General features: G+C 69.5%; 34 protein-coding genes, 2 tRNA genes and 3 pseudogenes. 11 read left to right on the top strand and 28 right to left on the bottom strand.

Annotated features, from left to right (window positions below):
- The 4 genes from ABZ876_RS25495 to ABZ876_RS25480 form a co-directional block, all read left to right on the top strand.
- Window positions 1-234: hypothetical protein (locus tag ABZ876_RS25495; protein ID WP_361785536.1), on the top strand; the 234-nt coding region annotated here is incomplete at its 5' end.
- 2,544 nt (window positions 235-2,778) lie between these two features.
- Complete coding sequence (locus ABZ876_RS25490; protein ID WP_361785533.1) at window positions 2,779-2,940, top strand: hypothetical protein; 162 nt, start codon at window positions 2,779-2,781, stop codon at window positions 2,938-2,940.
- 60 nt (window positions 2,941-3,000) lie between these two features.
- The gene (locus tag ABZ876_RS25485) at window positions 3,001-3,933 is read left to right on the top strand and encodes an alpha/beta hydrolase (protein WP_361785530.1); all 933 of its coding nucleotides are present in this window, start codon (window positions 3,001-3,003) and stop codon (window positions 3,931-3,933) included.
- 16 nt (window positions 3,934-3,949) lie between these two features.
- Window positions 3,950-4,675 carry a WYL domain-containing protein gene (locus ABZ876_RS25480; protein WP_361785527.1) on the top strand — a complete coding sequence of 242 codons (726 nt, stop codon included), beginning with the start codon at window positions 3,950-3,952 and terminating at the stop codon, window positions 4,673-4,675.
- A 61-nt stretch (window positions 4,676-4,736) separates the two neighbouring features.
- Here ABZ876_RS25480 and ABZ876_RS25475 read toward each other — a convergent pair whose 3' ends face one another.
- The 3 genes and pseudogenes from ABZ876_RS25475 to ABZ876_RS25465 form a co-directional block, all read right to left on the bottom strand.
- Window positions 4,737-7,379, bottom strand: a complete 2,643-nt coding sequence (locus ABZ876_RS25475) for an amino acid permease (RefSeq protein WP_361785524.1) — start codon at window positions 7,377-7,379, stop codon at window positions 4,737-4,739.
- A gap of 117 nt (window positions 7,380-7,496) precedes the next feature.
- Window positions 7,497-7,760, bottom strand: a pseudogene (locus ABZ876_RS25470) (ATP-binding protein); the annotation flags it as partial.
- Window positions 7,743-7,992, bottom strand: a pseudogene (locus tag ABZ876_RS25465) (phosphotyrosine protein phosphatase); the annotation flags it as partial. The pseudogenes ABZ876_RS25470 and ABZ876_RS25465, both read right to left, overlap by 18 nt.
- Between ABZ876_RS25465 and ABZ876_RS25460 the strand changes: the two are divergent.
- Window positions 7,943-8,077, top strand: a complete 135-nt coding sequence (locus ABZ876_RS25460) for a hypothetical protein (protein WP_361785904.1) — start codon at window positions 7,943-7,945, stop codon at window positions 8,075-8,077. The pseudogene ABZ876_RS25465 and the gene ABZ876_RS25460 overlap by 50 nt on opposite strands.
- Window positions 8,078-8,291: 214 nt before the next feature.
- Here the strand turns inward: ABZ876_RS25460 and ABZ876_RS25455 are convergent, their stop codons facing one another.
- The 3 genes from ABZ876_RS25455 to ABZ876_RS25445 form a co-directional block, all read right to left on the bottom strand.
- Entirely contained in the window at window positions 8,292-9,170 is an 879-nt protein-coding gene (locus ABZ876_RS25455; protein WP_361785521.1) for a hypothetical protein, read from the bottom strand.
- Window positions 9,171-9,538: 368 nt separating this feature from the next.
- The gene (locus ABZ876_RS25450; protein ID WP_361785518.1) at window positions 9,539-9,853 is read right to left on the bottom strand and encodes a hypothetical protein; all 315 of its coding nucleotides are present in this window, start codon (window positions 9,851-9,853) and stop codon (window positions 9,539-9,541) included.
- Window positions 9,850-10,644: a heavy metal-responsive transcriptional regulator gene (locus tag ABZ876_RS25445; RefSeq protein ID WP_361785515.1), complete on the bottom strand. Its 795-nt coding sequence runs from the start codon at window positions 10,642-10,644 to the stop codon at window positions 9,850-9,852. The genes ABZ876_RS25450 and ABZ876_RS25445 overlap by 4 nt, the downstream gene beginning before the upstream one ends.
- A gap of 68 nt (window positions 10,645-10,712) precedes the next feature.
- Here ABZ876_RS25445 and ABZ876_RS25440 point away from each other — a divergent pair.
- Both ABZ876_RS25440 and ABZ876_RS25435 read left to right on the top strand, forming a co-directional pair.
- A pseudogene (locus ABZ876_RS25440) lies at window positions 10,713-10,889 on the top strand (IS5/IS1182 family transposase); the annotation flags it as partial.
- A gap of 153 nt (window positions 10,890-11,042) precedes the next feature.
- Window positions 11,043-11,513, top strand: a complete 471-nt coding sequence (locus ABZ876_RS25435) for a glyoxalase (RefSeq protein WP_361785512.1) — start codon at window positions 11,043-11,045, stop codon at window positions 11,511-11,513.
- A gap of 28 nt (window positions 11,514-11,541) precedes the next feature.
- Here ABZ876_RS25435 and ABZ876_RS25430 read toward each other — a convergent pair whose 3' ends face one another.
- Together ABZ876_RS25430 and ABZ876_RS25425 are read right to left on the bottom strand one after the other, a co-directional pair.
- Window positions 11,542-11,772 (bottom strand): hypothetical protein, encoded by a 231-nt coding sequence (locus ABZ876_RS25430; RefSeq protein WP_361785510.1) that lies wholly within the window; start codon window positions 11,770-11,772, stop codon window positions 11,542-11,544.
- A gap of 12 nt (window positions 11,773-11,784) precedes the next feature.
- Window positions 11,785-11,922, bottom strand: coding sequence for a hypothetical protein (locus tag ABZ876_RS25425; protein WP_361785507.1), 138 nt, complete (start codon window positions 11,920-11,922; stop codon window positions 11,785-11,787).
- A gap of 454 nt (window positions 11,923-12,376) precedes the next feature.
- Between ABZ876_RS25425 and ABZ876_RS25420 the strand changes: the two genes are divergently transcribed.
- The gene (locus ABZ876_RS25420) at window positions 12,377-13,930 is read left to right on the top strand and encodes a protein kinase (protein WP_361785504.1); all 1,554 of its coding nucleotides are present in this window, start codon (window positions 12,377-12,379) and stop codon (window positions 13,928-13,930) included.
- A 554-nt stretch (window positions 13,931-14,484) separates the two neighbouring features.
- On the opposite strand, the gene ABZ876_RS25415 is transcribed toward ABZ876_RS25420, so the two are convergent.
- The 11 genes from ABZ876_RS25415 to ABZ876_RS25365 form a co-directional block, all read right to left on the bottom strand.
- Window positions 14,485-16,455, bottom strand: a complete 1,971-nt coding sequence (locus ABZ876_RS25415) for a TIGR03960 family B12-binding radical SAM protein (RefSeq protein WP_361785501.1) — start codon at window positions 16,453-16,455, stop codon at window positions 14,485-14,487.
- A gap of 228 nt (window positions 16,456-16,683) precedes the next feature.
- Window positions 16,684-18,222: a CYTH and CHAD domain-containing protein gene (locus tag ABZ876_RS25410; RefSeq protein ID WP_361785498.1), complete on the bottom strand. Its 1,539-nt coding sequence runs from the start codon at window positions 18,220-18,222 to the stop codon at window positions 16,684-16,686.
- Between the two features lie 122 nt (window positions 18,223-18,344).
- The gene (rodA, locus tag ABZ876_RS25405; protein WP_361785495.1) at window positions 18,345-19,544 is read right to left on the bottom strand and encodes a rod shape-determining protein RodA; all 1,200 of its coding nucleotides are present in this window, start codon (window positions 19,542-19,544) and stop codon (window positions 18,345-18,347) included.
- Window positions 19,541-21,793 (bottom strand): penicillin-binding protein 2, encoded by a 2,253-nt coding sequence (gene mrdA / locus ABZ876_RS25400; RefSeq protein ID WP_361785492.1) that lies wholly within the window; start codon window positions 21,791-21,793, stop codon window positions 19,541-19,543. The genes rodA and mrdA overlap by 4 nt, the downstream gene beginning before the upstream one ends.
- A 138-nt stretch (window positions 21,794-21,931) precedes the next feature.
- The gene (gene mreD / locus ABZ876_RS25395; protein ID WP_361785489.1) at window positions 21,932-22,600 is read right to left on the bottom strand and encodes a rod shape-determining protein MreD; all 669 of its coding nucleotides are present in this window, start codon (window positions 22,598-22,600) and stop codon (window positions 21,932-21,934) included.
- Between the two features lie 24 nt (window positions 22,601-22,624).
- Window positions 22,625-23,587 carry a rod shape-determining protein MreC gene (gene mreC, locus ABZ876_RS25390; protein ID WP_361785486.1) on the bottom strand — a complete coding sequence of 321 codons (963 nt, stop codon included), beginning with the start codon at window positions 23,585-23,587 and terminating at the stop codon, window positions 22,625-22,627.
- 141 nt (window positions 23,588-23,728) lie between these two features.
- Window positions 23,729-24,748: a rod shape-determining protein gene (locus ABZ876_RS25385; RefSeq protein ID WP_234515679.1), complete on the bottom strand. Its 1,020-nt coding sequence runs from the start codon at window positions 24,746-24,748 to the stop codon at window positions 23,729-23,731.
- A gap of 361 nt (window positions 24,749-25,109) precedes the next feature.
- Window positions 25,110-25,523, bottom strand: a complete 414-nt coding sequence (ndk, locus tag ABZ876_RS25380; protein WP_361785483.1) for a nucleoside-diphosphate kinase — start codon at window positions 25,521-25,523, stop codon at window positions 25,110-25,112.
- Between the two features lie 100 nt (window positions 25,524-25,623).
- Window positions 25,624-25,983 carry a DUF4233 domain-containing protein gene (locus ABZ876_RS25375; protein WP_361785480.1) on the bottom strand — a complete coding sequence of 120 codons (360 nt, stop codon included), beginning with the start codon at window positions 25,981-25,983 and terminating at the stop codon, window positions 25,624-25,626.
- Between the two features lie 7 nt (window positions 25,984-25,990).
- Window positions 25,991-27,499 (bottom strand): folylpolyglutamate synthase/dihydrofolate synthase family protein, encoded by a 1,509-nt coding sequence (locus ABZ876_RS25370; protein ID WP_361785477.1) that lies wholly within the window; start codon window positions 27,497-27,499, stop codon window positions 25,991-25,993.
- 97 nt (window positions 27,500-27,596) lie between these two features.
- Window positions 27,597-30,221, bottom strand: a complete 2,625-nt coding sequence (locus ABZ876_RS25365; RefSeq protein ID WP_361785474.1) for a valine--tRNA ligase — start codon at window positions 30,219-30,221, stop codon at window positions 27,597-27,599.
- A gap of 137 nt (window positions 30,222-30,358) precedes the next feature.
- Here ABZ876_RS25365 and ABZ876_RS25360 point away from each other — a divergent pair, with 137 nt between their 5' ends.
- Window positions 30,359-31,399 carry a hypothetical protein gene (locus ABZ876_RS25360; RefSeq protein WP_361785471.1) on the top strand — a complete coding sequence of 347 codons (1,041 nt, stop codon included), beginning with the start codon at window positions 30,359-30,361 and terminating at the stop codon, window positions 31,397-31,399.
- Window positions 31,400-31,509: 110 nt separating this feature from the next.
- On the opposite strand, the gene clpX is transcribed toward ABZ876_RS25360, so the two are convergent.
- The 5 genes from clpX to ABZ876_RS25335 all read right to left on the bottom strand — a co-directional run bounded on the left by clpX (window position 31,510) and on the right by ABZ876_RS25335 (window position 36,516).
- The gene (gene clpX / locus ABZ876_RS25355) at window positions 31,510-32,796 is read right to left on the bottom strand and encodes an ATP-dependent Clp protease ATP-binding subunit ClpX (protein WP_361785468.1); all 1,287 of its coding nucleotides are present in this window, start codon (window positions 32,794-32,796) and stop codon (window positions 31,510-31,512) included.
- Window positions 32,797-32,980: 184 nt separating this feature from the next.
- Complete coding sequence (locus tag ABZ876_RS25350) at window positions 32,981-33,661, bottom strand: ATP-dependent Clp protease proteolytic subunit (protein WP_361785465.1); 681 nt, start codon at window positions 33,659-33,661, stop codon at window positions 32,981-32,983.
- Window positions 33,662-33,809: 148 nt separating this feature from the next.
- Complete coding sequence (locus ABZ876_RS25345; protein WP_361785889.1) at window positions 33,810-34,421, bottom strand: ATP-dependent Clp protease proteolytic subunit; 612 nt, start codon at window positions 34,419-34,421, stop codon at window positions 33,810-33,812.
- Between the two features lie 439 nt (window positions 34,422-34,860).
- A complete protein-coding gene (gene tig / locus ABZ876_RS25340; protein ID WP_361785462.1) occupies window positions 34,861-36,237 on the bottom strand; it encodes a trigger factor in 1,377 nt (458 codons plus the stop codon).
- A 202-nt stretch (window positions 36,238-36,439) separates the two neighbouring features.
- Window positions 36,440-36,516 (bottom strand) — tRNA-Pro (locus ABZ876_RS25335).
- Window positions 36,517-36,703: 187 nt separating this feature from the next.
- On the opposite strand from ABZ876_RS25335, the gene ABZ876_RS25330 reads away from it, so the two are divergent.
- Window positions 36,704-36,774 (top strand) — tRNA-Gly (locus ABZ876_RS25330).
- 73 nt (window positions 36,775-36,847) lie between these two features.
- Here ABZ876_RS25330 and ABZ876_RS25325 read toward each other — a convergent pair.
- From ABZ876_RS25325 to ABZ876_RS25310, 4 genes are read right to left on the bottom strand one after another with little or no spacing between them, the layout of a single operon-like run.
- Entirely contained in the window at window positions 36,848-37,987 is a 1,140-nt protein-coding gene (locus ABZ876_RS25325; protein WP_361785460.1) for a site-specific integrase, read from the bottom strand.
- On the bottom strand, window positions 37,987-38,187 hold the full coding sequence (locus ABZ876_RS25320) for an excisionase family DNA-binding protein (protein ID WP_361785457.1): 201 nt from the start codon (window positions 38,185-38,187) through the stop codon (window positions 37,987-37,989). Before ABZ876_RS25320 ends, ABZ876_RS25325 begins: the two co-directional genes overlap by 1 nt.
- A 2-nt stretch (window positions 38,188-38,189) precedes the next feature.
- Window positions 38,190-39,614, bottom strand: coding sequence for a replication initiator protein RepSA (gene repSA, locus ABZ876_RS25315; RefSeq protein WP_361785454.1), 1,425 nt, complete (start codon window positions 39,612-39,614; stop codon window positions 38,190-38,192).
- Complete coding sequence (locus ABZ876_RS25310; RefSeq protein ID WP_361785451.1) at window positions 39,611-39,955, bottom strand: hypothetical protein; 345 nt, start codon at window positions 39,953-39,955, stop codon at window positions 39,611-39,613. The genes repSA and ABZ876_RS25310 overlap by 4 nt, the downstream gene beginning before the upstream one ends.
- A 187-nt stretch (window positions 39,956-40,142) precedes the next feature.
- Here ABZ876_RS25310 and ABZ876_RS25305 point away from each other — a divergent pair, with 187 nt between their 5' ends.
- A complete protein-coding gene (locus ABZ876_RS25305) occupies window positions 40,143-40,880 on the top strand; it encodes a GntR family transcriptional regulator (protein WP_361785448.1) in 738 nt (245 codons plus the stop codon).
- The last annotated feature ends 153 nt before the right edge of the window (window positions 40,881-41,033 follow it).

Raw genomic sequence — 41,033 nt, 5'->3', positions numbered from 1 at the left:
ACCCTGAGCACCGCTGGAACCCTGCGGCCCGGCCGCGCCCTGGAAACCCTGCGGACCCGCAGCCCCCGCCTCACCCTGAGCCCCACTGGAACCCTGAGCACCGTCGAAACCCTGCGGCCCGGCGGCACCCTGGAAACCCTGCGGACCCGCAGCCCCCGCCTCACCCTGAGCCCCACTAGAGCCCTGAGCGCCCGACGACCCCTGGGCGCCGGTCAAGCCCTGTGGGCCGGTTGAACCCTGGGCGCCCTGGGGGCCGTCGGTACCGATGGCTCCCTGAGGACCCGTGGATCCCTGTACACCGGCGGCACCCTGGAAACCCTGCGCGCCCGCAACACCCGCGTCACCCTGCGCGCCGCTGGAACCCTGAGCACCGTCGGAACCCTGCGGCCCGGCAGCACCCTGGAAACCCTGCGCCCCCGCAACCCCCGCCTCGCCCTGAACGCCGCTGGAACCCTGAGCACCACTTGAACCCTGCGGCCCGGCGGCACCCTGGAAACCCTGCGGACCCGCAGCCCCCGCCTCACCCTGAGCCCCACTGGAACCCTGAGCACCGTCAGAGCCCTGCGGACCCGCAGCACCCTGAAAACCCTGTGGTCCCGGAACACCGGCGCCACCCTGAGCCCCACTGGAACCCTGAACCCCCGTCAAACCCTGAGGCCCCACCGAGCCCTGAGAACCCTGCGGACCCTGGGCACCCCCCTCGCCCTGAGCCCCACTGGAGCCCTGCACCCCATCCGAGCCCTGCGGACCGGCGGCACCCTGGAAACCCTGCGTGCCCGGAACACCCGCCTCACCCTGAACACCGGCGGAGCCCTGAGCACCCGTCAAACCCTGGGCGCCACTGACCCCTTGGGATCCTTGGGAACCCTGAGTGCCCGCCTCGCCCTGAGCACCGTCAGAACCCTGCGGACCCGTGGCGCCCTGCGTTCCGGCCGCGCCCTGCGGGCCACTGGACCCCTGAGGCCCGGCGGAACCCTGTGTGCCGTCGGAACCCTGGAAGCCCTGCGCGCCCGGAGTGCCCGCCCCTCCCTGAGCCCCGGCGGAACCTTGCGGACCGGGGGAGCCCTGAGAGCCCTGTGAACCCTGCACACCCGCCTCGCCCTGGGCGCCGCCGGCGCCCTGAGCACCGTCGGAACCCTGCGGGCCGGCGGAGCCCTGGAAACCCTGAGCGCCCTGCGCTCCCGCAACACCCTGGGTACCGCTGGAACCCTGCGAGCCCGGGGAACCCTGAGGTCCGAGCGAGCCCTGGGAACCCTGGAAGCCCTGTGTGCCGGCGGTCCCCTGGGCACCGGCCGCTCCCTGGGGACCGGTGGAGCCCGGCGAACCGGTGGCGCCCTGCGCCCCCTGTGGACCCGGCTCGCCCCCCTCGCCCTGAGCACCGAAGGAACCCTGCGGGCCGGCGGCGCCCTGCGAACCGGTGGCGCCCTGGACGCCCTGCGAACCGCCGGAACCCTGGACGCCGGTCGGGCCCTGCGGACCCGTCGAGCCCTGGAACCCCTGCGCGCCGCCGGGTCCCTGAACACCGGTCGGGCCCTGCGGACCGGTCGAACCCTGGAATCCCTGCGAACCCTGTGAACCGGTGGTGCCCTGAGCGCCACTTGAACCCTGGGGACCGGAGGAGCCCTGGAAGCCCTGCGCGCCCTGCGCACCCTCCCCGCCCTGGACGCCGGTCGTACCCTGAGCACCCGTCGCGCCCTGCGGACCGGCCGAACCCTGGAAACCCTGCGAACCCGGCGCACCCGCCTCGCCCTGGGCGCCGGTGGAACCCTGCGGGCCCCCGGCGCCCTGGGCGCCGGTGACCCCCTGGGTCCCGACACTTCCCTGCACGCCTTGCGAGCCCTGCGGTCCCTGAGATCCGGCGCCCTGCGGACCCGCCGAACCCTGGAAACCCTGCGAGCCCTGCGCCCCCGCGGTGCCCTGGGCGCCGGTGGAACCCTGCGGGCCGCCGACGCCTTGGGTCCCGGTCGCCCCCTGGGCCCCTTGCGGACCGGTCGCTCCCGGATCGCCTTGGGGGCCCTGGGTCCCGGAACCCGTGACACCCTGGAAACCCTGCGGGCCCTGGGCTCCCGTTGCTCCCTGGCTTCCCTGTGCGCCTTGCGGACCCTGGGGGCCTCGCGGCGGTTTCGGCTTCGGTGGCCGATGCGCACCGTGGTCATCGTCGTCATGGTCGTTCGGCCCCTGCGGTCGGGGCTCCTGCCGGTAGCGGCGCACGTCACCGATGCCGATCAGGCCCCGGGGTCTGAAGTGGGCGCTCGATGCGCCCTTCGGACCGTGGCCGGCGCCTGCCCTCTCGAGCGCGTCGGCCACGGCATCCGCCGTCGGGATCACGTTGGAGACGACGGCAAGGGCACCGGCCACCGACAGAAGACCGACAGCCTTGAGGCGAGCCTTCCGAAGTGAAGTCCTCATACGTGAATTCCCCTGTACCATTATTAGGAAAAATGCCGGGCTGGAGTATTCGTATGCACGACAGACGCGCATGCACAACAGGCGCGCACTCCGCTACGAGGTTCCAATATCTGCCAGCAGGAAATTTCATGCTCCCACCATCGAAGGGAATCCACCCCAACATCACCCGGCCAGCCCGCTGTTCGGCGAAAAGGCCGGGCCGGTCCTGCTTTTAAGGGATTTTAGGAAAGCACACCCCTCTGCCCAGCACGGCACAGTCGCGCATATTCCATCGGCAAATCCACATGAGGACCTGCACACAAGACCCCTCGCAATTCGGAAACATCACTCAGTAGATCGGCCATGAATTCCCACGGAGGAGACCCCACCGTGGGCGAGGCGATCGAGAAGTACTCCCACGAATACCGCCGGCCGCGCGGCGTCTTCTTGTCCATCGATCAGCCGGATGACAAGGACAAGGCGTTCGCCGCTGCGCAACCGGCACCCTCGGGTCCGCGGCGCCGGCTACGACGCGTTCGACGTCGGCCGTGATGCAGCTCACCGGGAAACGGTGACAGGGCGTTGTCGCGGACAGCTGCGACCGTCGACGGCATGACGATCACCGATGAGGACTGTCTCGCCGAGACCCTGGCGTTCAACGAGCAATTCGAGGCCACCGCCGCAAGCCGCCCGACCCGTGGGGAAACGCCGGACCCAACCGTGCTGGCGCTCCTGCGGCGCAACCGGCTCGGTGGCCACACGCCACCGGTGAGACTGCCGCACGGCCAGGACCGTGTCGTTGCGGGCGGGGTGAAAGTCCGGGCGTTCGTGCCGGACCACGTGGACGGCGTGTACCTGCACCTGCACGGAGGGGGCTGGGCGTTCGGCTCTGCGGACGGGCAGGATGAACGGCTCTGGCAGCTTGCCGTGCGGGCACGGCTGGCCGTGGTGAGCGTCGAGTACCGCCTCGCGCCGGAACACCCGTTCCCCCTCGGGCCCGACGACTGCGAGGCATCCGCCCGGTGGCTGGTGGACCATGCGGCAGCGGAGTTCGGTACCCAAAGGCTGCTGATCGGTGGGGAATCGGCCGGCGCCCACCTCAGCGTCGTGACCCTGCTGCGCCTTCGCGACCGGCATGGCATCACCGGCGCGTTCCGGGCCGCCCACCTGCTCTTCGGCCCGTACGACCTGTCGATGACACCGAGTCAGCGGTCGTTCGGCTCCAGGCGGCTGCTGAGCAACACGGACTCACTGCGGGGCAGTTATGAGCTGTTCACACCAGGGATGGGGGCCGAGCAGCGCAGGGACCCGGAGGTCTCGCCGCTGTTCGCCGACCTGGCCGGCTTGCCACCCGCCCGGATCGTCGTGGGCACCGAGGATCCGCTGCTGGACGACTCGCTGTTTCTGGCCCAGCGGTGGCAGGCGGCAGGTACGCCCGTGCAACTCGGCGTCGTCGCCGGCGCGATGCACGGCTTCACCCTGTTCCCGCTGACCATCACCGAGCGGGAACTGCTGCGTCAGCGGGACTTCCTGGCCTCGGTGTGACGGTAGCGTCGGCCTTATGAACCGCACTGCTCGACTCTATGCGCTGGTGGAAGAGTTGCGCGCGGCGGCGCCGCGGCCGCTGACGGTCGCGGCGCTCGCCGCACGGTTCGAGGTCGGCACGCGCACGGTGCAGCGCGACCTTCAGGCGCTGATGGCTGCCGGTGTCCCGGTGCGCACCACACCGGGGCGAGGCGGGGGCTGGTCGATCGACCCGGCGATGACCCTGCCCCCGATCCGGTTCACGGCCGACGAAGCCTCGGCGTTGGCCGCCGCGCTCGCCGCAGCCGACGCCTCCGTCCCCTACGCCGGTGCGGCCCGTACGGCAGCCCAGAAGATCGCAGCCTCGCTGACCGGTCCGGCCTCGGCCGCGGCCCGGGAACTCGCCGCGCGGATCGTTGCGCTGCCGTCGCGGACCGACTCCGCGGTCCGCGACGCAGTGGAACAGGCCCTCACCGACGACATGGTGCTTCGGCTGTCCTACGTCGACGCGGCAGGGCGCGAGAGCGACCGCGTGGTCGAGCCGGCCGGACTGCTCACCGCCGACGGCCGGTGGTATCTCATCGCCTGGTGCCGCACACGGCGGGCCGGCCGGGGCTTCCGGCTGGACCGGATCGCAACAGCGGTTCCGACCGGTGAGCGGGCGCACCCTCATGACCTGGCCGAACTACTGCTGGGCTCGGCCGGCGCCGGTGCGGCGCACCCCGCCGCGCTGGGTCCACTCGCACCCGTACGGTCACTGTGAGCCACCGAAGCCGGCGCAGGAGCCCCGGAGTGGCTCGGGAGGTGCCGGGACCGGTGCGAGGCTACCGGGCGTCCGCCGGCAGGTCCTGCTCGGTCCAAATGATCTTGCCGGTGGTGGTGTAGCGCGTGCCCCAGTGGTGGGTCATCTGGGCGATGATGTACAGGCCCCGCCCTCCCTCGTCGTCGCTCGCGGCGTGCCGGAGGTTGGGCGTGGTGTGGCCGGTGTCGGAGACTTCGCAGGTCAGGGTCCGGTCGCGGATGAGGCGTACCTGGATCGGGCCGCCGACGTAGCGGATGGCGTTGGTGACCAGTTCGCTGACGATGAGCTCGCTGGCGAACGTCAGGTCGTCCAGACCCCAGTCGCGGAGCTGCTTGCTGACGGCGGTGCGGATGGTGGCGACCGCCGCGGGGTCCGGGGGCAGCTCCCACTGGGTGAACTGGTTCCGGTCGAGCAGGCGGGTGCGGGCCACGAGCAGCGTCGCGTCCTCGTCCACCGGCCCGGGCAGCATGGTGGTCACCGCCCGGTCGCACAGCTCTTCCAGGGGCGTCCGGTGCTCGGCGAGGACCTTGGACAGCTGCGCGAGCCCGGCGTCACGGCCGTCGGCCGCCTGGAGGAGGCCGCCCGTGAAGAGGGCGAGGAGACTACCCGGCGGAAGCTTCAGTTCGGTGGCCTCGTAGGGCGGGCCGTCGATTCCCACGGACGGACCGGGGGGCAGCTCCGGATAGTCGACGGCGCCCGTGTGCGGTTCGACGACGGCCAGCACCGGCTCCCCGGCCCGTGCCAGGCTGCACTTTCCCGAGGCGGGGTCGTACACCGCGTACAGGCAGGTCACGCCCTCGGCCTCGTGGACCTGCGGTCTCCGGTGGCCCGGGCCGTGGTCGGCCTCGCTCTCGTGCGCGGTCTGCTCGACCAGGTCGCCGAGGCGGGAGAGCAGCTCGTCCGGGACCAGGTCCAGCCGGGCCAGGACCTGCACACCCGTGCGCAGGCGCCCCATCGTGGCGGCGGCCCGCAGGCCCCCGCCGAGGACGTCCCCGACGACCAGGCCGACCCGGGTGCCCGACAACGGGATGACGTCGAACCAGTCACCGCCCACTCCGGACCCGGTGTCGGCGGGCATGTAGCGGCTCGCCGAGTAGACGGCCGTGTGCGACGGCAGATGGCGCGGAAGCAGGTTCCGCTGGAGTTTCAGGGCCACCGTGTGGCCACGGGTGACCACAGGCATCAGCAGCAGGCCGATCAGCAGGGCGCCCAGGCCCACGACCGTCACCCCTCCGGTCGGTCCGGCCAGCGGCAGGTCGACGCTGGTCGAGCCGTACTTGGGGGCCGCGTAGACGATGGTGGCGTAGAGGAACAGGACGAGCATGATCAGCCCGCCCAGCCCTGGCAGCACGCCCTTGAAGACGAGGTCCTTGGTGCTGCGGCTGAGGATTTTGCGGTGGTACCAGAGGCAGGCGAACCCGGTCAGCCCGTAGTGGAACGTGATCGCGAGTCCGATGGAGTCGATCGAGTCGGCCAGTACGTTCCCGCTGAAGGAGGACAGCAGGAGGAGGAAGGCGATCGAGACCGCTCCCATGCCGACCGTCGACCAGGTCGGCGTGAGGAACCTGCGGTGGACCCGGGCGAACTGGGCGGGGACGGCCTTGTGGACCGCCATCGAGAAGACGGTCCGGGCCAGGGGCAGGATGGTGGTCTGGGTGGAGGCCAGCGCCGAGGTCAGGACCATCAGGATGAGCAGTCTCGACAGGATGAGCCCTGGGCCGTGACTCCCGAAGACGGTCTCGCCCAGTCCCGACAGCACATCGGCCGAGTTGCCGGCGTTGCCCAGCCCGGCACCCGAGGAGCCCACTCCGGCGAAGGCCTGCGCCGAGGTCGACACCAGCGCGTACATGATCAGGAGCAGCACGGTGGACAGCACCGCGGCGCGCCCGGGGATGCGGGTGCTCTCGACGGTTTCCTCGTTGATCGAGACGGCGGTGTCCCATCCCCAGTAGATGAAGACCCCCGCCAGGACGCCCGACGTCAGGGCCTTCATCGAGGGCACTTCGAAGGGATTGAACCAGGAGGCGGAGACAGGGATCGCCGTCGGGGGAGCGTTGGTGTAGACCCTGATCAGCGCGGCGACGGCGAAGACGACCAGCATGCCCACTTCCAGGCAGAGCAGCCAGCGCTGGACGGCGGCCGAGAACTCGATGCCGACGTAGCAGACCGTGGTCATCGCGGCGATCCAGACGATGCCCGCCACGGTGGTCCACAGCCGGTCCTTCGCCAGCCCGTCCAGGCCCACCAGCCGAAAGCTGTAGGCACCGGCGATCTCGGCGAGGCTCGCCATGACGATGACGTTGGCGACGATGATGCCCCAGCCGCCCATCCAGCCGGTGCGCGGGCCGAAGGCGCGGGTCGCCCAGGTGAAGGTGGTTCCGCAGTCGGCGTTGCTCGCGTTGAGCTCCCGGAAGGCGTACGCGATCATCAGCATCGGGACGACCGACAGCATGATGACGATCGGGGCCTGGAGGCCGACCGCCACCACGATGAGCCCCAGCGTGGCGGCGAGACTGTAGGCGGGGGCGGTGGACGCCAGCCCGATGACCACCGAGGAGAACATGCCCAGGGCGTCGTTCTTGAGCCCCTTCCGGCCGGCCCCCGTCCCGGGAGCGGGGCGGCCGGCGGACTCAGCGCCGCCGAAGTGCCTCACACTTGATTGCACCGCCGGGCCAGTCCCCTTCGCAACAGCGCAGGGAGCGCGGCAACGGCGCGAAGGCCCCGGAAAGGCGGCTGTTCGCGGTTGACCAGACGGGTCATGCGGACGGGTCATGCGGACGGGTCATGCGGACGGCAGAGGCTGCTCCGTCCAGACGGTCTTGCCGTCGTGGGAGTAGCGGGTGCCCCACCGCTCCGTGAGCTGCGCGACCAGGAAGAGCCCGCGTCCACCCTCGTCCGTGCTGAGGGCCCGCCGGAGGTGAGGGGAGGTGTGGCTGGTGTCGGACACCTCACAGATGAGGCACTGCGTGCGGATGAGGCGCAGAGTGACCGGGCCGGCCGCGTACCGGTAGGCGTTGGTGACCAGCTCGCTGGCGACCACGTCCGATGCCTGCACGGCTTCGACGGTCAGCACCTTGGGCGTCTCGGCGGAGATGTCGATGCCGACCTCTTTCCTCCACCCCAGGCGGGTTGACCGCGTCGGCCGGAGCGGAGCCGGCAGAGCGGACCTCGACCTCGTCTCCGGCGAGGTGGGTGAGGAACGCGGCGGCCATTTGGGAGCGACCGGCGTTGTGGACGCAGACGAACAGCACCGACGGACGTGAAGCGGGAGTGCTCATGGGTCATGCCTCGGTCGGCGTGCTCGCACCGCTGACCGTCTGCCCGCTCATGGGCGAACGGGCGAAAAGCGTCCTCGGCAACTGACGAGACCGGGCCACCCGCCACAACGTCGCCGTCATGGCGGTCCCCTTCTTCGTCCTCGGCCTCAAGCTGCTTGGAGGCGGCATCAACATCGTTCTCGTGAGCAAAAACGCCATCACCGTGGAGCCGACCGCCCCGGCCACGACGTACCCCATCTCGGGCGTCAGGTGGCTGACGGAAGGCTGGCCCGCCCACCGTGACGCGTTCGTACCTGATTTCAGGAGTTCCGGGCCACGACCTTGCCTCCCGGGACGGCGTTCCCACGCTCCTGCATGTAGGCGTAGCACATGAGACCGAGGAGGACCGAGAGGAGTACGGCGGATGAGCCCACCGTGCCGAGGTCCAGACCGCCCTTGGCGATGGGCTTGGTGAGGAAGTCACCCGCCGTGGCACCGAGCGGACGGGTGAGCACGAAAGCGATCCAGAACAGCAGGACGTTGGGAACGACCGGTACCCGCATGAGGAGGAGGAGTACCGCCAGCAGTGCCGAGACCACGAGTGCGCCGCCCAGGTAGCCGAGTCCGGAACTGTCGGACAGAAAGTCCCCCATGGACGTGCCGAGCGTGTTGGAGACGAGGATCGCCGACCAGAAGAGGGCCTCACCGCGAAACGTCGTGATGTCCCGGATGGCGAACGTCATCCCGGTGAACTTCCAGACGGCGAAGATCACGATCAGGATCGAGATCAGGATCGCGGCGCCGGCCGGGTAGCCCAGCCCCAGGCCCTGCGGACCCCAGCCCAGCGAGGTGGCCCCGTTGGAGAGGTACTTCTCGCTGGCGTCCCGGTTCATGAAATCGGACATCGTGGTGCCCGCCATGCTGGTGGACAGGATGACGGTCCAGTAGAAGAGGGGGTTGTACCGCCTGGAGTTGAGCTGGACGACGAGCGTGACCACGAAGACCAGGAACAGCGCGATCGTCGTCAGGAAGTAGCCCAGCTTGAGTGTCTGGGAGAAGAGGTCACCGGCCGTCTCTCCGAGGGTGGTCGCAGCGATCTTCATGATCCAGAAGGCCAGGGTGACCTCCGGCAGCTTCTTCATGACGTACTTGTGGGTGCCGGCGACATCCAGGTCGGTAAGCACTTCCGGCTCTTCCATGTTCCTGACTCCCGATCGATCGGTACCGCGACGCCCACCCCTCGGCGCGGAACATCGCGCGGAACAGGCGGATTTCGGACAGCCGCAGACATGCCACGTCCCCTCGCGCCGGCGAGGCGGGTCCGCCCGCCCTCTGGTCCCCTCATACGGAAGACGACGGTGGCCCGTTCGGCGCGTACGTCGACGCAGGGATGCTCTTTACCTTCAGCGTCTTGCAGAGCGACCGGCCGAATGGGTTGCGACACGGTGCTGGACCGGCTCAACCACTCACGGGAGTGACGTCCAACAGCCGAGATGCTTGCGGAAGCGACACAGCGGGGCAGGAGCGTTCCGGAACTCTGCGGTCGCTGCCACCGGTCGCGCGCGGTTCAGCAGGCCGGTGTGCCGTCCTTACCCGACGGCGGGCCGACGGTAGGCATGCCGAGATCGGCACGGGCCGGAGCCGTGCGGCAGGCCACCGCCCGCCGCCGCCTGCGCAGGATGAAGATTCCGACCACGACGGCGACCGCCGGCACGGCCAGGGCGGGCACCCACAAGGCGCCGATCGCGGAGACGGCCCCCACCCCGCCGAGTACGGCCAAGAGCGGACCCGCGCAGCACACCGCGCAGGCAGCCACGGCGGCTGCCGCTGCGCCGAGCATGCCCCAGGTCCGGGAGGGACGGGAGGACGGGGTGGTCGTCATACAGGCGCTCCGAAAAGGTCGGCCAGCATCCCGGCGACGCTCTCCGGCGCCCGTACGGTCAACTGGAGCGCGGCGGGTGTCATATGCAGGGTGAAATCGAAGAAGGCGCAGCAGTCCTGCTCGGCTGCGGCCAATGCCGCGAGCCGGCCGGCGAGCTCTCCCTCTGCCGGGAAGAACAGCTGCACGCCTTCGTCGATCTCCTCGCGCCGGTCGGCTCTCGCGACGAGAGCGCGCCACTGCTCGGTTCGCTCGCCCAGCTCGGCGCCGCCCAGGGCGCAGGCGACCGGGGCATCCCGCCACACCTCCCGCTCGGGCTCCGACGCAGCCGCCGGTCCGGAAACGGATCGAGTCGGGGAGAGCGTCACCGGCACGGGTCCGACCGGGCGGACCTCTGTCGTGCACCCGCAGTCCGGCCCGCATGCCCCCGCCGGCGCGGGTTCCGACAGCGCTGTGTGGACGCCGGCCAGGTGGGCGGAGAAGGCGCGCAACTCCGAGACACGGAGGTCGGTCTCCTTGATCCGGTCCGTGATCAGGGCGAGCATCCGGGCGCGCACTGAGGCGCAGAGACCTTCCTCGCGGACGTCCAAAAGGTCGCGGATCTCCTCCAGGGCCAGGCCCAGCAGCTTCGCCGAGGAGATGAACGCCAGCCGGTCCACCGCGTCCTCGCCATAGACCCGATACCCGGAGGCGGTCCGCTCTGCCGACAGCAGCCCGGCGGTCTCGTAGAAGCGCAGCGTCGTCGCCGGAACACCGCAGCGTTCGGCCAGCTGAGAAATGCGGTAGGTCGTCACGCCGCCGACGGTAAACCTTCAACCCGACTCGAAGGTCAAGCACTGACCGGTACGAGACAGGAAGCGCCGTGGCGCGCTCCACTGTGATCACGTCGTCGGCGCCGTCCCGGACAGCCCCGTTCACCGGGATCAGCCCGCCGTGTTTCACCAAGCTGGTGACCGCGCTGCGCCGCGAAGGTGCCGATGAGGTGCGACCGGGCCGGCCGTGGAGCCTGCCGCTGGAGGACCGGGTGCCGCTGGTTGCACCGCCCGCCGCATCCCGCCGGAACGGGCACGCAACGGGCAAGGCCCCGGCCGGGCAAGAATGCTGCGGCCTAGCCCGGATCCACCGATGAGTTCCGCCGGCTGGGCCGGTCTACCAGGACGTACGCCATCGAGCCACCGACTGGAGACCCACCATGGCCAATCCCGCACACCCCGGCCGCATGCTGTTCGTGAACCTCCCCGTAGCGGACCTCGAGCTCAGCAAGGCGTTCTTCGCCAAGCTCGGGTTCAGCTTCAACCCGATGTTCACCGACGAATCCGCCGCCTGCATGCTGGTCGGCGAGCACGCCTTCGTCATGCTGCTCAGCCGCGAGAAGTTCGCGGAGTTCGCGAAACTGCCGATGGCCGATCCCACCACACACACGCTGGCGCTGTACTGCTTCAGCGTGTCGTCCCGCGATGAGGTCGATACGGTCAGCGCCGCTGCGCTCGCGGCGGGCGGCTCCAAGGCAGATGACGCCGAGGACCTCGGTTTCATGTACTCACGCAGCTTCTTCGACCTCGACGGCCACGGCTGGCAGGTCATGTGGATGGACCCGGCGGCGGCGGAGCAGGGCCCCGAGGCGTTCGCGGCCTCCATGCAGGACGCCGACACCCCGGCCTGACCCACCGTGTTCCGCACGTGCGCCGTCCTCATGGCCCAGTCGCTGCACCAGAGATCTGGCACGCCAACTCCTCGACGACCTGCGGCACGACACGTTGGGCGCCCTCGTCTTGCAACGCTTCGGCAAGCGCCTGATGGACCGCCGCGGACAGCTGTCCCGCATGTGAGGCGCGGGTCCGGTTCACCGCCCGCTCGATCTTCGCGAGATGGGCTGCAACGATCGGCATTGCCGTCTCGTACTTGCTGGGGTCCACGGCCATGGGCTCAGCCGATCAGCACCGCGCCGCGAGCAGTTCCTCGGAGAACAGTCCTGCCATGCAGGCGCAGTCGGGATCCAGGGTGCCGGCGGCAAGCTCCTCGGTCTCCTCGGCTATGCCCTGACGCCAATTTGCAGTTGGTCTCTCAGCCATGGGGGGACCGTACAGGGCACGACTGACAGCGAGTCCGCACGATTTGCGCGGCAGCCGTCATGGCACCACGCGCACGCTGCCAGGTCTGCTGGTGGTCTAGCCGGCCTGATGCAGGGACGTTCACCTGGGTTCGTGTCCGTCAGGCCGGCAGGTGTAGACCTGCAGCACCGGCCCTTCGACGACCAGGCCGAGATCGTCCCGACGTTCCGCCCGAGGAGCGCACAGAGCCCACCCGCTACCTGGCGGCCGAAAATCGCCACGGCTGTCGGCTACCGGTCAGTGACCTGCCGGGGAAGCGGCTGACGGCGGAGGTCGGCGACGACGGCAGTTGCCCGGCTGGCAGCTTGCCTGACCTGCCGCAACGCGCCAGCCACGAAGGAAGTGGGGCCGTTTTCGTCGCTGCGCCGACTTGGTCCGGATAGTTGTCACAGGCTGGGGGTACCCGCCTCGCAGCATGGCCCATGGCCGAGTCCGGTACGCGGTGACAGCAACGGAGAACCAGATGAAGGCCCGCCTATCAGCAGCCCCGCCGACGCCGGCGCCGGTTCCAGCGGACGAGCAGCCCGCCGAAGTCCTCTCCGGCCGCTACCGGTTGGGCGCGAGAATCGGATCGGGAGGCATGGCCGACGTGTACGAGGGCGTTGACACGCGCCTTCGGCGACCCGTGGCCGTCAAGGTATTCCGGCCCGGCCCGGACCCGCAGACGGAGGACCGTCTCACCGCGGAGGCCGTCCTTCTGGCCCGCCTGCAGCACCCGGGACTGGTCACCGTCTACGACGCCGGCCGCCACGACGACCGCACCTACCTGGTCATGCAACTGATCAAGGGCCCCACGCTGTGCAGCCTTTTGGCGTGTGGAGCGCTGCCTGAGCGGCGTGTGGTAGATGTGGGCGCCGCCCTCGCGCGGGTGCTGGCCTATGTCCACCGGGCCGGCGTCGTGCACCGAGACGTCAAACCGTCGAACATCCTCCTCGACGCGGCCGGTGCTCCTCACCTGGCTGATTTCGGCATCGCGCGCCTGGCCAATGCCACCCGCCATACGGCACCGGACGTGCTGATAGGCACCGCCGCCTATCTGGCACCGGAGCAGGTTGAGGGCAGGCGGATCGGGCCGGCCGCCGACGTCTACGCGCTCGGCCTGGTCCTGCTGGAGTGCTTGAAAGGCGAACTGGAGTACCAGGGCACCCCGTTGGAAGCGACAGTCGCCCGCCTGCACCGCCCACCCGAAGTCCCCACCTGGCTCCCCTCGGAACTCGCGGACCTGCTGCGGGCCATGACCGCCCAGGACCCCGAGGCCCGCCCGGACGCCGAACAGTGCGCGCAAGCCCTCGCCTCCCGGCACGCCGGACCTGATCCATACCCCCTGCCGCTCTCGGCGCCCTCCGAGGCGCGCCTTCCGACGCCGCCGGCCGCTCACCCCGGAACGGAGGAGCACATACGGTCTCAGGAGGCGGCAGTCACCCGGCGCAACCTCCCCGGCGGCACTCGCCACAGCCGTCGCCTGGCAGCGGGCACGGCCCTGGCCCTCTCCGTGGCCCTAGGCGCGACTCTTGCCGTCACATCGAGCACTAGCGGAAGCGACGACCGGACAGCAGCGACGCCCGCCGAAACCCCCTCGCACCCGCCCTCCGGTACGGCGACTGCCAAGAGCGGGCCCGGTGCCCTCCCACCCACCCGATCTCACGGCGCTCAGCCCCCCTCCAGGGCATTCGATGCGTCCCACCCTGCGGCTGCGGCAACCGGATCTCACGCCCAGCCCGCCTCCAGGACACTCGGCGCTCCTTATCCGGCGGCTGCCCCGAGCTCGAGCCACAGCGCCTCTGCACCGCCCGCGAGCTCGAGGCCGCCCGCAGCCGGAGCCGCTGGCCCGAGCCGGACGACACCTGGGGCGGCGCCAACCGCTGGCACGGCGCCCCCATCACCAAGGCACCCGAAGGGCGGCTCACCAAGGCCCTCGAAGGGCGGCGCCACTACCGGCGCACCGCCCAGCCCAAGCCCGACGCATTAGAGGCCTAGGACCAGACCCGCCGTGCCGTTACATACTCAACCTTCTAGGGGTACACCCGCTCTGGGAGTTCGATCGCCGACGCAACCCAGTGACCGTTGTTGAGCGCTCGATGTGGCACAGGGGCTGCTTCCCCCAGTCCCGGTCCGTAACGTGAAAGCGAACAAGCCCCACGGGGCTCCCTACGTTGTCCAGGCCCACCGTCAAGCATCACCTGGGACCAGAACGTCAGGCACCAGCTGGGATCCGACATGAGGTGGGGGCCTCACAGACCCAATCGAGCGGGCCCATGCCACCGCACACCTACGAGCCCTCTCCCATCAGGAAAAGGGGCTGGGGGCCGAGCAGTCACGCAAGCTTGGGCAGGCCCCTCAGACCCACTCCACCTCGGAAACGATGTACGGGGTACTTCCCGGGCCCGGCAGCGGCGTCCGAGAGGAAGCCTGCGGCGCCGACGGGCGAGGGGGCGAAGCGACGACCGCGGCCGGCGCCGCAGCCACCTCCTCCTCGCTCACCCCGCCAGCGCCTCGATCACCCGATCGAGCGCCCCGCCCATCTCAGTGCGCGTGACCACTCGAAGCGGGCGTCGGACCGGCGTTCTTGACCGTCAGAGGCAGCAGCTTCTTGCCGGTCGGGCCGATCTGGATGTGCGTGTCCATCTGCGGGCACACGCCGCAGTCGAAGCACGGCGTCCAGCGGCAGTCCTCGACCTCCGTCTCGTCGAGCGAGTCCTGCCAGTCCTCCCAGAGCCAGTCCTTGTCGAGGCCCGAGTCGAGGTGGTCCCAGGGGAGGACCTCCTCGTAGGCGCGCTCGCGGGTGGTGTACCAGTCGACGTCCACGCCGAAGGGGGCCAGCGCCTTGTCCGCGCAGGCCATCCAGCGGTCGTAGGAGAAGTGCTCGCGCCACCCGTCGAAGCGGCCGCCGTCGTCGTAGACCGCGCGGATCACCGCACCGATGCGGCGGTCGCCGCGGGAGAGGAGACCCTCGACGATGCCGGGCTTGCCGTCGTGGTAGCGGAAGCCGATCGAGCGGCCGTACTTCTTGTCCCCGCGGATCTTGTCGCGGAGCTTCTCCAGGCGGGCGTCCGTCTCCGCGGCGGAGAGCTGGGGCGCCCACTGGAAGGGGGTGTGGGGCTTGGGAACGAAGCCGCCGATCGAGACGGTGCAGCGGATGTCGTTCGAGCCGGAGACCTCGCGGCCCTTCCGGATCACATGCGTGGCCATGTCGGCGATCTGGAGAACGTCGTCGTCGGTCTCCGTCGGCAGGCCGCACATGAAGTACAGCTTCACCTGGCGCCAGCCGTTGCCGTACGCCGTGGCGACCGTCCTGATCAGGTCCTCTTCCGAGACCATCTTGTTGATGACCTTGCGGATGCGCTCGGAGCCGCCCTCGGGGGCGAAGGTGAGGCCCGAGCGGCGGCCGTTGCGGGTCAGCTCGTTCGCCAGGTCGATGTTGAAGGCGTCCACACGGGTGGAGGGGAGGGACAGCCCGATCTTGTCTTCCTCGTAGCGGTCCGCCAGGCCCTTGGCGATGTCGCCGATCTCGGAGTGGTCCGCGGAGGAGAGGGAGAGGAGGCCGACCTCCTCGAAGCCCGTCGCCTTCAGGCCCTTGTCGACCATGTCGCCGATGCCGGTGATCGAGCGCTCGCGGACCGGGCGGGTGATCATGCCCGCCTGGCAGAACCGGCAGCCGCGGGTGCAGCCGCGGAAGATCTCGACGGACATGCGTTCGTGGACCGTCTCCGCCAGGGGGACGAGCGGCTGCTTCGGGTACGGCCACTCGTCGAGGTCCATGACCGTGTGCTTCGACACGCGCCAGGGGACGCCCGACTTGTTGGGGACGACGCGGCCGATACGGCCGTCGGGGAGGTACTCGACGTCGTAGAAGCCGGGGACGTAGACCCCGCCGGTCTTCGCCAGGCGGAAGAGGAGTTCCTCCCGGCCGCCCGGGCGGCCCTCCGCCTTCCAGGCGCGGATGATCCTGGTGACCTCCAGGACGGCCTGCTCGCCGTCGCCGATCACCGCGCAGTCGATGAAGTCGGCGATCGGCTCGGGGTTGAAGGCCGCGTGCCCGCCGGCCATCACGATCGGGTCGTCGACGGTGCGGTCCTTGGACTCCAGCGGGATGCCCGCCAGGTCCAGGGCCGTCAGCATGTTCGTGTAGCCCAGCTCCGTGGAGAAGGACAGGCCGAACACGTCGAAGGCCTTCACCGGGCGGTGGCTGTCCACCGTGAACTGCGGGACGCCGTGCTCCCGCATCAGGGCCTCCAGGTCCGGCCACACGCTGTAGGTGCGCTCGGCGAGGACGCCCTCCTGCTCGTTCAGGACCTCGTAGAGGATCATGACGCCCTGGTTGGGCAGACCGACCTCGTACGCGTCGGGGTACATGAGCGCCCAGCGGACGTCACAGGAGTCCCACGGCTTGACGGTGGAGTTCAACTCACCACCGACGTACTGGATCGGCTTCTGCACGTGCGGGAGCAGAGCTTCGAGCTGCGGGAACACCGATACAGCGGCTTCGGCAGACATCTCGCGACTTTCGTGGGCTGGAGGGAACGGATAGGGGTGACCATCAAGCGTAACGCGCCCCCGGCACGTCCCCGGACGCCCGGACGTCCGGACGGCGTCGCCGCGCCAGGCCCGGTGGCCCGCCTCCCCGCCGTCCGCGTCCGCTCCCTGCTCGGCCGCGGTCCCGCTGCCCGCTCGGCCCCCTCGGTCGCCGAGCCCCTCCTGCCGTCCGATCCTCGGCCGCCCGTATCAGATGGCCATCTCGGCTCTCACCGTCTGCCACAGCTGCGGCAGCGCCGCCTCCGCTGCCGCCGCTCGCCGTTCCTCCCGCCCGTACAGAACGCCGTAGGTGAAGGTGCTCTCCCCCGCCGCGTGTGCCCGGGCCGAGAGTTCCAGCAGGGCCTCGCGGGCCATCACGCTGTCCTGGTGGTCGCCGAGCAGGGTCTGGAGCGACTTCATCGATCCGACCAGGGCCTCGGCGGGCTTGCCCAGCGCGCTTGCGGCGGTCTCGGCCGCGTACCGGGTGCGCTTGGCCTTCTTGCGTGCCTCGTGGATCGCGATGTCGCGGTCGCGGCCCGGGGGCAGGTCGAGGGCCCGGCCGACCAGGTCGGCGACCTTGTGGAAGTCCTTGCGTACGGCCTTGGCGATCACCTTCGCCGGGTCCTCGGCGGCGGCTTTCAGCAGGGGCGGGCCGGCGATCAGGGTGTCGAGCGCGTTCAGCAGGCTCAGATAGCGCTCGCCGTCCAGGACGCTGATCAGACGGCGCCGGGAGCCGTCGTGCCGGGCGTCGGACCAGGTGCGCAGGCGGTTCCGAACTGGGCCTGAGATCAGGGAGCGGGGCAGTTCGGACATGGCGGTCGTCAGGTGCTCGGTGAGGACCTCCCGGTCGCGGTCGACGCCCAGCTCGCCGGCCAGCCACTTCAGCTCGTCGGCCATCGGGTCGGTGACCCGGCGGTCGAGGACCTTGCCGAACGAGCGGAAGGTGCTGCGCAGCCGGCGGGTGGCGACGCGCATGGAGTGCACGGAGTCGTAGACGTCCCGGCGCACCGCGGGGTCGAGGGCGACGATGGCGTCGCGCTGGGCGCGGACGTAGGCGAGGACGTGGTCGCCGGCGGTGGCCGGTGGCTGTCCGGGACCGGCCGGGGCGGGCGGCGGCTGTCGTTTGCCGGTCGCGGTGGGCTCGGGGCGGCCGCCGGTCTCCTGCAGTGCCCTTGCCAGTTTGGACGGCGCCGAGGAGCGGCTCACGCCCGCCTTGCGGAGCTTCTTGTCGACCTTGTCGAGGAAGGCGGGGTCTTGGCCGTCCGCGAGTTCGACTTCGATCTCGGTCCAGTCGGCGGTGCCCGTGCCGCCGCTGAGCCGCTCGGCGTGCACCCGGTCGAGGCTGACCTCGGCGAGCAGGGTGCCGTGGGCGTCGACGAGGTGGCGGACGTCGCGGGAGGAGCGGAGCCGGAAGACGGGGACGAGTTCGGCGTCGCGGACACGGGAGCGGACGAGGCCCGACAGGTACGGGGGGACCGTGTCGGAGAGCGGGGCGCGGACCTCGTCGCGCACGCCGTCGGCGACGGGCAGTTTGAGGTGCCAGCCGGCGTCACCGCCGCCGGTGCGGCGGCGCAGGGTCAGGGAGGCGTCGGCCAGTCGTGCGTCGGCCGTGTCGTAGTAGGTGGCGTCCAGTTCGGCGATGCCCTTGTCGACGACGGTCGAGACGCCGCCGACGGCGGTCAGGTCGGGCAGTTCGCCCCCGGTCGCGACCTCGTACTTACGCTCGATTTCGCGTTTCGTGTCCGCCATGGACCGAATCTAGTGGCAATCGGGCCGGGAGGGCAGAGTCCGCCGGCGCTCGTCTGGAATGCGCCCCTCCGTCGAACGCCCAGGTCCTTCAGCCGGCACGGGGCTCTTCCCCCCTCCGGCGTCTACGCGGACATCGGCCGCTGCACCCGGATCGACTGCAACAGTCCCACCGCCAGCCATACGGCGAACATGGAGGAGCCGCCGTACGACACGAACGGCAGGGGCAGTCCCGCGACCGGCATGATGCCGAGGGTCATGCCGATGTTCTCGAAGGACTGGAAGGCGAACCAGGCGATGATGCCCGCGGCGACGATCGTGCCGTACAGCTCGGTCGTCTCCCGGGCGATCCGGCAGGCCCGCCACATGACGACGCCGAGCAACACGATGATCAGACCGGCGCCGACGAAACCCAGCTCCTCACCCGCGACCGTGAAGACGAAGTCGGTCTGCTGTTCGGGGACGAACTGGCCGGTGGTCTGCGAGCCGTGGAAGAGTCCCGCGCCGGTGAGTCCGCCGGAGCCGATCGCGATACGAGCCTGGTTGGTGTTGTAGCCGACGCCCGCGGGATCGAGGCTGGGGTTGGCGAACGCGGCGAAGCGGTTGATCTGGTACTCGTCCAGGATGTGCAGCTGCCATATGGCGAGCGCGCCCATGGCGCCCGCGCCGAGCAGACCGAAGACCCAGCGGTTGGAGGCGCCGGAGGCCAGCAGCACGCCGAGCACGATGATGACCATGACCATGACCGAGCCGAGGTCGGGCATCAGCATCACGATCAGCATCGGGACGGCGGCCAGCCCCAGGGCCTGGGCCACGGTCCGGTGGTCGGGGTGCGGCTTGTCGCCCGCGTCGACCCGGGCGGCGAGCAGCATGGCCATGCCCAGGATGATCGTGATCTTCACGAACTCGGAGGGCTGGAGGGAGAAGCCGCCGCCGAAGACGATCCAGGCGTGCGCGCCGTTGACCGTCGCGCCGAGCGGGGTGAGCACCAGCAGGATCAGGAAGACCGAGATGCCGTACAGGATCGGCACGGCCGTGCGCAGGGTGCGGTGACCGAGCCAGATCGTGCCGATCATCAGGGCGAGCCCGATGCCGGTGTTCATCAGGTGGCGGATCAGGAAGTAGTACGGGTCGCCCTGGTTGATCTCGGTGCGGTTGCGGGTCGCCGAGTAGACCAGGGCGGTGCCGATCAGGGACAGGGCCGTGGCCGACAGCAGTATCGGCCAGTCGAGCCGGCGGGCCAGGCCGTCGCGGGCGAAGATCCGTGTCCAGCCGGCCCGGTCGGGGCCGTACCCGGAGACGGAGAAGTTGTTCGCTCCGGTCATGTGAGGATCCTCCGCCTCTTCTTCGGGCGGGCCGAGCGCCTGGTGGTGCGGCGGTTGCTCGCGGTGGGCGAGGGCACGGTGGCCGACGGGTGGTCGGTGGGGGTTCCCCGCTGGTCCTGGTCGGTCGCCTGGTCGGCGTTGGGGTCGTACTTCTCGATCTTCTGGGCCTCGATCGAGCCGTCGGGGCGGATCTTGGGCAGACCCTGCTGCGGGGTGGGGAGCAGCGCCTTGCCCTTGTCGATCGAGCCGTCCTTCTGGACGCCGTAGAGGGCGTCGTAGATGTGGTGCACGGCCTCACCGGAGGCGCCGGATCCGGTACCGGCCTGGGAGATGGTCATGACGACGGCGTAGTCATTGGAGTACGTGGCCAGCCATGAGGTGGTCTGCTTGCCGTAGACCTCGGCGGTACCGGTCTTGGCGTGCAGCGGGATCTTGTCCTGCGGCCAGCCGCCGAACTTCCAGGCGGCGGTACCGCGGGTCACGACGCCCGCGAGCGCCTCGTTCATGACGTCCCGGGTCCTGCCGTCGATCGGCAGCCTGCCGTGCGACTTGGGCTTGATCTCGGTGACGTTCTTGCCGTCGGGGCTGATGATCGCCTTGCCGATGGTCGGGTTCCACAGCGTGCCGCCGTTGGAGATCGCCCCGTAGATGACGGCCTCCTGTATCGGCGTCAGGAGCGTGTCGCCCTGGCCGATGGAGTAGTTGATCTCGTCACCCTCGCGCATCTTGTTGCCCTCGAGGCAGTTCTCGTACGCGATCTTCTCGACGTAGTCGCCGTCCTTCTTGCCGGTCTTGCACCAGGCGTCCTTGTTGGCCTTCCAGTAGTCCTGCTTCCACTGGCGGTCGGGGACGCGGCCGGAGACCTCGTTGGGCAGGTCGATGCCGGTGGGCTTGCCGAGGCCGAACTGGTGAGCGGTCTTGAAGAACCAGTCCTTGGGCTGCCCCTTCTTGGGGTTGATGCCGCCGTCCTTCTTCCACTCGTTGTCCGCGAGACCGTAGAAGACGGTGTCGCAGGAGACCTCGAGGGCGCGGCCGAGCGAGATCGGGCCGAAGTTCTCTCCCTCGAAGTTCTTGAAGACCTGTCCGCCGACCGAGTACGAGCTGGTGCACGGGTAGTGGCCGTCGAAGTCGTAGCCGGCCTGGATCGCGGCGGCGGTGGAGACCACCTTGAAGGTGGAGCCGGGCGCCGACTGGCCCTGGATGGCCCGGTTGAGCAGCGGGTAGTTGGAGTCCTTGCCGGTGAGCTGCTGGTAGTCCTTGGCGGAGATGCCGCCCACCCAGACATTGGGGTCGTAGGCCGGGGCGGACGCCATGGCGACGATCCGGCCGGTCTTGGCCTCCATCACGACGACGGCGCCGGAGTCCGCCTTGTACTTCTCGCCGGTGATCTTGTCGAACTGGTTGCGGGCGGTCTTCATCGCCGTGTCCAGCTCGTACTCGGCGACCCGCTGGACGCGCGCGTCGATGCTGGTGACCAGGTTGGAGCCGGGCTCGGCGGCGTCGCTCTTGGCCTTGCCGAGGACACGGCCGAGGTTGTCGACCTCGTAGCGGGTGACGCCGGCCTTGCCGCGCAGCACCTTGTCGTACTGGCGCTCGATTCCGGAGCGGCCGACCATGTCGGAACGCAGATAGGGCGAGTCGGTGTCCTTGGCCTTCTGGATCTCGTCGTCGGTGACGGGCGAGAGATAGCCGAGGACCTGGGCGGTGTTGGCCTCGCCGGGGGCCGGGTAGCGGCGCACGGCCTCGGGTTCGGCGGTGATGCCGGGGAAGTCCTCGGAGCGCTCGCGGATCTGGAGGGCCTGGCGGGGGGTGGCCTCGTCGGTGATGGGGATCGGCTGGTACGGGGAGCCGTTCCAGCAGGGCTGCGGCGTCTTGGCGTCGCACAGGCGGACCTTGCCCATGACGTCCTGCGGCTTCATGCCCAGGACGCCGGCCAGCTTGGTGAGAACCGCCTTGCCGTCGTCCTTCATCTTCAGCAGGTCGGTGCGGGAGGCGGAGACCACCAGCCGGGTCTCGTTGTCGGCGATCGGGACGCCCCGTGCGTCCAGGATCTCGCCGCGCACGGCGGGCTGGACCACCTGCTGGACGTGGTTGCCGGAGGCCTCCTTGGCGTATTCGGTGCCGTTGCGGATCTGGAGGTACCAGAGGCGGGCGCCGAGGGTGCCGAGGAGGGAGAGGACGAGGATCTGGATGACGACCAGCCGGATCTGGACGCGGGGCGTCCGTCCGGTCTCGGGGATGTTAGTCATCGGCGGAGCCCGCTTTGTCGAGGGTGGTCACGGGAGACGGGTGGGTGTGGGTCACTGCCGCCGTCCCCTTTGCCTGCAGGTAGATGTTGTACGAGTACACGGCCGGCCTGTGCGACCGGACGGCCAACTCCGTGGAGGTCACAGCCGCTTGACCCCCTTGATACGTCCCGCCCGGGCCATCCGGGCCCTGGCCGCCTTGACCCGCAGCACCCCGCGCTGGCTGCCGATGCGCAGTCCGGTACCCGCGGAGAGCCAGCCGGGCGAGACGTCGGCGGCTTTGGCGGAGCTGGTCTCGGCGAGCGGGTCGTTGCCGATCCGGCGGGCCAGCCCCATGATCCCGGGCACCACGAAGGGCGCGAGCAGCAGGTCGTACACGGCGGCCGTGACCAGCAGGCTGGTGAGGCCGACATGGCGGGCGGCGGTGTCGCCGACGAGGGCGCCCACGCCCGCGTACAGCAGGGTGGAGCCGATCGCGGCGACGGCCACCACGGCCATCGGGCCGCTGGCGGACTTCAGGCGGCCGTTCTCGGGACGGGCGAGTCCGGCGAGGTAGCCGATGACGCACAGGACGAGGGCGTAGCGGCCGGCGGCGTGGTCGGCGGGCGGGGCGAGGTCGGAGAGCAGACCGGCACCGAAGCCGATGAGACATCCGCTGACGTGGCCGTAGACCAGGGCGAGGCCGACGACGGTCAGGAGCACCAGGTCCGGGACGGCACCGGGCAGGTGGAGGCGGGCGAGGACGCTCACCTGGATCACCAGGGCGACGACCACCAGAACGGTGGAAAGCAGCATCCGGTTGAGGCGCATCTGGTTCGGCTCCTAGGGCGTCTGCTACTCGTCGTCGTCGGACGCCAGGTCGTCCTCGGAGGCCTGGCCCCCGGCGAACGCCGAGGGCGTGACGGTGACGGTCACGGTCGGGGTGGGCGTCGGCTGGGGTTTGGGGGGAAGGACGGTGTCGCGCGGGTCCTTCTTCGGGGCCTGGACGACCACACCCACGATGTCGAGGCTGCTGAAGGACACGAACGGCTTCACGTAGACGGTGCGGGTCAGACCGCCGCCGGACGGGTCGACGCGGGAGACCACGCCGACCGGGACACCGGGCACGAACGGCTTGTCGGCCTCGGAGCCGAAGGTGACGAGGCGGTCGCCCTTCTTCACGTCGGCCTTGCCGTTGAGGAGCTGCACACGCAGCGGGCGGTCGCCCTGCCCGGCGGCGAACCCGAGTTCGTCACTGCCCTCCATACGGGTGCCCACCGTGAAGTCGGGGTCGTTGGCCAGCAGCACGGTGGAGATGTGCGGGCCGACGGTGGTGACGCGGCCGACCAGTCCGTCGCCGTTGAGGACGGTCATGTCGCGCTTGATGCCGTCCTTCGCGCCCACGTCGATGGTGACCGTCCAGGAGAAGCCCTGGGCCGCTCCTATCGCGATGACTTCGGCACCTTTGATCCCGTACTGTCCCTCGCCCGCCACCCGGATCATGTTGTCGAGCTGCTTGAGCCGGCTGCGGTTGCGGTCGTCGCTGCCCAGTTTGGCCTTCAACGTGGCGTTCGAGCGCTCCAGTTGGGCGATGCGATCATGCCGCCTGCCGGAGTCGCGTACGGCCGCGACCGCGTTGCCGACGGGGTCGACGGCGGACGACATCCCGTTCTCGATCGGGCCGAAGACCGTGGCGGCGGCTTGGCGGGCACCTTCGACCGGTGAGTCCTGGCCGCCGCGGATATCCACCGTGATCAGCGCGAACGCGATGGCGATCAGCAGCACCAAGAGCAGCCGGCTCTCTCGTGTGTCCCTCACGTGCGGCGGCCGTGCCTTCCTCGTCGGAATTCGTAGCGGAAACCCGGGTGATTATGGGTGGTTATAGGGGCTTATGCCTCTATATCAACGATCCGCCGCACGAGAGGAGATCGTCTCGTACGGCGGATTCGGCGCGTCGCCTCATCTGCGGGGCTGGGCGTCCAGCACCTGCTGGAGCGCCTCGAATTCCTCGACACACTTGCCCGAGCCGAGCGCCACGCTGTCCAGCGGGTCCTCGGCGATATGGATCGGCATGCCGGTCTCCCGGCGCAGCCGCTCGTCGAGCCCGCGCAGCAGGGCGCCGCCGCCGGTGAGGACGATGCCCCGGTCCATGACGTCACCGGACAGCTCCGGCGGGCACTTGTCGAGGGTCGTCTTGACCGCGTCCACGATGGCGTTGACCGGTTCCTCGATGGCCTTGCGGACCTCGGCCGCGGAGATGACCACGGTCTTGGGCAGCCCGGAGACCAGGTCCCGGCCGCGGATCTCGGTGTGCTCGTCGGCGTCGAGGTCGTACGCGGAACCGATCGTGATCTTGATCTGCTCGGCCGTCCGCTCACCGAGGAGGAGGGAGTACTCCTTCTTGACGTACTGGATGATCGCATTGTCCAGTTCGTCACCGGCGACGCGGATGGACTGGGCGGTGACGATGCCGCCGAGCGAGATGACCGCGACCTCCGTGGTGCCGCCGCCGATGTCCACCACCATGTTGCCCGTGGCCTCGTGGACCGGCAGGCCCGAGCCGATGGCGGCCGCCATCGGCTCCTCGATGATGTGCACCTGGCGGGCCCCGGCCTGGGAGGACGCCTCGATGACGGCGCGGCGCTCGACGCCCGTGATGCCCGACGGCACACAGACGACCACTCGCGGGCGCGCCAGATACCGCCGCTTGTGGATCTTCAGGATGAAGTAGCGGAGCATCCGCTCGGTGATCTCGAAGTCGGCGATGACGCCGTCCTTGAGCGGGCGCACGGCGACGATGTTGCCCGGCGTCCGGCCGATCATCTTCTTGGCTTCCGCACCGACCGCGAGGATGCCGCCGGTGTTGGTGTTGATCGCGACGACCGACGGCTCGTTGAGCACGATCCCGCGGCCCCTGACGTACACCAGCGTGTTGGCGGTCCCGAGGTCGACAGCCATGTCACGGCCGATGAACGACATTGAGTTCCCCATCAGGATTCGTCTGGCCTTCCCAAGTTGAGCGCGTGACGGCTTTTGTTGGGGCGGCGAAGTGGGTGCTGTGACGTGAAGGCTTACATCGTAGTCTCGCCCGCACGAAACACTGCGCGAGGGTCTTCGCCATTGTCAGCAGATGACGCGTCGCCTCGCTCCTGGAGACGGGCGTTCGGGGGTAGCCGTTCCCCCGAACGGCACGCATATGCCAAGGAGCGGCCGGGTTTGTACGACCGGTTTTCACGGCCGCCCTTGGTCACGCGTCCGAGTGACGTGGAAAACCCTCAGGAATTGTTCACATGGCGAGATCAAGAGTTCATCATCCGGACGCCGGGAGACGTCCGGACACTCAGAACCGGCCCGGGAAAAAGATCTTCAGCTCGCGCTCGGCGGACTCCTCCGAGTCGGAGGCGTGCACCAGGTTCTCGCGGACGATCACACCGTAGTCGCCGCGGATGGAACCGGGCGCGGCGGCGATCGGGTCGGTCGGCCCGGCGAGCGCGCGCAGGCCCTCGATGACCCGCTCACCCTCGACGACGAGCGCGACGACCGGACCGGAGGCCATGAAGTCCACCAGCGGCTCGTAGAAGGGCTTGCCCTTGTGCTCGCCGTAGTGCTGCTCCAGCGTGTCCTGGTCCAGGGTGCGCATCTCCAGCGCGCTGATGGTCCAGCCGGCCTTGCGCTCGATGCGGCTGATGATCTCGCCGATCAACCCGCGACGGACGGCGTCGGGCTTGAGGAGGACGAGGGTGCGCGAGGTCACGAGAGGGCTCCTTCATCAAGGTGGTGCGGTGCGTAGAGGGTACAGGGCGGTTTTGAGTGACCGTTACGCAGCGTCAGGGCGGCCCCCGGGCCCCGAGGAGCTACGGGGCCGCCGGGCTGCTCTCGTTGTCCTGAAGCGCCGCGAAGCGGGCCTTGGCCTCGTCGATCTTTCTTCCGTAGTGCACCGACGCCCACCACAGCGCCGCGAAGATCGCGCCCATGAAGTACATGGCCGGCACGATGAACCCGGAGGCGATCAGCGCGATCTGGAGGGCCCAGCCCATCTGGACCCCGCCGGGGCGGGTGATCAGGCCGCACAGCAGGATGCTCAGCGCCATCGCGATGCCGCTGAGCGTCCAGACCGTGGTCGTGGACAGGTTCGGGTCCTTCATGGCGACCAGACCCGCGAAGCCGATGACGAAGAACTCGCCGATCAGGGTCGAAGCACAGAGCGTACGCACGACAGAGTCAGCCCTTCCCCAGGAGCAGTCGGGCCTCGCCGACGGTGATGACGGAGCCGGTGACGAGCACCCCGGCGCCCGCGTACTCCCCCTCCTCCTCGGCGAGGGTGATCGCGGCCTCGAGCGCGTCGGGCAGCCGCGGCTCGACCTGGACGCGCTCCTCGCCGAAGATCTCCACCGCGATCGCGGCCAGCTCGTCGGCGTCCATCGCCCGATGGCTGGAGTTCTGGGTGACGACGACCTCGGCGAAGATCGGCTCGAACGCCTCCAGCAGGCCCCGGACGTTCTTGTCGGCGCTCGCGCCGACGACCCCGATCAGCCGGCTGAAGTCGAACGCCTCGCTCACCGCCTCGGCGGTGGCGCGGCCGCCCGCCGGATTGTGGGCGGCGTCCAGGACGACGGTCGGGGAGTGGCGTACGACCTCCAGACGGCCCGGGGACGACACCGACGCGAACGCCTTGCGGACGGTGTCGGCGTCCAGCGGCTCGGGGCGCTGCGAGCCCACGCCGAAGAACGCCTCGACGGCGGCGAGCGCCACGGCGGCGTTGTGGGCCTGGTAGGCACCGTGCAGCGGCAGGTACACCTCGTCGTACTCGCCGCCGAGGCCGCGCAGCGTGAGGAGCTGGCCGCCGACCGCCACCTGCCGGGAGACGACCCCGAACTCCAGCCCCTCGCGGGCCACGGTCGCGTCGACCTCCACGGCCTTCTTCAGCAGCACCTGGGCCGCGTCGACCGGTTGCTGGGCCAGGACGACGGTGGACCCCTGCTTGACGATGCCGGCCTTCTCCCGGGCGATCTCCGCGGGCGTACCGCCGAGCCGGTCGGTGTGATCCAGGTCGATGGGGGTGATGACGGCGACGTCCGCGTCGATGACGTTGGTGGCGTCCCAGCTGCCGCCCATGCCGACCTCGACGACCGCGACGTCGACGGGCGCGTCCGCGAACGCCGCGTACGCCATGCCGGTGAGGACCTCGAAGAAGGACAGCCGGTACTCCTGCGAGGAGTCGACCATCTCGATGTACGGCTTGATGTCGCGGTACGTCTCGATGAACCGCTCGGCGGAGACGGGGGTGCCGTCGAGGCTGATCCGCTCGGTGACCGACTGGACGTGCGGGCTGGTGTACCGGCCGGTGCGCAGTTCGAAGGCGCCGAGTAGTGCCTCGATCATGCGGGCGGTGGAGGTCTTGCCGTTGGTGCCGGTGATGTGGATGGACGGGTACGAGCGCTGCGGCTCCCCCAGGACGTCCATGAGGGCCGAGATCCGGGCGACGGACGGCTCCAGTTTGGTCTCGCCCCAGCGGGTGGCCAGCTCCGTCTCGACCTCGCGCAGGGCCTGGTCGACCGCGGGGTCGGCCGGGCGCGCAGGGGCGTCGTCCTGCGCCGGGCCGCCGTGGGTGCGGAGGGTACGGCTGCCGGCCTCGATCACCGCGAGATCGGGGTCCCGGTCCGTCTCGGCCGCGACGATCTCTTCGAAGGGATCGCTCTCATTGGGGTCGCGCTGGGGCAGGTCACTCACGAGCCCAGTCTACGGAGGACGGGTGACGAACCGGCGAAGGCCCCCGGGCCGTGAGCTTGAGTTCCAGTGCCGGGGGCCTTCGGTTGCCGTCGGGCGGCTAGGCGGCGGGGAGCCGGTCCAGCTGGGCCTGGATCCGTGCGATGTCGTCCTCCGCCTTGGCGAGCCGGGTGCGGATCTTGTCCACGACGTGGTCCGGGGCCTTCGCCAGGAACGCCTCGTTGCCGAGCTTGGCGGTGGCCTGGGACTTCTCCTTCTCCGCCGCCGCGAGGTCCTTGGCGAGCCGCTTGCGCTCCGCCGCCACGTCGATCGTGCCGGACAGGTCCAGCGCGACCGTGGCGCCGGCGACCGGCAGGGTCGCCGTGGCCGTGAAGGTGCCGCCCTCCGGCTGAAGGCGCAGGAGCTGGCGGATGGCGGCCTCGTGCGGAGCCAGGGCCGTGCCGTCCAGGGTGAGTCGGGCCGGGACGCGCTGGCCGGGCTGGAGGCCCTGGTCGGCGCGGAAGCGGCGCACCTCGGTGATGACCGACTGGAGGGTCTCGATCTCCCGCTCGGCGGCCGCGTCACGGAAGCCGCTGTCGGTGGGCCACTCGGCGATGACGACCGACTCGCCGCCCGTGAGGGTGGTCCACAGCGTCTCCGTGACGAACGGGACGATCGGGTGCAGCAGCTTCAGCGTGACGTCGAGGACCTCGCCGAGGACGCGCTTGCTGACCTCGGCCGGCTCGCCGCCCGCCTGGAACGTCGTCTTGGACAGCTCGACGTACCAGTCGAAGACCTCGTCCCAGGCGAAGTGGAAGAGGGCGTCGGACAGCTTGGCGAACTGGAAGTCCTCGTAGAGCGCGTCGACCTCGGCGACCACGGAGTTGAGGCGGGACAGGATCCAGCGGTCCGTGGCCGACATCTTCGCGGCGTCCGGCAGCGGGCCCTGGACCGTCGCGCCGTTCATCAGCGCGAACCGTGTGGCGTTCCAGATCTTGTTGGCGAAGTTGCGGGAGCCCTGGACCCAGTCCTCGCCGATCGGGACGTCGACACCCGGGTTGGCACCGCGGGCCAGGGTGAACCGGAGCGCGTCCGACCCGTACTTGTCCATCCAGTCCAGCGGGTTGACCGCGTTGCCGAAGGACTTCGACATCTTCTTGCCGAACTGGTCGCGGACCATGCCGTGCAGGGCGATGGTGTGGAACGGCGGGGTGCCGTCCATCGCGTACAGGCCGAACATCATCATCCGGGCGACCCAGAAGAAGAGGATGTCGTAGCCGGTGACCAGGACGGAGTTCGGGTAGAACTTCGCGAGGCTCTCCGTCCGCTCGGGCCAGCCCAGCGTGGAGAACGGCCACAGGCCGGAGGAGAACCACGTGTCGAGGACGTCGGTGTCCTGGTGCCAGCCCTCGCCGCTCGGGGGCTCCTCGTTCGGCCCGACGCAGACGACCTCGCCGTTCGGCCCGTACCAGACGGGGATCCGGTGGCCCCACCACAACTGCCGTGAGATGCACCAGTCGTGGAGGTTGTCGACCCAGTCGAAGTACCGCTTCTCCATCTCCTGGGGGTGGATCTTGACCTTGCCCTCGCGGACCGCGTCACCGGCGGCCTTGGCGAGCGGGCCGACCTTGACCCACCACTGCATGGACAGGCGCGGCTCGATGGTGGTCTTGCAGCGCGAGCAGTGGCCGACCGAGTGGATGTAGGGCCGCTTCTCGGCGACGATCCGGCCCTCGGCGCGCAGGGCGGCGACGATGGCGGAGCGGGCCTCGAAGCGGTCCAGGCCCTGGAAGGGGCCGTGAACGGTGATGACGGCGTGCTCGTCCATCACGGTGATGGCGGGCAGGTTGTGGCGCTGGCCGATCTCGAAGTCGTTCGGGTCGTGGGCCGGGGTCACCTTGACCGCGCCGGTACCGAACTCGGGGTCGACGTGCTCGTCGGCGACGACGGGGATGGAACGGTCGGTGAGCGGCAGCTTGATGAGCTTGCCGACCAGGTGCTTGTACCGCTCGTCGCCCGGGTGGACGGCGACCGCGGTGTCACCGAGCATGGTCTCGGCGCGGGTCGTGGCGACGACGATGGTGTCGTCCCCGTCCCCGTACTTCATGGAGACGAGCTCGCCGTCGTCGTCCTGGTACTCCACCTCGATGTCGGAGATCGCCGTGAGGCAGCGCGGGCACCAGTTGATGATGCGCTCGGCGCGGTAGATCAGCTCGTCGTCGTAGAGCCGCTTGAAGATGGTCTGGACGGCCTGGGAGAGCCCCTCGTCCATGGTGAAGCGCTCACGGGACCAGGCGACACCGTCCCCGAGGCGCCGCATCTGCCCGGAGATCTGCCCACCGGACTCTGCCTTCCACTGCCAGACGCGCTCGACGAAGGCCTCGCGCCCGAGGTCGTGGCGCGACTTTCCCTCCTTGCCGAGCTCCCGCTCCACGACGTTCTGCGTGGCGATGCCGGCGTGGTCCATGCCGGGCTGCCACAGCGTCTCGTAGCCCTGCATGCGCTTGCGGCGGGTCAGGGCGTCGATGAGGGTGTGCTCGAACGCGTGCCCGAGGTGCAGGCTGCCGGTGACGTTCGGCGGCGGGATGACGATGGTGTAGGGCGGCTTGTCACTCTTCTCGTCCGCCTCGAAGTAACCGCGCTCTACCCAGCGCTCGTACAGCGGCCCCTCTACATCGGCCGGCGCGTACTGGGTCGGCAGTTCGGTGTCGGGCGCTGATGGCTGCTGCTGAGCGTTCTCGGTCACGGGGTCAGTTTAGAGGTGTCACGACCCCGTCCCGAAACGCGATTCTTCGGTAACGGTGAACCCACGGGCGCCCCCGGGCCCCTCCGCTTGCGCCAGGATGTCGGACACGCACAGGCATCCGGAGGGGAACCCAGAAGATGAGCCACAACCAGCCGGGCCCGTACGGCGGGCAGCCCCAGCAGCCCGGACCGTACGGTCAGCCGGGCCCCTACGGCCGGCCGCCGCAGGCACCCCAGCCCGGCTACGGCTATCCCCCGCAGGCCCCCGGGGGTGCCCCGCCCCAGCAGAACCCTTACGGCCAGCAGCCGCCCACACAGCCGTACGGCCAGCAGCCGCCCCCGTACGGCCAGCAGCCGCCCGCACAGCCCTACGCCCAGCCGCCCGCACAGCCCTACGCCCAACCGCCCGCGCAGGCCTACGCCCAACCGCCCGCACAGCCCTACGGCCAACCGCCCGCACAGCCCTACGGCCAGCCCCCGTACGGCCAGCAGCCCTACGCCGTACCGCAGCCCCCGGCGCCGGGCGGCGGCAAGAAGAAGACGGCGCTTTTCATCATCGGTGCGGTGGCGGTCGTGGCGGCCATCGCGGTGGGCGCGTCCCTCGTGCTCGGCGGGAGCGGGGGCGGCTCGGTCGCCGACGACGGCCCGCACAAGCTGACGGCACCGGCGGCGGTCATCGGCGGCACGTACAAGAAGGCGGGCGACTCCCCCGGCAGCATGTCGAAGAGCGACGTCAGCAAGGCCGAGTCGTGGGGGGTGAAGAACCCGAAGAACGTCGGCGCCGGTTACACCTCGGGATCGGGTCTCACCCAGAAGCGCCTGATCTTCTCGGGCGTGTACGGGACGATCGACGACCCGGAGAAGGTCGTGGACGCGATGTTCGCCCAGATGAAGTCGGAAGCTCAGAAGGACTCGACTTCCGGTGCCAAGCTCGTCGGCAGCCCGGAGACGGTCGAGCCGTCCGGCTTCTCGAGCGGAGTCATGAAGTGCCAGTACCTCCAGAGCACCCAGTCGGGCAAGACCAGCAAGATGCCCTTCTGCATCTGGGGTGACCACAGCACCCTGACCTACGTGCTGTCGTACGACATCGCGAGCCTGGCCTCCGGCCGGACCACATCGATCGACGACGTGGCCGATCTGACCACCAAGCTCCGCAACGACGTGCGGGTCAAGGCCTAGCCGGCTGCCGAGGGGCGCCGGGCCGGACGGCGGGGCGCCCACCGGTCATCGGGGAACGCCGGTGCCCGGCACTGCACATGTGCCGGGCACCGTCTGTGTCTTGCGGGCGTTTACGCCGTCTTCTGCTCCCCCGCCCCCCGGCCGCGGGCGTCCCTCGGGATCAGGGTGGGGTTCACGTTGCGCAGGACCACGTCGGCCGTGATGACCACGCGGGCCACGTCCTTGCGGGACGGCACCTCGTACATCACCGCCTGGAGGACCTCCTCCATGATGGCGCGCAGGCCCCGGGCGCCCGTCTGGCGGAGGATGGCCTGGTCCGCGATGGCCTCCAGGGCCTCGCGCTCGAAGTCCAGCTCCACACCGTCGAGTTCGAAGAGGCGCTGGTACTGCTTGACCAGCGCGTTGCGCGGCTCGACGAGGATCTGCAGGAGCGCCTTGCGGTCGAGGTTGTGGACCGAGGTGATGACCGGGAGACGGCCGATGAACTCCGGGATCATCCCGAACTTCACCAGGTCCTCGGGCATGACGTCCTCGAACTGGTCCTTGGACTCCAGCTCGCGCTTGGAGCGGATCGTCGCGCCGAAGCCGATGCCCTTCGCGCCGGCCCGCGACTCGATGATCTTTTCCAGGCCCGCGAACGCGCCGCCCACGATGAACAGCACGTTCGTCGTGTCGATCTGGATGAACTCCTGGTGCGGGTGCTTACGGCCGCCCTGCGGGGGCACCGAGGCCGTCGTGCCCTCCAGGATCTTCAGCAGGGCCTGCTGGACGCCCTCACCGGAGACGTCGCGTGTGATGGAGGGGTTCTCGCTCTTCCGGGCCACCTTGTCGATCTCGTCGATGTAGATGATGCCCGTCTCGGCCTTCTTGACGTCGTAGTCGGCGGCCTGGATCAGCTTCAGGAGGATGTTCTCGACGTCCTCGCCCACATAGCCCGCCTCCGTGAGCGCCGTGGCGTCGGCGATGGCGAAGGGCACGTTCAGCATGCGGGCCAGGGTCTGGGCCAGAAGGGTCTTGCCGGAGCCGGTGGGGCCCAGCAGCAGGATGTTCGACTTGGCCAACTCGATGGCGTCGTCCCGGCCTTGGGCACCGCCGTTCTCACCGGCCTGGACCCGTTTGTAGTGGTTGTACACCGCGACGGACAGGGCCTTCTTGGCCGCCTCCTGGCCGACCACGTACCCCTCGAGGAACTCGTAGATCTCGCGGGGCTTGGGGAGTTCCTCCCAGCGCACCTCGCTCGTCTCCGCGAGTTCCTCCTCGATGATCTCGTTACAGAGATCGATGCACTCGTCGCAGATGTACACACCGGGGCCTGCGATGAGCTTCTTGACCTGCTTCTGGCTCTTGCCGCAGAACGAGCACTTGAGCAGATCGCCGCCGTCACCGATGCGTGCCACGGTGTGCTTCCCCTTCGCCTGGGAGACGCCTTACGTCCAGCGGCTCCTGGTGCTGCCTTATGTCCGACGGTACCTTGCCGGGCCCCCCGTTCGGGCCCCCCTTGGCACGGTTCACTTTGACGTGCACCGTTTCAAACCGTGCCGAGGGGCGGCCCGACGGTACGGGCCCGGCGGCGATACGCCTTTAGCGGACCGCGGTGTTGTTCATCTTCCGGGTGGAGATGATCTGGTCGATCAGGCCGTACGACAGCGCGTCCTCGGCCGTGAGGATCTTGTCGCGCTCGATGTCCTCGCGGATCTTCTCGATCGGCGTGTTCGAGTGCTTCGCCAGCATCTCCTCGAGCTGCGAGCGCATCCGGAGGATTTCGTTGGCGGCGATCTCCAGGTCGGAGACCTGACCACGGCCCGTCTCGCTGTAGGGCTGGTGGATCAGCACCCGGGCGTTCGGGAGCGCCATGCGCTTGCCCGGGGTGCCCGCGGCGAGCAGCACCGCGGCGGCGGAGGCGGCCTGGCCCATGCAGACCGTCTGGATGTCCGGCTTCACGAACTGCATCGTGTCGTAGATGGCCGTGAGCGCGGTGAAGGAACCGCCGGGGCTGTTGATGTAGACCGAGATGTCCCGGTCGGGGTCCATCGACTCCAGGCACAGCAGCTGCGCCATGACGTCGTTGGCGGAGGCGTCGTCGATCTGGACGCCCAGGAAGATCACGCGCTCCTCGAAGAGCTTCGCGTACGGGTCGTACTCGCGGATGCCCTGCGAGGTGCGCTCCACGAAGCGCGGGATGACGTAGCGGGACTCGGCCGTGGGGCCGGTGTACTCGGCGCGCGTGCGGTCGTGGAGGCCGCTGCCGGGGAAGTCGTTCACGATGTCTCCTGAGAGGGGCTGAGGCGGTGGCTGGGGGCTGGAGGGGCGCTGGGGGCCGTCAGGGGACCCGGTGGGACCGTCACGGCGGCAGGGGACCCGGGCGGGCGCCCAGGGGTCTGTGCCGGCCGCTCGAGGCCCGGCGAGCCCTTTACGAGCCCGCCCCGGTGCCTCCGCCGCCCGGCATGCCGGCAGCAGTGGTGATGACCTCGTCGATCAGGCCGTATTCCTTGGCCTCCTCGGCGTCGAACCAGCGGTCGCGGTCCGAGTCGCGGGTGATCTGCTCGACCGACTGACCGGTGTGGAAGGAGGTGAGCTCGGCCATGCGCTTCTTGGTGTGCAGCAGCCGTTCGGCGTGGATCTTGATGTCCGACGCGGAACCGGCGAGGCCGGCCGAGGGCTGGTGGATCAGGATCTCGGCGTTGGGCAGGGCGAAGCGCTTGCCCGGGGTGCCCGCGCTGAGCAGGAACTGCCCCATGGACGCCGCCATGCCCATGGCGATCGTCACCACGTCGTTCTTGATGTACTGCATGGTGTCGTAGATCGCCATGCCGGCCGTGATGGAACCACCAGGGCTGTTGATGTACAGGTAGATGTCCTTGTCCGGGTCGGAGGCAAGGAGCAGCAGCTGTGCGGTGATCTTGTTCGCGATGTCGTCGTCCACCGGCTGGCCGAGGAAGATGATCCGCTCGTTGAGCAGCCGGTTGTAGACCTGGTCGCCGAGGCCGCCACCGATGGAAGGCTCGCCGGCGGCGGAGGGCATCAGATTCGTCACGTATCCACCTGCTCGTCTTACGACGGCGCGGGGCCGTCTCACGTGTTCTGCTGGGGCGTGGGACCCCTGTGCGTCCCCTGAGGGGCGGCTTCGGGGACTCCCCTGCCCTCGTATTCATGGACCCTAACGCGCAGGCAGTCGGGTGCCATCCCGCTTCCGCGGGTGTTCGCTGTCAGCGCATGGGCCTCAACGGTGCGGGACCCGGCGCCGGGGGCGCCGTCGCCGGGCTCCGCGCCGGGCCCGGTTCCATTGTCGCCGCGAGTGGTCCGGTGGTCGCGTCGGTGGGGGTCGTTCGTGGACGCCCGCGCGGTTCCCCGCGCCCCTTGCTCGGCGGGGCACCGCGCGGCCCGTGGTGTGCGGACGGCGACGGGCCCCGGGCGCGCTGTGCGTCCCGGGGCCCGTCTGTGGCCGGTGATTCCGGAGAGGGTTACGCCTCCGGCTTCTCCTCGGTGGCCTCGGTGGCCTCGGCGGAGCCCTCCGCCTCGTCCTCGTCCTCGTCGTCCAGGTCGACGATCTCGCCGTTGGTGTCCTTCACCGTGGCGGCCTCGACGACGACCGCCAGGGCCTTGCCGCGGGCGACCTCGCCGACCAGCATCGGCACCTGGCCGCCCTCGACGACCGCCTGGGCGAACTGGTCGGGGGACATGCCGGAGGAGGCCGCGCGCCGCATGAGGTGCTCGGTCAGCTCCTCCTGGTTGACGTTCAGCTTCTCCTTGTTGACCAGCTCGTCGAGCACGAACTGGGTCTTGATGCCCTTGATCGCGGCCTCGCGCGTCTCGGTCTCGAACTCCTCGGCGCTCTTGCCCTGGATCTCCAGGTAGCGGTCGAGGGTCAGACCCATCTGGCCGAGCTGGTGGTGCTCGAGGTTGTGCTTACGGGTGTTGATCTCGTCCTCGAGGAGCTTCTCGGGGATCGGGACCTCCACCAGCTCGAGCAGCTTGTCCAGGACACGCTCCTGGGCCTGGGTGGCCTGGTCGTACTGCTTCATGTTCTGGAGGCGCTTGCGGCTGTCCGCCTTCAGCTCCTCCAGCGTGTCGAACTCGGAGGCGAGCTGCGCGAACTCGTCGTCCAGCTCGGGCAGTTCCCGGGAGGCGACCTGGGTGACCTTGACCGTCACCTCGGCCTCCTTGCCGGCCGCCGAACCGCCCTTCAGCTCGGAGGTGAAGGTGCCCTCCTCGCCGGCCGAGAGGCCCTTCACGGCGTCGTCGATGCCATCCAGCAGCTCACCGGAGCCGATGGTGTAGGAGACGTCGCTGGCGACGCCGTCCTCGAGGACCTCGCCCTCGACCTTGGCCTCCAGGTCGACGGTGACGACGTCGCCGTCCTCGGCGGCGCGCTCGACCGGGCTGGTCGACGCGAAGCGCTCACGCAGCTGCTGGACCGACTTCTCGATGTCCTCGTCGGTCACCTCGACCGCGTCGACCTCGACCTCGATGCCGGAGTAGTCCGGGATCTCGATGGCCGGGCGGATGTCGACCTCGGCGGTGAAGGACAGCAGCTCGTTGTCCTTCAGCTCCTTGATGTCGACCTCGGGCTGGCCCAGCGGGTTCAGCTCCGCCTCGTTGACCGCCTCGGTGTAGAACTTGGGGAGCGCGTCGTTGACGGCCTCCTCCAAGACCGCACCGCGGCCGAACCGCTGGTCGATGACGCGGGCCGGGATCTTGCCCTTGCGGAAGCCCTTCACCGTGACCTGCTGGTTGATCTTCTTGTACGCCGCGTCGAGGCTGTCCTTGAGCTCCTCGAAGGGCACCTCAACAGTGAGCCGAACCCGGGTCGGGTTCAGGGTCTCCACGGCGCTCTTCACGGTTCGGTCTCCTTGTGGCTGACTTCTTGGGGTTCTGCCGAGCTGCCCCGCCCTGGCGGGCGTGCCTTCGGCGGATTCGCGGGCCCCTGCCTGAGAGACGTGGCAGTGCAGACACACGGGCGCGCAGCTTGCATAGTAACCGCAGCCACGGGGCGCCCCAAAAGGCGATCATGCGATGCGGCGCCGGGCGGCGCCTGCCGGTTGGTCGGGGTGGCGGGATTTGAACCCACGGCCTTCCGCTCCCAAAGCGGACGCGCTACCAAGCTGCGCCACACCCCGTCTGGTGCGACACGTAGGGTACATGCCCGAACAGGTCGCGTCGGCCGCTTTGTCGTCGGGTTTGTCGTCGGTTTGTCGTCGGGTTTGTCGTCGGGCGTCCGCGCGGATCAACGCGTTGGCCTACGGGGTGGGCGACCCGCTACGATGCCTCCTGTGCCGCGGTCACCGACCAGCGGCGCGTCCTGTTGCGGGCGTAGCTCAATGGTAGAGCCCTAGTCTTCCAAACTAGCTACGCGGGTTCGATTCCCGTCGCCCGCTCTTATGGCTCAGGGCCAGGTCAGAGGGTCGATCCTCCGCCTGGCCCTGACGCATTTCCGACCTTCGTCCGGCCCTACGTGCCCGTTGCGTGCCCGTTCGGTCTCTGATCTTGCTTGCGCGCCTGCTCGACAACCGCGCTCACGGCCTGGCCGATCAGACGCTCTCGCTCGGCCGTGGCGTGCTGGTAGATCAGCGCGGCCCGAGCGGTGCTGTGCCCCATCCTGGTCATCAGCTCGCGCGTGCTGGCGCCCGTCGCCGCAGCGAGGGTGTTCCCCGTGTGTCGTAGATCATGGAAGTGCAGGCCCTTGATCCCGACCTCATCGCACGCCTTGCGCCACAACTTGTTGAAGTGGTTCCGGCGTGGCGTGGCCTTCTTGGCCCCGATGAACACTCGGCCGTCAGGGCCCGCTTCGGCGAAGATCGCGAGGTGATTGGCCAGGTCCGCGACGATCACCGCAGGGATGGAGACGGTGCGCTTGCCCGCAGCGCTCTTGGGCTCCTTCAGCACGTGCTTGCCGCCATGGAGTTCCGCGACGTTCCGGCGGACACGCACAGTACCGGCGTCGAGGTCGAGATCCCGGCGGCGCAAGCCGAGCAGCTCGCCCCAGCGAAGCCCCGTGAAGGCCGCCAGGAGGACGAGCGCCCGGTACCGGGGCTGCATCGCCCCCGCGAGGGCGTAGACCTCCTGCACGGTCGCCGTGGGGCGCTCAGGGGTCGGAGCCTGGCTCGCGCCTTTGACCCGGCACGGATTCCGCCGGATCAGCCGGTCTTCCACGGCGGTCATCAGCACAGCCCGCAAGAGCGCGTACGACTTGGCCACCGAGGAGGCGCCGGCCCCCGCACCGAGACGGGCCACCCGCCAGGCCCGGACCATGGCCGGGGTGATGTCGCCCAGGGCGACGCTCCCGAAGGTGGGCGCGAGGTGGTTCCGCAGCAACGACCGGTAGAGGTCAGCGGTCGAAGGGCTGATACCCCGCTCCGTGATCCAGGTCGCCGCATACGTGCCGAAGGGCACCTCGGCCGCATCCGGGTCCGTCCAGTCCCCCGACCGAACCTCGGCCTGCATCTCTGCCAGCCAGTCATCCGCCTCCCGCTTGGTGCGAAAGGTGTGCGGTGCCGGGCGGTCAAGGCCGTCAGGAGCAAGGTAGCGAGCCTGGTACCGGCCGGACGGCAGCTTGCGCACACGGCCGAACGACCGCTTCCTGCCCGGCATCAGGCCACGCTCCTCAGCCGCCGGGACGTCGGCGCAACGGTGTTGGCCTCGATGAACGCCGCGACAGCACCCTCAGGGATGCGCACGTGCCGACCCACCTTGACGTACTCGATGCGCCGCTCCTCGATGAGCCGCCGAGGAAACCGAACTGTGGTGCCGAGGAGCTCGGCGACCTGGTCCACGGTGAGCAGCCGATCCATGGTCACCGCTCCCCCGCAGCCTCAAGATCCGGCAGCTCGGCCAGAACCTCACGAGCGATCTCACGGTTCAGCCGGATGTCCCGAGCGATCGACTCAGCCAGCCAGGATTCGCCAGGGGTGTGGCCCTGTCCGGCGAAGGTCCAGTGCGCGAGCACCAGCGTGGAACCCTCCGTATCGTCGAGGTCTTCGGAGAACCCGCGCTCCTGGCGTTCCTGCCGGGCGCGGTAGTCGGCCCGCACCTGGCGCAACGCGCCGAGGGTGGTCGAGTAGCGGCGCGACTTGGTGGAGAAGTGCCCGCGGAAGCCAAGCATGTGAGCCCAGCGCCACAGCAGTCGATCCGGGTACGCGTCATCGAGCGCCCAGCACGCCTCGATGAGCCGTCGCGTGTGCGCGGGCAAGGTGAGCTTGTCCAGCTCCGAGAGCTCCCCGATCCGGCGGTCGACCGTGCCGGTCGTCTCGGCCGCCTTGGTGGCGTACTTGGCCACGTACGAGGCGACGGCCTGTTCGGTCAGTTCCTCGCGGCCCAGGGCGCCGATGGCCTGCACGTCGACCTGGGAGCCCCAGCGCAGGACGCGGGCCGGGAAGTCACCGGCCGCAGGCACCGGCACCACGACACGGGCGGCGGCAACCCGGATCGAGGCGTCCAGGAGAGCGATGGTGGCCCATGCCGGCGGATGCGCGCCGGGGCCGTCTGGACCGTCGAGCCGAACCACGGCATGGAAGTGCACGGCCCCGCGCTTCTGGAACTCGGCGACCTTGCCGAAGGAGACCCGGCACACCTCCTTGAGCGCCGATTGAGTCAGGCCCGCCTGCGCCGCGATCTCCCGACGCAGATAGATAGTGAAGCGCCGCCACAGGTCCCCGGCGTGGTTGTTCCACAGCACCGACCCGGCGTAGTCGTACCGCTCCGGGTCGAGGGCCGTGCCGAGCGCCGGGTCACCCTCGGCGTGTTGGGCACCGCAGCGGCAGCGCCCCATGTCGGGCCGGTTGTGGACGGGCCCGAACGAGGGTGCGGTGAGGGTGGCGAACACGCGCGGGTGCTCCCGCACGGTCGCGGGCACGTCCTTGCGGTCGTCGCCCGTGATCCCGACCCGGATCAAGTGGTAGGTGTCTCCGGCATACGTCCAGGCGCACGAGGGACAGCGAGAGGCCCGCCGGTTGCCGCAGGCCACCCGGAGCCGCCCGCCCGGCTCCTGCTCGGTCGAGTACGAGTAGAGGACATCACCGGTCTTGGCATCCCGGGTGACGGTCTGACCGACGAGGTGAATCGGGTTCGAGCACCCGCCCGTGCGGCGGATCTGTTCCTGCCAGCGGTCGAAGCCGGGGGCGTTGGCGACCCGCAGCAGATCGGCCAGCGTCAGGGGATCGGTGCCCAAGGAGGCCGCAGCACCGGCCACGGCCTCCGGGGCGACGGGAAACACCGTCATCCGGCCACCGCCAGCGAGGCACGGGCCACCGCGTGGACCTCACACGGCCGGTACAGCGGACCCTCGTCGTCGAACTCCTCCGGGGTCAGCGGCACCAGGCCGGTGTGACCGCCGTTGAACGGCCAGCGCGCCATCCAGCACGCGCACGGGACACCCGACGGGTCCGCGCACCACTCCCACCGGCCACGGAAGGACGGCACGCAGATGCAGGGCACCAGCGCACCCGGCAGGCCCGACATCTCCCCACCGTCCACGGTCACCAGCGAGCCGACGCAGTCCGAGCACCGCTCGTCATCCTCGACCGGACGTGCGATGTGCAGAATCTCAACGGTTCCAGCCATGATGGAACTTCCCTTCCTGGGAGCCAGGGGCGGCGGTTCTTCTTGGCGGTTGAGCGCCGCCCCTGGGCAAGGCGTAGTTCGTGCCGGATCACACCTGTCGGAGCGTGGGGCACAGCTCTATAGTGTTTTAGAGCACCTGGAAGCGTCAAGAGGGTGTTCTAAAGTGCTCTAGAAGGGAGCTGTGCACATGACCGGGAACTCGCCCGCCTTGCCGCCGTATCGGCGCATCGCGGCGCAGATCAAGGGCCGGATCGAGCGTGGCGAGTTGCAGCCCGGAGATCGCATCCCGTCGGTCCGCGAGATCGTGCGCGACGAAGGCGTCTCAGTGGCTACCGCTACGCGAGTCGCGTCCGTTCTGCGGGCAGAGGGATACGCAGAGACCATCCCAGGAATTGGAACGGTGGCGCGTATGCCTAGCAAGCTCACGACCGGCCCCGACCGGCTTCAGTTGCAGCGGACCACTGGAAGTGGCTTCAAGCCGGGCGAACGAGTGGAGATCATCAGCGCTGAGATGGTGCCCGCAAGCGCCGAAGTGGCGGATGCACTAGAGGTAGAGGTAGGGACCCAAGTGGTCCAGCGCCGACGCCGGTATCTGGACGAGGATGGGGTAGTTGCCCTGTCCACTTCGTGGCTTCCGGGGGAACTGGCCGAGGCCGCACCCGAGCTGATCTCGACTGGCCCGCTCCCGAAGATGACGTTCGGTCTGATCGAGGACCGGACGGGCCGCCGAGCAGTCAAGCGCCGGGACACGGTGTCGATCGAGGAGCTCCCGGAGGACGTTGCGCCGCTCCTGGACCTTGACCCCGGCACGCCTGTACTGAGCATGGCCAACCACTACTGGGACCAGCACGGACAGATCACCGAGTACGCCCGTGACTTCATGGGGCCGGGACGTGTTCTTGCAGCGGAGTACGACCTTCAGTAGTCCGCCCAAGCGCCAGGGTGCTTGACGGGCCCCAGGCCCAGTTACAGGTTTCTCTACCTCATCAAGCACCCGTCGTCGCTTCGCTCCTCCGGGCGGGCGCGGGCGGCCGGCGGCGCCCGCGCTCATGTCTCCGCCCCGCTCGGCACCGCCGGC

It is taken from the genome of Streptomyces sp. NPDC046931 (assembly GCF_040644655.1).
In the GTDB taxonomy this organism is placed as follows: domain Bacteria; phylum Actinomycetota; class Actinomycetes; order Streptomycetales; family Streptomycetaceae; genus Streptomyces.
The sequence above is the reverse complement of the archived record's forward strand: the minus strand, read 5'-3'. Positions and strand labels throughout refer to the sequence as shown.

What these genes read in the sequence shown, in the direction of transcription:
- ABZ876_RS25360 (WP_361785471.1), top strand. Translation starts at nt 30,359, where the DNA reads ATGAGCCACAACCAGCCGGGCCCGTACGGCGGGCAGCCCCAGCAGCCC.
- mreD (WP_361785489.1), bottom strand. Translation starts at nt 22,600, where the DNA reads ATGCGCCTCAACCGGATGCTGCTTTCCACCGTTCTGGTGGTCGTCGCC.
- repSA (WP_361785454.1), bottom strand. Translation starts at nt 39,614, where the DNA reads ATGACGGTGTTTCCCGTCGCCCCGGAGGCCGTGGCCGGTGCTGCGGCC.
- ABZ876_RS25450 (WP_361785518.1), bottom strand. Translation starts at nt 9,853, where the DNA reads ATGACGACCACCCCGTCCTCCCGTCCCTCCCGGACCTGGGGCATGCTC.
- ABZ876_RS25435 (WP_361785512.1), top strand. Translation starts at nt 11,043, where the DNA reads ATGGCCAATCCCGCACACCCCGGCCGCATGCTGTTCGTGAACCTCCCC.
- ABZ876_RS25410 (WP_361785498.1), bottom strand. Translation starts at nt 18,222, where the DNA reads ATGGCGGACACGAAACGCGAAATCGAGCGTAAGTACGAGGTCGCGACC.
- rodA (WP_361785495.1), bottom strand. Translation starts at nt 19,544, where the DNA reads ATGACCGGAGCGAACAACTTCTCCGTCTCCGGGTACGGCCCCGACCGG.
- ABZ876_RS25425 (WP_361785507.1), bottom strand. Translation starts at nt 11,922, where the DNA reads ATGGCTGAGAGACCAACTGCAAATTGGCGTCAGGGCATAGCCGAGGAG.
- ABZ876_RS25325 (WP_361785460.1), bottom strand. Translation starts at nt 37,987, where the DNA reads ATGCCGGGCAGGAAGCGGTCGTTCGGCCGTGTGCGCAAGCTGCCGTCC.
- ABZ876_RS25415 (WP_361785501.1), bottom strand. Translation starts at nt 16,455, where the DNA reads ATGTCTGCCGAAGCCGCTGTATCGGTGTTCCCGCAGCTCGAAGCTCTG.
- ABZ876_RS25480 (WP_361785527.1), top strand. Translation starts at nt 3,950, where the DNA reads ATGAACCGCACTGCTCGACTCTATGCGCTGGTGGAAGAGTTGCGCGCG.
- ABZ876_RS25320 (WP_361785457.1), bottom strand. Translation starts at nt 38,187, where the DNA reads ATGGATCGGCTGCTCACCGTGGACCAGGTCGCCGAGCTCCTCGGCACC.
- mrdA (WP_361785492.1), bottom strand. Translation starts at nt 21,793, where the DNA reads ATGACTAACATCCCCGAGACCGGACGGACGCCCCGCGTCCAGATCCGG.
- ABZ876_RS25385 (WP_234515679.1), bottom strand. Translation starts at nt 24,748, where the DNA reads ATGTCGTTCATCGGCCGTGACATGGCTGTCGACCTCGGGACCGCCAAC.
- ABZ876_RS25485 (WP_361785530.1), top strand. Translation starts at nt 3,001, where the DNA reads ATGACGATCACCGATGAGGACTGTCTCGCCGAGACCCTGGCGTTCAAC.
- ABZ876_RS25345 (WP_361785889.1), bottom strand. Translation starts at nt 34,421, where the DNA reads ATGCCCTCCGCCGCCGGCGAGCCTTCCATCGGTGGCGGCCTCGGCGAC.
- ABZ876_RS25430 (WP_361785510.1), bottom strand. Translation starts at nt 11,772, where the DNA reads ATGGCCGTGGACCCCAGCAAGTACGAGACGGCAATGCCGATCGTTGCA.
- ABZ876_RS25310 (WP_361785451.1), bottom strand. Translation starts at nt 39,955, where the DNA reads ATGGCTGGAACCGTTGAGATTCTGCACATCGCACGTCCGGTCGAGGAT.
- ABZ876_RS25420 (WP_361785504.1), top strand. Translation starts at nt 12,377, where the DNA reads ATGGCCCATGGCCGAGTCCGGTACGCGGTGACAGCAACGGAGAACCAG.
- ABZ876_RS25305 (WP_361785448.1), top strand. Translation starts at nt 40,143, where the DNA reads ATGACCGGGAACTCGCCCGCCTTGCCGCCGTATCGGCGCATCGCGGCG.
- ABZ876_RS25455 (WP_361785521.1), bottom strand. Translation starts at nt 9,170, where the DNA reads ATGGAAGAGCCGGAAGTGCTTACCGACCTGGATGTCGCCGGCACCCAC.